Annotated in this window: 49 protein-coding genes (2 of these 49 cut by a window edge); 19 read left to right on the top strand and 30 right to left on the bottom strand. The window is 41.7% G+C overall.

Annotated features, from left to right (window positions below; all coding sequences use genetic code 11):
• Both MHN81_RS09205 and MHN81_RS09200 read left to right on the top strand, forming a co-directional pair.
• Window positions 1-4,583, top strand: partial view of a glutamate synthase-related protein gene (locus tag MHN81_RS09205; RefSeq protein WP_239425590.1) — the 3' portion only. 847 nt of this gene lie to the left of the window's left edge; only the last 4,583 of its 5,430 coding nucleotides appear in the window; its start codon lies off the left edge, out of view; the stop codon is at window positions 4,581-4,583.
• Window positions 4,584-4,596: 13 nt separating this feature from the next.
• Entirely contained in the window at window positions 4,597-6,387 is a 1,791-nt protein-coding gene (locus tag MHN81_RS09200) for a sulfite reductase subunit alpha (RefSeq protein WP_023402070.1), read from the top strand.
• 55 nt (window positions 6,388-6,442) lie between these two features.
• On the opposite strand, the gene MHN81_RS09195 is transcribed toward MHN81_RS09200, so the two are convergent.
• Window positions 6,443-7,384 (bottom strand): glycerophosphodiester phosphodiesterase family protein, encoded by a 942-nt coding sequence (locus tag MHN81_RS09195; RefSeq protein WP_023402069.1) that lies wholly within the window; start codon window positions 7,382-7,384, stop codon window positions 6,443-6,445.
• Between the two features lie 545 nt (window positions 7,385-7,929).
• On the opposite strand from MHN81_RS09195, the gene MHN81_RS09190 reads away from it, so the two are divergent.
• Complete coding sequence (locus MHN81_RS09190) at window positions 7,930-8,775, top strand: ADP-ribosylglycohydrolase family protein (RefSeq protein ID WP_239425589.1); 846 nt, start codon at window positions 7,930-7,932, stop codon at window positions 8,773-8,775.
• Between the two features lie 31 nt (window positions 8,776-8,806).
• On the opposite strand, the gene MHN81_RS09185 is transcribed toward MHN81_RS09190, so the two are convergent.
• From MHN81_RS09185 to MHN81_RS09175, 3 genes are read right to left on the bottom strand one after another with little or no spacing between them, the layout of a single operon-like run.
• Window positions 8,807-9,226, bottom strand: coding sequence for a hypothetical protein (locus MHN81_RS09185; RefSeq protein ID WP_036977338.1), 420 nt, complete (start codon window positions 9,224-9,226; stop codon window positions 8,807-8,809).
• 26 nt (window positions 9,227-9,252) lie between these two features.
• The gene (locus MHN81_RS09180; RefSeq protein ID WP_239425588.1) at window positions 9,253-9,615 is read right to left on the bottom strand and encodes a nuclear transport factor 2 family protein; all 363 of its coding nucleotides are present in this window, start codon (window positions 9,613-9,615) and stop codon (window positions 9,253-9,255) included.
• A 60-nt stretch (window positions 9,616-9,675) separates the two neighbouring features.
• Complete coding sequence (locus MHN81_RS09175) at window positions 9,676-10,716, bottom strand: MBL fold metallo-hydrolase (RefSeq protein WP_023402065.1); 1,041 nt, start codon at window positions 10,714-10,716, stop codon at window positions 9,676-9,678.
• A gap of 191 nt (window positions 10,717-10,907) precedes the next feature.
• Here MHN81_RS09175 and MHN81_RS09170 point away from each other — a divergent pair, with 191 nt between their 5' ends.
• Complete coding sequence (locus MHN81_RS09170) at window positions 10,908-11,513, top strand: TetR/AcrR family transcriptional regulator (protein ID WP_239425587.1); 606 nt, start codon at window positions 10,908-10,910, stop codon at window positions 11,511-11,513.
• 2 nt (window positions 11,514-11,515) lie between these two features.
• On the top strand, window positions 11,516-12,205 hold the full coding sequence (locus MHN81_RS09165) for a tRNA (adenine(22)-N(1))-methyltransferase TrmK (protein ID WP_239425586.1): 690 nt from the start codon (window positions 11,516-11,518) through the stop codon (window positions 12,203-12,205).
• 200 nt (window positions 12,206-12,405) lie between these two features.
• Here the strand turns inward: MHN81_RS09165 and MHN81_RS09160 are convergent, their stop codons facing one another.
• The 7 genes from MHN81_RS09160 to MHN81_RS09130 all read right to left on the bottom strand — a co-directional run bounded on the left by MHN81_RS09160 (window position 12,406) and on the right by MHN81_RS09130 (window position 18,431).
• The gene (locus tag MHN81_RS09160; RefSeq protein ID WP_023402062.1) at window positions 12,406-12,915 is read right to left on the bottom strand and encodes a GNAT family N-acetyltransferase; all 510 of its coding nucleotides are present in this window, start codon (window positions 12,913-12,915) and stop codon (window positions 12,406-12,408) included.
• A 14-nt stretch (window positions 12,916-12,929) separates the two neighbouring features.
• Entirely contained in the window at window positions 12,930-13,568 is a 639-nt protein-coding gene (locus MHN81_RS09155; protein WP_239425585.1) for a LysE family translocator, read from the bottom strand.
• Window positions 13,569-13,675: 107 nt separating this feature from the next.
• Window positions 13,676-15,028 (bottom strand): cell envelope integrity protein CreD, encoded by a 1,353-nt coding sequence (creD, locus tag MHN81_RS09150; protein WP_239425584.1) that lies wholly within the window; start codon window positions 15,026-15,028, stop codon window positions 13,676-13,678.
• A gap of 71 nt (window positions 15,029-15,099) precedes the next feature.
• Entirely contained in the window at window positions 15,100-16,542 is a 1,443-nt protein-coding gene (gene creC, locus MHN81_RS09145) for a two-component system sensor histidine kinase CreC (protein WP_239425583.1), read from the bottom strand.
• An 8-nt stretch (window positions 16,543-16,550) separates the two neighbouring features.
• The gene (locus tag MHN81_RS09140) at window positions 16,551-17,216 is read right to left on the bottom strand and encodes a response regulator (RefSeq protein ID WP_239425582.1); all 666 of its coding nucleotides are present in this window, start codon (window positions 17,214-17,216) and stop codon (window positions 16,551-16,553) included.
• A gap of 118 nt (window positions 17,217-17,334) precedes the next feature.
• A complete protein-coding gene (locus tag MHN81_RS09135; RefSeq protein WP_023402057.1) occupies window positions 17,335-17,811 on the bottom strand; it encodes a macro domain-containing protein in 477 nt (158 codons plus the stop codon).
• Window positions 17,808-18,431 (bottom strand): LysE family translocator, encoded by a 624-nt coding sequence (locus tag MHN81_RS09130; protein ID WP_239425581.1) that lies wholly within the window; start codon window positions 18,429-18,431, stop codon window positions 17,808-17,810. The genes MHN81_RS09135 and MHN81_RS09130 overlap by 4 nt, the downstream gene beginning before the upstream one ends.
• 247 nt (window positions 18,432-18,678) lie before the next feature.
• Between MHN81_RS09130 and MHN81_RS09125 the strand changes: the two genes are divergently transcribed.
• Window positions 18,679-20,454, top strand: a complete 1,776-nt coding sequence (locus MHN81_RS09125) for a GGDEF domain-containing response regulator (RefSeq protein ID WP_239425580.1) — start codon at window positions 18,679-18,681, stop codon at window positions 20,452-20,454.
• A gap of 237 nt (window positions 20,455-20,691) precedes the next feature.
• Here MHN81_RS09125 and MHN81_RS09120 read toward each other — a convergent pair whose 3' ends face one another.
• The 4 genes from MHN81_RS09120 to MHN81_RS09105 are packed head-to-tail and all read right to left on the bottom strand — an operon-like array spanning window position 20,692 to window position 24,721.
• Complete coding sequence (locus MHN81_RS09120) at window positions 20,692-21,126, bottom strand: response regulator (RefSeq protein WP_023402054.1); 435 nt, start codon at window positions 21,124-21,126, stop codon at window positions 20,692-20,694.
• A 3-nt stretch (window positions 21,127-21,129) separates the two neighbouring features.
• Complete coding sequence (locus tag MHN81_RS09115) at window positions 21,130-22,572, bottom strand: HAMP domain-containing sensor histidine kinase (RefSeq protein ID WP_239425579.1); 1,443 nt, start codon at window positions 22,570-22,572, stop codon at window positions 21,130-21,132.
• 11 nt (window positions 22,573-22,583) lie between these two features.
• Complete coding sequence (locus tag MHN81_RS09110) at window positions 22,584-23,561, bottom strand: ABC transporter substrate binding protein (RefSeq protein ID WP_023402052.1); 978 nt, start codon at window positions 23,559-23,561, stop codon at window positions 22,584-22,586.
• 53 nt (window positions 23,562-23,614) lie between these two features.
• Complete coding sequence (locus tag MHN81_RS09105; protein WP_023402051.1) at window positions 23,615-24,721, bottom strand: hybrid sensor histidine kinase/response regulator; 1,107 nt, start codon at window positions 24,719-24,721, stop codon at window positions 23,615-23,617.
• A 666-nt stretch (window positions 24,722-25,387) separates the two neighbouring features.
• Between MHN81_RS09105 and MHN81_RS09100 the strand changes: the two genes are divergently transcribed.
• Window positions 25,388-27,091 carry a GGDEF domain-containing response regulator gene (locus MHN81_RS09100; RefSeq protein ID WP_239425578.1) on the top strand — a complete coding sequence of 568 codons (1,704 nt, stop codon included), beginning with the start codon at window positions 25,388-25,390 and terminating at the stop codon, window positions 27,089-27,091.
• A 47-nt stretch (window positions 27,092-27,138) separates the two neighbouring features.
• On the opposite strand, the gene MHN81_RS09095 is transcribed toward MHN81_RS09100, so the two are convergent.
• From MHN81_RS09095 to MHN81_RS09065, 7 genes are all read right to left on the bottom strand, one after another.
• Entirely contained in the window at window positions 27,139-27,474 is a 336-nt protein-coding gene (locus MHN81_RS09095; protein ID WP_023402048.1) for a zinc ribbon domain-containing protein YjdM, read from the bottom strand.
• A gap of 159 nt (window positions 27,475-27,633) precedes the next feature.
• Window positions 27,634-28,713 carry a lipocalin-like domain-containing protein gene (locus tag MHN81_RS09090; protein WP_023402047.1) on the bottom strand — a complete coding sequence of 360 codons (1,080 nt, stop codon included), beginning with the start codon at window positions 28,711-28,713 and terminating at the stop codon, window positions 27,634-27,636.
• An 8-nt stretch (window positions 28,714-28,721) separates the two neighbouring features.
• A complete protein-coding gene (locus MHN81_RS09085; RefSeq protein ID WP_239425577.1) occupies window positions 28,722-31,133 on the bottom strand; it encodes an ABC transporter permease in 2,412 nt (803 codons plus the stop codon).
• The gene (locus tag MHN81_RS09080; protein WP_023402045.1) at window positions 31,126-31,782 is read right to left on the bottom strand and encodes an ABC transporter ATP-binding protein; all 657 of its coding nucleotides are present in this window, start codon (window positions 31,780-31,782) and stop codon (window positions 31,126-31,128) included. Before MHN81_RS09080 ends, MHN81_RS09085 begins: the two co-directional genes overlap by 8 nt.
• 127 nt (window positions 31,783-31,909) lie before the next feature.
• Window positions 31,910-32,365 carry a response regulator gene (locus tag MHN81_RS09075; protein ID WP_023402044.1) on the bottom strand — a complete coding sequence of 152 codons (456 nt, stop codon included), beginning with the start codon at window positions 32,363-32,365 and terminating at the stop codon, window positions 31,910-31,912.
• A 3-nt stretch (window positions 32,366-32,368) separates the two neighbouring features.
• Complete coding sequence (locus MHN81_RS09070) at window positions 32,369-33,874, bottom strand: PAS domain S-box protein (RefSeq protein WP_239425637.1); 1,506 nt, start codon at window positions 33,872-33,874, stop codon at window positions 32,369-32,371.
• A gap of 101 nt (window positions 33,875-33,975) precedes the next feature.
• Window positions 33,976-34,779, bottom strand: coding sequence for a transporter substrate-binding domain-containing protein (locus MHN81_RS09065; protein WP_023402042.1), 804 nt, complete (start codon window positions 34,777-34,779; stop codon window positions 33,976-33,978).
• Window positions 34,780-34,916: 137 nt separating this feature from the next.
• Between MHN81_RS09065 and MHN81_RS09060 the strand changes: the two genes are divergently transcribed.
• Window positions 34,917-35,666 (top strand): methyltransferase, encoded by a 750-nt coding sequence (locus tag MHN81_RS09060; RefSeq protein ID WP_239425576.1) that lies wholly within the window; start codon window positions 34,917-34,919, stop codon window positions 35,664-35,666.
• Here the strand turns inward: MHN81_RS09060 and MHN81_RS09055 are convergent, their stop codons facing one another.
• The 4 genes from MHN81_RS09055 to MHN81_RS09040 all read right to left on the bottom strand — a co-directional run bounded on the left by MHN81_RS09055 (window position 35,667) and on the right by MHN81_RS09040 (window position 38,944).
• Window positions 35,667-36,203: a hypothetical protein gene (locus MHN81_RS09055; protein ID WP_023402040.1), complete on the bottom strand. Its 537-nt coding sequence runs from the start codon at window positions 36,201-36,203 to the stop codon at window positions 35,667-35,669.
• 134 nt (window positions 36,204-36,337) lie between these two features.
• Window positions 36,338-37,072, bottom strand: coding sequence for an SDR family NAD(P)-dependent oxidoreductase (locus tag MHN81_RS09050; protein WP_239425575.1), 735 nt, complete (start codon window positions 37,070-37,072; stop codon window positions 36,338-36,340).
• Window positions 37,073-37,397: 325 nt separating this feature from the next.
• Window positions 37,398-37,913: an RICIN domain-containing protein gene (locus MHN81_RS09045; protein ID WP_023402038.1), complete on the bottom strand. Its 516-nt coding sequence runs from the start codon at window positions 37,911-37,913 to the stop codon at window positions 37,398-37,400.
• Between the two features lie 302 nt (window positions 37,914-38,215).
• Window positions 38,216-38,944, bottom strand: a complete 729-nt coding sequence (locus MHN81_RS09040) for an Ig-like domain-containing protein (protein WP_023402036.1) — start codon at window positions 38,942-38,944, stop codon at window positions 38,216-38,218.
• Between the two features lie 408 nt (window positions 38,945-39,352).
• Here MHN81_RS09040 and MHN81_RS09035 point away from each other — a divergent pair, with 408 nt between their 5' ends.
• A complete protein-coding gene (locus MHN81_RS09035) occupies window positions 39,353-39,823 on the top strand; it encodes a DMT family transporter (protein WP_023402035.1) in 471 nt (156 codons plus the stop codon).
• A 128-nt stretch (window positions 39,824-39,951) separates the two neighbouring features.
• Here MHN81_RS09035 and MHN81_RS09030 read toward each other — a convergent pair whose 3' ends face one another.
• Both MHN81_RS09030 and MHN81_RS09025 read right to left on the bottom strand, forming a co-directional pair.
• Complete coding sequence (locus MHN81_RS09030; protein WP_239425574.1) at window positions 39,952-42,432, bottom strand: hypothetical protein; 2,481 nt, start codon at window positions 42,430-42,432, stop codon at window positions 39,952-39,954.
• 134 nt (window positions 42,433-42,566) lie between these two features.
• Complete coding sequence (locus tag MHN81_RS09025; RefSeq protein ID WP_023402033.1) at window positions 42,567-43,514, bottom strand: hypothetical protein; 948 nt, start codon at window positions 43,512-43,514, stop codon at window positions 42,567-42,569.
• Window positions 43,515-44,216: 702 nt separating this feature from the next.
• Between MHN81_RS09025 and MHN81_RS09020 the strand changes: the two genes are divergently transcribed.
• From MHN81_RS09020 to MHN81_RS08975, 10 genes are all read left to right on the top strand, one after another.
• Window positions 44,217-45,821, top strand: coding sequence for an esterase-like activity of phytase family protein (locus MHN81_RS09020; RefSeq protein WP_239425573.1), 1,605 nt, complete (start codon window positions 44,217-44,219; stop codon window positions 45,819-45,821).
• Window positions 45,822-45,871: 50 nt separating this feature from the next.
• Window positions 45,872-46,741 carry a hypothetical protein gene (locus tag MHN81_RS09015; protein ID WP_239425572.1) on the top strand — a complete coding sequence of 290 codons (870 nt, stop codon included), beginning with the start codon at window positions 45,872-45,874 and terminating at the stop codon, window positions 46,739-46,741.
• 330 nt (window positions 46,742-47,071) lie between these two features.
• Window positions 47,072-48,019, top strand: a complete 948-nt coding sequence (locus tag MHN81_RS09010) for a M57 family metalloprotease (RefSeq protein WP_023402030.1) — start codon at window positions 47,072-47,074, stop codon at window positions 48,017-48,019.
• A 230-nt stretch (window positions 48,020-48,249) separates the two neighbouring features.
• Entirely contained in the window at window positions 48,250-48,579 is a 330-nt protein-coding gene (locus MHN81_RS09005) for a hypothetical protein (RefSeq protein WP_023402029.1), read from the top strand.
• 397 nt (window positions 48,580-48,976) lie between these two features.
• On the top strand, window positions 48,977-49,444 hold the full coding sequence (locus tag MHN81_RS09000) for a GNAT family N-acetyltransferase (RefSeq protein ID WP_023402028.1): 468 nt from the start codon (window positions 48,977-48,979) through the stop codon (window positions 49,442-49,444).
• 445 nt (window positions 49,445-49,889) lie between these two features.
• On the top strand, window positions 49,890-51,518 hold the full coding sequence (locus tag MHN81_RS08995; RefSeq protein WP_239425571.1) for a right-handed parallel beta-helix repeat-containing protein: 1,629 nt from the start codon (window positions 49,890-49,892) through the stop codon (window positions 51,516-51,518).
• Window positions 51,519-52,043: 525 nt separating this feature from the next.
• Window positions 52,044-52,625 carry an NAD(P)H-dependent oxidoreductase gene (locus MHN81_RS08990; RefSeq protein ID WP_239425570.1) on the top strand — a complete coding sequence of 194 codons (582 nt, stop codon included), beginning with the start codon at window positions 52,044-52,046 and terminating at the stop codon, window positions 52,623-52,625.
• A 126-nt stretch (window positions 52,626-52,751) separates the two neighbouring features.
• The gene (locus MHN81_RS08985; protein WP_239425569.1) at window positions 52,752-53,294 is read left to right on the top strand and encodes a GNAT family protein; all 543 of its coding nucleotides are present in this window, start codon (window positions 52,752-52,754) and stop codon (window positions 53,292-53,294) included.
• 461 nt (window positions 53,295-53,755) lie between these two features.
• Window positions 53,756-54,349, top strand: coding sequence for a DUF2807 domain-containing protein (locus MHN81_RS08980; RefSeq protein ID WP_023402024.1), 594 nt, complete (start codon window positions 53,756-53,758; stop codon window positions 54,347-54,349).
• 22 nt (window positions 54,350-54,371) lie between these two features.
• On the top strand, window positions 54,372-55,628 hold the full coding sequence (locus MHN81_RS08975) for an amidohydrolase family protein (RefSeq protein ID WP_023402023.1): 1,257 nt from the start codon (window positions 54,372-54,374) through the stop codon (window positions 55,626-55,628).
• A 360-nt stretch (window positions 55,629-55,988) separates the two neighbouring features.
• On the opposite strand, the gene MHN81_RS08970 is transcribed toward MHN81_RS08975, so the two are convergent.
• Window positions 55,989-57,317, bottom strand: coding sequence for a hypothetical protein (locus MHN81_RS08970; protein ID WP_023402022.1), 1,329 nt, complete (start codon window positions 57,315-57,317; stop codon window positions 55,989-55,991).
• A 102-nt stretch (window positions 57,318-57,419) separates the two neighbouring features.
• Window positions 57,420-57,671, bottom strand: the final stretch of a protein-coding gene (locus MHN81_RS08965) for a transporter substrate-binding domain-containing protein (protein WP_023402021.1). It continues 567 nt past the right edge of the window; only the last 252 of its 819 coding nucleotides appear in the window; its start codon lies off the right edge, out of view; it ends in the stop codon at window positions 57,420-57,422.

Genomic DNA, 57,671 nt, shown 5'->3' with positions numbered 1-57,671 from the left:
TTGCTCGACGTGTCATTGAAGATGATATGCCCATTGATGTTGCCGCTCTTGCTATGATGCCGCCAGCTTGGGAAAACGATGACAGTTTGTCCGAGCCTGTACGTGCGATGCTCGAGTATTTCTCTCTGTACGAAGAGAAAAATGATGGTCCCGCCGCCTTTATTTTTGGCGATGGCGTCAAGGTAGGTGCAAGACTCGACAGACTTGGCCTACGACCTTTGCGTAGTGTCGAAACTCATGACTATTTGGCAGTAATGAGTGAAGCTGGTCAAATAGACTTTCCCGCTGAGGAGATTATTCGCAGAGGAAGGATTGAAGCTGGCGGTATGATCGTATTTGATCATCAGCACAAAGAGATTAAATTTACTGCTCAAATTCTAGAAGAGCTCGCCTCAGAGCATGACTATGCTGCCTTGCTAGATGAGGCAAGACTCACGCTCGCTGAATTACCCGATGTAACGCACAGTGATATAACGCAAAACACCCATTTAAACATTACTGCGCAACATGTCGCTTATAGTATGAACCAAGAAAGCTTTAAGTTTATGCTAGATCCCATGTTGCAAGATGGCTCAGAGAAAATATCGGCAATGGGCTATGGCCTTGCGCCCAATGTTTTGACTCGAGAGGAAGGTGGCGTTTCTCGCTATTTTAGTCAGCGTTTCGCCCAAGTGACTAACCCGCCGTTAGATAGCATACGCGAAGTTGACGGTATGACGCTGCGTGTTGCACTGGGGGCAAAACCCAATATTAGCTCGACTAGCCATCGCCAAATAGTGCTTAATTCTCCACTGTTAAAACCCCATGATTTAGCCAAAATTACAACGCAGAGTGCACTCAAAGTCGAAACACTGCCAATGCTCTTCAATGTTGATGCAAGTCATAATGACCATCAACAACAGCTACTTGACGCACTCAAAACTCTGGCTTGTAGAGCACAGCAGCTAGCCTGTGAAGGTTGCGACATCATTGTACTTAGCGATCAGAATGTTACGCATCAACAAGCGGCTATTCCTGCTCTACTTGCCGTTGCTACTATCAACCAAAAGTTGATTGCCGAAGGTCTGCGTTTCAACACCAGTTTAATTTGTCACACCGGACAAGCCGCGAGCACACATGACATAGCTTGCCTATTGGGATTTGGCGCATCGGCAGTCTGCCCTATTACCGTTTACAATCGTGCGATCGAGTTATTTAAAGACGAAGGTATGGTTTTTGATGCCCTTGCCAGATATCAAAAGGCCGCCGAAAAAGCACTGATGAAAACCATGGGTAAATTTGGTTTGTGTACTGTCGAGAGCTACATTGGTGGAGAATTCTTTGAAGCCAACTTTATCGACACACACGATCCGCTACTCAAAGCTATTTTTCCCAATATTCACTCACCTGTAGGTGGAGCTCGCTTTAAAGATCTTGCTGATAGCGCCATTACATGGCACAAAAAAGTATTTGAGGTTCAAGCCGAAGATCAAATTCCGGTGCTCGGCTTATTTAAAGAACGGGCCCAAGGGGCTGGCCACAGTTTTGGCACAACTGCCGTACGTGAATACATCAATATGACTGAGGAAAAAATTCAATATATTGATGAGTCACAGCTCGAGTCCACAGATACAGGCGTTATTCTACCCGAAGATGACGGCTATAAAGATCTTGGCTACGAAGCCAGAACCCCCGCGCAAATAGCCCAATTTGAAATCACACAAGCTTATCGAGATTTCAGTCACAACCTACTTGTTGAACGTCATCATCGTCCAGCTGCACTGCGAGATGTCCTTTCTCTACCGCTTGATTTTACAAACCTTGATAGCACACAGGCCTTTGTTGATGCTTTAAAACTGATAGAGATTTCCGGTTCTTTTAAAGTCAATATTAGAGGTTTAAGCGTAGAGCCTATCGCTCAACATAAATGGCTGCTTAGCCACAGTGCCAATCAGCCAGATACCAATTTGCACCTTGCAGAGGCATTAAACCAGTTATTCAAAACTGAAATTTACGAGGTGCTACCAGCCAATGATAAGATCTTAATAGTCACACGAACCAACTCTACGCTAGATAAACTGTGCGGAAAACTTTGTACAGGGGTGGCGCCAGTGCCCCTTGCCCAAGTGCAACCCGCCCACGAAATCACTGCCACTTTCGCTTCAGGTGCCATGAGTCATGGAGCACTGGTTGAAAAAGCCCATGAAGCCGTAGCACAAGGTACGAACATCGCAGGTGCGATGAGTAACTCGGGTGAAGGCGGTGAAAACTCTCGCCGTTACAATACAGTCAAAGCCAGTAAAATAAAGCAGTTTGCTTCTGGGCGCTTTGGCGTTTGGACCGGCTATTTAGCCGACCCAGCACTGCAAGAAATCGAAATCAAAATTGGTCAAGGTGCTAAACCTGGTGAAGGTGGCCAGTTACCTGCGCCTAAAGTCAATGTCGTGATAGCCGCAGCACGCGGTGGCACACCGGGTGTAGAGCTGGTTTCTCCACCACCTCACCACGATACATACTCGATTGAGGATTTAGGCCAGCTGATCCACGATGCCAAAGCAGCACGTGTCAGGGTTATTGTTAAACTCGTGTCTTCAGAAGGGATAGGTACGATTGCCGTTGGTGTTGCCAAAGCTGGTGCCGATGTCATCAATGTTGCAGGAAACACTGGCGGGACAGGCGCAGCCCAAGTAACAAGCTTAAAACACACTGGCCGAGCGGCAGATATTGGCATTGCCGAAGTGCATCAAGCACTCAGTGAAAACGGCCTCAGAGATAAAATCACACTGCGATGTTCCAATGCACATCAAACGGGTAGCGATGTTGTTAAATCGGCTATGTTGGGCGGCGATTCATTCGAGTTTGGCACCACAGCGCTTATGATGCTCAAATGTGTAATGGCTAAAAACTGTAATTTAAAGTGCCCTGCGGGACTTACCACCAACCCAGAAGTATACCGAGGCGATCCGAGAGCACTGGCACAATACTTTATGAACGTTGCACACGAAGTACGAGAGATCTTGGCCAGCATAGGTTATCACTCATTAACTGAAGTGCGTGGGCGCTCAGATTTACTGCATCTTGTCTCCCACCCTGCCATGGTTGGCAAGTTAGATATGACTGCAATGTTAAAGCCTGCCGAAGAGATAAAATTCGACTCGCCAGTCTATTTGGAAGCCAATTTTGATATTGATAACAAATGGCTAAAACAGTTACAAAGCGAGTTTATAACGACTAAAAAGATATGCTTCGACAGTGAATCTATCAAACTCAATAACTGTAATAAAACCGTCGCAGGTCAATTGGCAATCGATATTGAACGCATTTTGAACTACCAACTGTCAGATAAAGATATCAACGCCCACCCCGCTATCATGCGTCTTGAAAATGGCCGTATTGTACTCAAACCGCATAGTGTTAACTTGCATACCTCAGGCTCTGCTGGTCAAAGTTACGGGGCCTTCAATAATTCAGGCATGTCGCTTCGCCATATTGGAACCTGTAACGACGGGGTTGGCAAAGGCGCCAGTGGCGGTCAGATCACCATCACCAGCAGTGGTAAAAATATCGATGAAAATGTCCTTATTGGTAACTTCGCACTATTTGGTGCAACTGGCGGACAGCTCTATGTTTGCGGTCAGGCAGGCGACCGATTTGGAGTAAGAAACTCCGGCGCGGTCGCGGTTGTAGAAGGTGTGGGCGATTTTTGCTGTGAATATATGACCAATGGTGCCATCGTCAACCTAGGCGCTTATGGTAAAGGGTTTGGCAATGGCATGAGTGGCGGAACCGCATATCAATATGATCCATCGGGTCAAATTAGTGAACTGTGCTCGCAAGACTCCGTTTCGGCGCTGTGTTTGGCCACGGACGATGAACTAAATCGCGGACAGGAACTGGCGCTGTTGCAACATTTGCACGATCACCTCGCGGCTACTGGCTCACCACGTGTGCAAGCACTAATAGATAATTGGCAATCCGCTAAGCAACACTTTTATGTGCTTATTCCAAACGCACTTTATCAGTACCACTGCGCGAAACAGATTGTCCAGTCATTAAATAGGCGGACAATGCTAGAAGAGCTATCGCTCGGCTGGGCAAATAAGTCTGTCAAAGCTATCCAGCTTGCATATCACAAGTATCACAGTAACGCAGCATCCCTGTTCGCTGGCAAGTTGCCCGGCTACGGCGATTGCGATACCGAATTAGTTTACAACTATATAAGTAGTGCTGGTGTGCTTCACAGAGCGGAGCAATTGGTGAAAAAACAACATGCACAGGGTTATACGGAGATCACCGCAAAGTACTTGTTTGAAACCTTAGATCACAAACTGATTGATTCACTAGCCAAAGATGCAAAAGAGGCTTTGGCCAGTTATGACGATCAGGCTCTTAGCTGCCTGTTGGCTTTAAAACGCGTGCAAGACTACAAAGATGCGCTTTCACTCAGAGAGGTCTGTGACTCACATGCGATAGGCACGAGTGTGTGGATCATGCACAGAGATAGAGCCGTGCAAAAAGCACTGCTCGAGTACCGCAGTCTCGATGAGCTGCTCGCTACACATTATTGCTATGTACTGTCTGAAGCCGTCAAAACCGCAGCGTAATTAGGAGAACCTTATGGAACAATTAAAAAGCAACAAAAAAGTCCCGTTCTTGCCACAAGATATTCCGTTTAATGACGATCAACGCCAGTGGCTGGGCGGCTTTTTAGCTGGGCTGCACACCCGGTTATTAGTTAAAGAAGAACATGTTTCGACCGCCAGTGCTCCACAACAGCAGATCAAGCCGTTAACCATTATTTATGGTTCGCAAACAGGCAATGCCGAAGGCGTTGCAGAAGAAGCAGCAGAGATAGCTAAAAACCATGGACTGTCTCCTGCTGTTATTGACATGGATGACGCTGACCTTACACAGTTAAGCCAAGCCGAACGTTTGCTGGTCATCACCAGTACCTACGGTGAAGGAGAAATGCCTGACAATGCCCAAGCTCTGTGGGACGATATCTCGAGCGAAAGCGCACCGCGTTTCGACAATACGTATTACTCCGTATTAGCACTTGGCGATACCAACTACGACGATTTTTGTCTTGCAGGCATTCAGTGGGATGAGCGCTTAGAAGCGCTGGGGGCCACACGGATTGCAGAGCGGGTCGATTGCGATGTTGCCTTTGAATCTCCAGCGCAGGAGTGGATCGCAGAGACACTGCCAACCATTGCGCAAAAAGGCAGTAATGGACATAGTGAAGTTGTGCCCAGTCCACCCCCCGCAGCAACAAAAAAGGCAAAACCCAAATTCAATCGAGATAACCCGTTCGAAGCCGAGCTAATAAATGCCTATACATTAAATAAACCAGACTCTGGCAAAGAAACCTGTCACTACGAATTTTCATTGCTCGATACAAATGAGAGCTATGACGCAGGTGATGCCATCAATTTAATTCCATGTAATCGGCCTGATTTGGTCGAAGAGTTAATCAACATACTCGGCGCAAGGAAAGAACAACACGAACAATTTGATGGTCATACTCTTGCACTGCAAACCATCTTCAGTGAACACTTAGAGATCCGAGTACCTAGTAAAGAGTTTATCGCTGAGGTAGCTGCACGCAGTGGCAATGCCGAATTTATTGCCAAATTAGAAGAGGATCCGCAGAGTCTCAATGATTTTCTTTGGGGACTAGATTGCGTTGACCTATTAACAAAATATGCGCCGACAGCATTTACGGCCAGCGACTTTATACGTCTCGCCAAGCCTCTTGCTCCGAGAGCCTACTCCATCTCCTCGAGTATTAAGAAACATCAAAACCAAGTGCATTTAACGATCGCAAGCGTCCGTTATACTCAGGACAACCGCACACATAATGGCGTTTGTTCAACGTTTTTGGCCGACATTTGTAAACCTGGCGACAAGGTAAAGTGCTACTTCGCACCCAATAAGCACTTCTCTGTTCCTGAGGACACGTCAGCCCCCATTATAATGGTCGGTCCTGGTACTGGTATCGCGCCATTTAGAGGCTTTTTAGAAGAACGCGCAGCGACACAGGCTACTGGTGACAACTGGCTGTTTTTTGGCGATAGACAAAAGGCGTGCGACTTTTTATACCAAGAAGAGTTAGAAGCAATGCAACAATCTGGGATTTTAACCCGCCTAGACTTGGCATTTTCCCGAGATCAAACGCAGAAAGTCTACGTTCAAGACAAAATGCAAGAACAAGGCGCTGAGCTATTTTCATGGCTTGAACGCGGCGCGTACTTTTATGTCTGTGGGGATGCATTTAGAATGGCCAAAGACGTCGACAAAGCACTTCATAATGTGATCGCTGAACATGGCGGTTTAGATGCTGAACAAGCTCAATCCTACGTAGCGAGCCTGAAAAAACAAAAGCGTTATGTCAGAGACGTGTATTAATGAAAAAGAGGCTGCAACTTGCGGCCTCTTCACTATTTAATCAACGTCAGTTGACCTACTTATTGGCTTCTTGGCTTTTTGCCGCCTCAGCTAAGCCATACATATCTGCGGTAAATAAACCGATCCCCTGCTTTCTAAAATCGCTTTCTTTGGAATAAGGTTGCTTGGTTTGATATAAGTATACTTCGCTGCCGTTTTGCTGGGCACGCGCAGCAAATTGATCAGGCCACCCCCACAAGATGCGACCAAATTGCTCAGGTAACACCAGAGTTGTATTGGCACAAGATTTTGGATAGTAACGAGACCAACCAATAAAGATATATTTCACTAAACAGCGCTTACCAACTTCTTTTGAGTACGTCTTTTGGTTTGGGAATTTTTCTATGATCCCTTCAGACACACTTTGAAGACCAATAAAGCTTAAACGATTGCGCTGCGCTTCAGAAAGCTTTTCCAAATGACTCTTAAGCACTTCAACGGCATCTGGCCCTGCTGTTTTTAGATTGAGTAGAAATGACTTTTCAGGAAACTGCTCAAGTACATCTGCAAGAGAAGGTATCAGCCCTACCCCTTTACCTCTTAATGGATAGGTTTCCTCTTCGCCAACACGGTAGCCATACCCAGCATCGAGTGTTCTGAGGTGTTCCATTGTTTGCTTAGACGTCACCCCTTCGCCATTAGTTCTGCAATCTAACGTCCAATCATGAAACACAGCCAATTGTTTGTCCGTCGTAGCATGAATGTTTAAGTGTACTGTGTCTGCACCTAGCTTAAATGCTTTGCCTATCGCAGGTATTGTGTTTTCAATATATGGGTGCTCAACGGAAGCTAGTCGGCGTGCTGTGCAAGTTTCATTTGTTACACCTGAATAATCCGTTGGTTGTACTAATCCTTTATACGAAATGATTTTTCCTTGATGATCCAGTTCAAGGTCAGGTTGCCTAGCAACCAATATGATAAGTATTAAGACGGATATACGTACAGCCCAGTGTTTCATGAAACTCCTCAAAAATAAGCTTTTAAGCGCACTATTTTAACAAAAATGTCTTGCTGAAGGAATTATCAAACCCCTTATCTGGGCACAAATGTTACAGTAGCCCCTAATGGCAACAGAAGGTGCTTTATTTTTATTCATAGCAATGATAAAAATACCCATAAGAAAAACAAGCCTCTCTAAACGATATTGGTCGTTATTTAGTGAGGCGTATTTGTGATGAAAAAGCGTTGTTGATAGGCTTTTTGGTTTGCTCATGCTGCCCTACATCATAACAATGATTGTTTTTGATTTTGATAAAGTAAGTGCAAAGCAAGTTTCCAACGTACTAAATTGCACCCTGAATTATTAAATAGAGTGTCATTAGTCAAATGGGTCACATTTTGAGTATCGCTGTTAAGTGCTAATCCCTAACCTTTATGATCTGCAACTCAGGCTCGATAAAAGAAAATCAAACTTTCACTTTTTACTTGTTTAAAAAGCTAAGCGGCCTGCTCAACAATGACAAAGGTAGAAAATTTACTGATGGAACAAATAGAGGAAGTTACATGTTACTAGAAATCGCTATCGGTGACGCTTACGGTGCTGGCTTTGAGTTTGCTAGCAAAGAAAAAGTTACAAACTATAATAACCTGACAGCCTACCATGAACACGGTTTAGGTATTGCGCCAGGCCATTATACAGACGACACACAAATGTCGATTGCGTTAGCAGAACTCATAGTAAGCTCTGAACCATGGACTAAGGAAAGTATTACACGAAAGTTTGTTGAGTGTTTTAAACGGGACAAGCGACTTGGGTATTCAAAAGGGTTTTATGCCTTTTTGGAGTCAATTGAATCCGCTGATGAATTTTTGGCAAAAATAAAGCCCAATAGCACAGCCAATGGTGCAGCAATGCGTTCAGTCCCAATAGGATTGTTTCCCAATATTGACGATGTTCTCAACAAGGCAAAGCTACAGGCTTGTGTGACTCACAACACACCTGTCGGTATTAATTCTTCTCAAGCTGTCGCACTAGCTAGTCACTACTTTTTCTATCAACTTGGACCCAAACAGCAAGTCGCTAATTTTGTTCAATCTCATACCGATATTAAGTGGGATATTAACTGGAATAAAGAGGTCGCTTGTTGCGGTCATGAAACCGTAAACGCCTTGCTCACCGTTTTAGTTAAAGCACGCAGTTTCTCTGAAATACTCACTCAATCAGTCGCTTTTGGCGGTGATGTTGACACTGTTGCAGCATGCGCTCTGGGTATTGCAAGTCTAAATGAAGACTATGTTAATGATTTACCTGCTTTTTTATTCACAGAGCTTGAAAACAACCAGTATGGTCGAGATTACTTAATTCAGCTGTCAGCACAATTAAAGCGCACCATAAACAGCCTTTCATAACGCCCATATTTAAACGCGTTTGTTTTTAATATCACCTCACTTGCGGCAACAAGGGGGTGATATTATTGCCATAATTGGCAAATACTGTTTTGAGTTGTTTATCTAAATACATAAGCTCAGCTAGACACATATTTTGAAAAGACAAATTAGCTGCGCCTCGGCCATAATTTAATACCAAATTACGCCTAATCCACATTTTTAAATGAGTAACATGTAGCTGGTCACCGCCTTTTAGGCACACTTCTACAAATTTGCGCCCAGCATCTATGTAGGCGGCCAAGTTATCAATATTGGCAGGGCTATGTTTAAGGATCATTGCCTGCACTGCAAATTCCGCACTTGCGTTTTGATACGCTTTTTCAAAAGCGTCTTTAGCAATTAGCTGTTGATAATTCATCCTGAAGGTAATTTGGCCGTTGATATTGATAATAATAATCAATATCAACAACACTGTAAATGCTGCGAATGATCTAAATATTAGCCCATAAAAGTGACTTTACAGATAAGGCCATCTTTTACTTCGTATGCAGCAACCACTTTGACGCTATGATCAATCTCTTTACTGGGTAGAGTTGACGATTGAGCCAGCTCATGATCGATTAAAAAGTGCCCCTGAACAATACGCGTCAAAGAAGAAGCATGTAAGTAACTAAGGCTTGAAAACTTTTTGCCATAACGCTCAATGAGCGCTTGCTTTCCTTTGAAGACCAAAGTTTGAGATTGGTAAATTTCTACGTCTTCACTATAAGTCGCTGCAAATGCGTCGATATCTTGATTGTTATAGGCTTCAAGCTGTCGGTCGACAATATCAATGGTGGTTTGTTCTATTTCTGTATACATAGGTCTGGTCCAAAACGAGGTTGCTTTGGACCGGTATATTATACAAACAAAACGTGGCTGTTAACCTTTCGACATCAGAGATTTCCACCAAAAGGCATTGTTATGAGGCGTGCCGGCCGTGATCACTTCCCCTACAATCGGCGTGTTTATTGTCACCTGCTCATGCTCAGCCGCTTTGCTCACACGCTCAAGCGGGTCGTACCATGAGTGGAAAGCCAAATCGAATGTTCCATTGTGAATAGGGAACATGACCTCACCATTTAAGTCGAGATGCGCCTGCACGCTCTGCTCTGGGGTCATGTGGATATCTGCCCAATCTTTGTCATATGCACCAGTTTCAATGAAGGTATAATTGAATGGCCCATAGCGACGACCAATTTCTTTAAATCCATCAAAATAACCGGAGTCGCCACTGAAATAGATACTTTGATCGCCAGCCTTAATAACCCATGACCCCCACAGTGTTTTATTGCTATCTCCCAATCCTCTACCGGAGAAGTGTTGAGTTGGTACAAATGATACTAGGCTATTGTTGTCCGTGTGCTCTTGCCACCAGTCAAATGCCTTGACCTTAATGTCATCAACACCCCATTGTTTTAGGTCACCTTCAACGCCAAGTGGTACAAAAATTTCTTTAGTTTTGTCTATGAGCGCCAATACACTGTCTTTGTCCAAATGATCGTAGTGATTATGAGAGATCAGAATGCGTTCAATGGGCGGCAAGTCTTCAAGGGAAATAGGCGTGTCTTGAAAACGTTCAGGACCTGCAAAGCTGAAAGGCGAAGCGCGCTTTGAAAATACCGGATCAAGCAGCCAATACTTGCCGTACACTTTCAGTAATACCGATGAATGACCCAGTTTTATCATATGGATTTGTGTATCAGACAACTGAGTCAGCATAGATGTGCTCTGCTGTACCATAGGTAAAGGCTTACTCGGCACCGGCGACTGTTTAGTTTCAGTAATATAACGCCAGAAAATGCCTAGGGTTTTTCTCATGTTGGGCTGCTCAGTTTCATTACTATTATGAAATTTACCCGCTTTAAACTGTGTTGAGTAATAACCCGCTTCATTCACTTGTGCATCTAAGTTTGAAACCATAGTGCATCCTCCAACCGTTAATCCAAATAATACTGCTGCAAAAAGGGAGATTTTATATCTAGCTTTCATTTGCCATCACCAAAAGTAAACTACACGGTGCAGTTTTTCACATCCAATATAAAAAGTAAACTATGCAGTGCAACTTTTTTTAAATTCAGCTACACTAGCCTCGTCAAAATGAGGAGTTAACAATGAAGCTGTCCGAAAAAAAACGTCTGCAAATCATTCAAGCAGCAGAGCTTTTATTCGCTGAACATGGAGCACAACAAACCAGTATGGATTTGGTGGCACAAACTGCCGAAGTATCAAAACGTACGGTTTACAATCATTTTGATAGCAAAGAAGCGCTTCTTTATGCCGTGATCGAAAACATGCTCGGCCAAGTAACTCAAGAGCAGGAGTTGATCTATACAAATGACAAAAGTATGCGCCAACAGCTTATAGAGATTGCACGCTCCGAAGCAAAAATGCTGACTTCAGCACCCTTTTTACGTATCGCCCGGGTTGCGTTTTTAGAGTTACTGCAAAATCCTGATATGGCAGCACATTTGAATAACACCAAAGTCGGTTGTATGCGCTATTTTGAAACCTTCATAAATCATGCAATTGCGGCTGAGCAACTTGAAATAGACGATATTACATTTGCGACCAAGCAGTTTGTCTTTCAACTTAAATCATTCATATTCTACCCACGTCTGTATGGTTTTGAGATGGATGCCCATATTACCGAAGATAAAATCATTGAAGAGACAGTGGATACATTTCTAGCTCGCTACCAAGTCAAAGGTGGTAAATAAAAATGAAGCTGGGTAAACGACTTGCTCAAATAAGTGCATTGGTTGATGACCACTATACCCATATATGGGATTGCTGCTGCGATCACGGCCTACTTGGTGCCGACCTGCTCGATAAAGGCCTCAATGCTAAAATTCACTTTGTCGACATTGTGCCGCACTTGATGCAAGCCCTGGAAACGAAATTACAGCAATTCTATCCACACAAAAGCGACCAGTGGCAAACCCATTGTTTGGATGTCGCCAAGTTGCCACTAAGTGAAAAGCAAGGCAAACACTTAGTGATTATTGCAGGTGTAGGCGGCGATCTATGTAGTGCCTTTGTGAAACAAATACTAGCCGATCACCCTAATGCAAACATCGAGTTTTTGCTCTGCCCTGTGCATCATTTATATGCATTGAGGCAAGATCTCAATAGTCTTGAACTACGTTTAATCGACGAAGTATTGATCAAAGAAAACAAACGCCATTACGAGTTGCTAAAACTATCAAATAAAGCAGGTCGCCAAACAGTATTTGACGACATCTCGTCTGTTGGTGAAAAAATTTGGTATTACCGTGACGAGCAAACCCGTGCTGTGGCATCAGAATACCTCAGTAAAACCATTGCACACTATAAGCGTATAGACCAAGGTAGTGGCGATGTCTCTGCCATTGTTGCAGCCTATGAAAATGTTGAGCTCATAGCCGAGTAATCCTTTACGTCGCCTTTTAGAAATATTTAACTACGATATACATGCCTAACATATTGCCGCTTTAACCATGAACATATGAGTGTAACTGGCCACAGTATCAAAAAGTAGCCAAGAGAAAACAACGCGCCGGTAATTGGCGCAAAATTACGCCCCGTATCGGATATTACTCGTTGCATCGCTTTTTGTTGCTCAGGTGTTTGTTATTGAGGGGCGTTTATCGTATAAATATCCCGATATAGGCCGTCAGGGAAACACATTCTATCCGTTTTAACACCACCCAAACGCTCTACTAAAGCGCGAGCGGGGGCATTATCGTCATTCATATACGTTTGCACATGTTCAAAATTCAGCTCGTCATATGCATGTTTTATCGCGGCTTCTGACGCTTCAACGGCATAGCCTTTGCCACGACCTTCGGGTAGCAACCACCATGTCAGTTCAGTTGGCCAGTTGTAACCACGCCAAAAGCCACATGTACCAATATACTTTCCCGTTGCTTTTTCCTGCACGACCCACACGCCGAAACCATACAAATACCAACAACCTAAATCGGCTTTAAGCCTTGCCAGTACTTGCGCCGGTTCGATGGGGCCACCGTACATTTTTGATGCGCCTGCGTCGGTATAAAACTGTAAATAGGCATCGAGGCTATCCGTTGTGGGCGCGACTAATTTCAGCCGCTCTGTTTCTAATGTTGTTATTGTTGTCATGTATATCATCCAAATTAATGTTCTTTTGAGAGCGCCAGTCTCGCTGCTAGTGCTAGGAATAACGTGCCTAGAATACCGTCAAAGTGTTGCGCAAGTTTAAATTTGCCAGCAAAAATGCTCGCTACTTTGCTGAAAATAATAGAAAAAGCAAAGTTAACTAGCAAAACGATTGTACATAGTAGTACACCTAAGGTGATGATTTGAGGCACCATAGGCTGCGTATCATTTGTAAATTGAACTAAAAACACGCTAAAAAACAAAATGGCTTTAGGGTTCATTAAATTATTTAAAAACCCTTTGATAAGAAGGTTTCGAGAAGACAAAGGTGTGGCTTTAACGGACGCTTGTGTTTGTTTTTTATTTATCCACCAAGTTTTTAGCATATTCACGCCAAGCCAAGCTAGATATAAGGCGCCGAGTAATTTTACCAGCATTATTAACGGTGGAAACTGTTGCATTAATTGACCTAAGCCTAAAGCAACACCCAATGTTTGCAACAGGCCCGCAATAAAAATTCCCAGTGATATCCTCACCCCAGCCAAAAAACCTTGCCCTGAAGAGTAAGCCGAAATCAACACCAAATCAGGCCCAGGTGAAATCGCAAGAAGTAAGCACGTCATGGCAAACAGTGGCAAAATCGAAAGCTCTAGCATTTATACAATCTCCATCATTATTGCTGCAAAAAACCGACAATTTTGCCACACATTGTCTATCTAAATAAATCACCTTTAATTATTGATTTTATTGGCCCTGATCCTCGCTAAGTCGCAGGGGACTGATTTTTAATATTTGTAGTGGCTTCTGAGGCACTTTGCTGACTACGAGCATGGCCATACCAATTCACTTTGCGTGTTAAAATCATTACCAAAGACAACACCATAAAACACATTAAGCTGCCCATCAATAGTGCATAATCTTCTGCACCTAACATACTATAGAGCAGGCTATACAACATGATTAGACCGGCACTGAAGTAGAGCCCTAGTTTTAAACTTTTGAGTATCCCGGTAACATACCAGCCAAGTAAACCTGTCGCACTTAACGTGGAAATTAGATAAGCAGCGCCAAATCCGAGATGCTCACTTAATGAGATAAGGAGTAGATAGAAGATGGCTAACGCAAGTCCGACAAAGCCATATTGCACAGGATGGATCGGCTCTGAACGCACCAGCTCGAGCAGGAAAAAGCTTGCCATTACCAACAAAATGACCAGTAAGGCATAATTGATTGCTCGATGACTTTTCAAATAGTGGTCGACCGGATCTACTAATGCAACCCCCATAGTTCTGCTGTATAACATCTGACATTGACTGCGCATGACACAATTAGTAAAAATGCTTTGCATATTGGTGGAGAAATAACTCGCCTGCCAGCGTGCTGTAAATGACTCGCCACTGATTTCAGAGCTCAAAGGCAAATATTCACCTTCAAAACTTGGGTGAGGCCAGTTGGCAGACATACTCAAATGCGTTTCACTGCCAAGCGGCGACACTGAAAGCCGTGTCATCCCTTGTAAATGCAGATCTGCTGAAAAGGTTAAAGTCTCATTCGCCAATTGCGACACTGAGATTGGCGCGTGTACGCCCTCTTGAATACTGTTTAAAAGTGACCCCGGTAATATATCTACTTCTTGGCCAGACACTTTTAATATTGAATCTAACCCGATACCTCTAATGTCCTCGATACCAAATACCAGGCTTGCACTTACCACTTGCTCTGCTCGCAGTGCGTGTAGATGAGCAACCGAGAACTCACCTGAGATGGTGTTGATAGAGCGATACAAGGTCGCTTTATAAATACTCCGGTATTTTTCAAATGTATCTAATTTGCTGTGTATTTTAAGCGTTTCAGGTAACACAAAGGCTTTGTCCTTAATCACCTTGGTTTCATTTTGCAGCTCGACTTCTCGCTCAAATTCGATATATAAAAATGGACCGATTAAACGTTGCTCATCGCTACTGCTTTTAGCTATCTCCCGCTTGACCTGTTGCTGCATTTGGCTGCGCTCATCAATCAAGTCTTTTATCAGAATCAAAGGTATCATCAGAAAGATAATAATCCCGATTAAGGTCGCAAACTTTACGCCCATTTTTTCTTTGTTTTGGTTATTCATGATTAACTCCTCAAGTTTACCAACAGTCTAATAACCTTATTTGGCTTACTCGTGGAGTTATTGTGGAGTCTTTATGGAGTTTTCACTGCCAACGTCACTTCGACTCCCTTGTTGCGGTTGCGAATTTGCAAGTAACCAAAATGTAGCTTGGCCACTTGCTCAACAAAGTTAAGTCCAAGCCCTGTACTTTTATTGCCGTTGGCTCTTGGCAATGAATAAAAACGTTCGGTCAATCGAGCTAGCGCATAGTCTGGGATTGGCGCCCCTTCATTAAAAATAACGAAACAACAATGTTCATCTCGCTGCACTATGTGCACTTCAAGCGCCCCGCCTTGAGTAACAAAATCTAGTGCATTATCAAACAGATTAAGTAAAGCTTGGCGCAGTAAAAAGATATCGCCGACAATAGCAATACTGAGAGTTCCATCAAACTGATATTTAACCGCTTTTTGTTCCATCTTGATGTTCAGCGTATCTGCAACATAGTGCACTAAATCGGCGCTATTAATATCACTTGTCTGTTCAAGTTCAGGCTGTTTTTCTAGTTTTGCCAGCACCAATAGTTTGTCAATCAAAGACTGCATACGCTCAGACTCTCGCTCAATATTTGTCGCGAATCGATGTCGCTTGTCTTCTTCTAGCGGCATCTGTAATAGTTCACTTGCCCCTTTTATCCCTGAGAGCGGGCTTTTCAATTCATGGGTCAGTGTTTCAACATATGACTCAACGTAATTTTTACCATCGAGTTGATTTCGCATATCCGCCAGCGCGTCGCTGAGCTGCCCATATTCATAAAATACTCTAAAAACTGGCTTTGTCGCCTTCTCACCCCGCCCCATTTTATACGCGTATACAGAGAGTTTCTTCAATGCTGAGTTAATGCGCCATGCAATCACGGCTCCAACCAATAACACCAGCACACTCATGACCGCGAGCCAATTAATCACTCGCTGTTTTGACAGATCAATAAATGGCTGTACAGAGCGGTTCGCTTTGGCAACTGTTAAACTCCCTATGGTTTGACCTTGGTATATGACTGGCGCCGCCACATGCATCACCGTTGACAGTGGATCATTTGGATCTGTCGCGGTGGAACGAGCGCCGTATTGTCCCCTAAGGGTAAGATACACATCATTCCAGCGCGAAAAATCACGCCCAATGTCCTGTTGCCAAGAATCCGCAACCACAATACCTGACATATCTGTGACATAAATTCGGTGAGTCATGGATTTCTTATCGACTCCCCAGATCGCCGCATCGACACTTCTATTACCAAACTGCTGAATTAAATGGGCAATTTTACTACTTTGTAAGGTCTCATTAGCCAGGTCATCAGCCACCAACACAGCGAGCAAATTTGCCATATCAACGAGCGTTTCTTCTGTAGTTTGACGCACTGTCGGTTTGATTTCTTTGAGCAGTGTTGAACTGACAAAATAGGTCGTCATGATCACAATGACGAAATAGAGCAAAAATAGTCTCAGTCCCAGTGGAATTTTAGGCCAGCGCTGCATCGTACTTCCTAGTCTTCAAAGTAATAACCAAAACCGCGTTTGGTTTTTAAGTTATCACTCATTTGCACAGTTTTCAGCTTATTGCGAATAGATTTGATATGCGAATCAATATTTCGCTCATATGCCTCTTCAATCGGCATATCGGCAAAGTCCATCAACTGTTGGCGGCTTAAGACACGTGATGATGCGGTGATCAGCGCTTTAAGCAACCGAAACTCCAATGCAGTCAGACCTAATGCGACACCATTTTTATGATAGTCGTAATTTTCTTCTGTTAAGTCGGACGTGGTTATATCTTTGACGTGTGATAGCGTTTGCTGTCTAGGATTCAGTCTTAATTTTATTCGCGCTAACATCTCTCTTGGACTAAATGGTTTAGTGACATAGTCATCAGCACCTATTTCCAACCCAACAACACGATCAATTTCGTCTGATCGCGCCGTCAAAAAAATAATTGGTAGAGCAGAAAACGCGCGGATCTGCTTACAAAGCTCAAAACCATTGCCATCAGGTAAGCCAACATCAAGCACCAATAGATCAGCATGTGCTGAGCGCAAATATTCAATTCCCGCGCCTGCGGTATTGAACCAGTTAACCTCAAAGCCATCCAGCTCCAATACGTGTGTTAATGTATCCGCGATTGTCGGTTCATCTTCAATAATGACTATATTCAAGGCGCCCCCTAGAGATGCTTTACAGTGTATGATCGTTTTTAAGCCGCTTAGTATAGGGCAGCAAGTCGCAATCTTCTATAAAAGTATTTAAAAAACGGTAGCTTACACTGAGAAATCGTCACTGCTTCGACATGTATTTAACTACTCTAACAGCGACAGGGCTGTCAATGTCTTGGAGTGTTTTCATGATGCACCGAAAAGACCAGTCCGCCGATCTGTTGCCAGAGCCGGCTCCAATCAGCGGCATCGCTATTTCCTTAAAACCATGTTGCTGAGCGAGATTTAATGCATTTTTTACTGATTGGCTTACAGAGTATTCGGTGGCAAACCAACATAAATTAATCCCCGCAACATGAATAATCCCTTTGTAATTCAAATCACCGGCGGATGTAAAACGCGCTTCCCCAAGTGGAATTGCCCCATAGTTTGCCACTTCTTTAAAAGGCTCTGTGCCTGCTTTTCGTTTGATTGCCCCGGAGACCCCTTGTGGTAAAAGTAACCACCAAGGAATGATATTGCGATTCCAACTATTGACGATCGCATCAACATTTTGCTCCAAAAGATCCCCATGCACTACCGTTACTCTGACGCTCATAATCCCTTGTCACCCAGCTGTGTATACACTTCAATCACCACAGGTATTACGGATAAAACCAAAAGAGCAGCCATAACGTAATTAAAATATACTCTAGATTTTTGCTGCTTTAATACACGTTGAAGAACAGACCCACACAAAAGCCAAGTACCAACACAGGGGAATGCTGCAACCAAAAATATCAATGCAATTGTCATGTTTTGGCCGTAATAGCCTTCACCTAATGAAGTAAAAGCAGCAATTGCGCCAGTTGCGACAACCCACGCCTTCGCATTTACCCATTGAAATAAAGCCCCGTTAATAAACGTAAGTGGTGTTTGCGCTTGTGATTCCATAGTTTCACCGCCTGAGCGGGCAATAAGCCAAGCGAGATACAGTAAATAGGCAATGCCCGCACACTTAATCACTAAATGTAAGTCTGGGAACCAGTTAAATACCTGTCCAAAGCCCAGCCCCACCACCAGCAACATCACACTAAATCCAACGCAAATTCCCGACAGCAAGGGTAAGGTTTTTTTAATACCAAAATTTAGGGCACTGGTCATCACCATAATGTTATTTGGCCCCGGTGTGATTGACGTGGAAATTGCGAATAGGGTGACAGCAATCAAATACTCCATTTTCAGTATTTCCTTAAGCAGCATTGTGTTAATCAAATCAATATCACTATACAAGCATATTTTTTCAAACAAAGTATATAAAAAACGTCGAGCCTTAATCACTCTATCGCAATTTGCAGAAACAATTTATTGGCCGCTATTTTCTTTCAACGCTTTCACTTCAAAGGGTTTGGTCTAGAGTTAAAGTTGAATAACCCAGAAACAACATTTGTTGTCTCGATGCTGAATATGCAAGGAATAGGACCATATGACCTACACAAAGTTACTTGTCGTTGACGATGATGCAATTGATAGAAAAACAGTGATAAAAACACTCTCTAGCGAGCAACAACATTATGATATTGTCGAGGCCAGTAGCCTTATTGAAGCATATCAACTCATTCAAGAGATACAAGTTGACGTGATCTTACTTGATTTCAACATGCCGCTGGTCAACGGTGTCGAAGCAATTATCGATTTAAGAGGCAATTGCTATCTAAAACATACTGCAATCGTGATGACCTGTAATATCTATGATCAACAACTTGCTTTGGATTGCATTAATGCAGGCGCGCAAGACTTTTTACTCAAGCAAGAAATCACCGGCTCTCAGTTAGCACGCTCCATATTACAAGCTCGAAAACGTCATGAACTAGAGCAGCAATTACATGAGAGTTACATACATATCAAAGAATTGGCTGAGAGAGATTCTTTGACTGGTTTGCACAATCGCTTCCATTTCGAAGAAATGTTGAATCGTCTGCTTTGCTCCCGAGCTCGCCGCCAAAACGAATTAACCGCTGTAATGATGTTAGACCTCAATAAATTCAAACATATTAACGACAATTTCGGTCACCATACCGGTGATAGATTGCTTGGCGCTATATCTGGTAGAATAAAAGAGGTATTGCGTGAAAACGAGTTACTTGCCCGCTTAGGTGGAGATGAGTTTGCATTTGCTTGTGGTGAACTATCATCAATATCGCAAGCACAAGTTATTGCTAGGCGCATACTCGCTACCCTTGATACGCCTTTTGAGATTGCCGGTCATGCGCTGCATTGCAGTGGCAGTATTGGCATTGCCATCGCGCCTTATAATGCAGAGCACAGTCAAGATCTGATGAAACTAGCAGATATTGCAATGTACCGAGCAAAGCGCAAATCAGGCGAGCAGATTGAAATTTTTCAAGATAACATTCAGGCGCCTTTTTTACTTAAATACAAAGTAGAAGCCGAGCTGCGTCAAGCGGTTAGCAATAAAGAGTTTGATATTAAATACCAGCCTATTATTGACAGAGAATCCGAAAAAATCGTGATTCTCGAAGCCTTGCTACGCTGGCCTATTGCAACAACCACTCAACTACCTGCCGAGTTTATTCCCATTGCCGAAGAAGCCGATTTGCTCCAGTCAATTGGCCAATGGGTTTTGGAATCAGCATTTAAACATTTCGCCGCTATGCTGCAAAATCAGCAGTACCAATTTAAGCTCGCGATCAATGTTTCGCCAGGCCAGTTAAGCAAAAGTGGCTTTGCTTATATGGTGATAGAAGCACTTACTAGATTTCAAATACCACCGGAACGACTGATACTCGAATTAACCGAAGAAGCCCTATTGCAAAATTCATCAATGATCAATGAAACCCTAGCCAGTCTCGCTGAGCAGGGAATTGGGCTAGCGCTAGACGACTTTGGTACTGGCTTTTCGTCTTTACCTTATCTGCTTAAATCTCCCATAAAAATAGTAAAAATTGACCGTTCGATAATCCAAAGTATTTCGCAGCCGGACTCAACCAGTCACGACATGCTTAAAGGACTGACTTACATGCTCACTAAATTAGACTTTGATATTGTCGCTGAGGGTGTTGAAACAAGCCCACAATCAACAACCTGTGCAGATTTAAATATTAATTTGCTGCAAGGTTTTTTATATTACCAACCCATGAGTGAACACAAAGTAAAACAATTGCTTGAAGATGAAAATAACACTAACCATTTAACGGTAGTGAACAGCAATTCACCTTTGAATCAAGGCACAAAAAAGTAACGCTGATAGCCTGTAAAGCGCCTTCAATTCTTGATAAAGATATGCGTAGTAAAGGCGCTTGCGCGTCAACTTGAACTATTAGGCTATACGAAAAAAGAAGCGCCTAATTCGTTTGAAGGCAACAGTGTTTTAATTGATGGCGCAAAGCTATACTGGGATTGCTGCGCAACTTGCCCCACATTCCTATACACCACTTATTGCATAGCAATTCGATAGCTATAGATATTAAATGGCTCATCAGCTGTTCGAATCGACCATCAAGGTTAGTTGCTCTGTTAAATTGTCAACGCCATAGGCGCCTTTAATAAAGTAGCCTTTGACTTGTGAGTAACTCAACGCCATTTTTCTATCTTGCTCTCTTTCCGAGCTACTGAACATAACAATGATGATTGAATCAAGGCTCAGCTTTTTCACCACCCCCTCAAAGACTTTTAAAAATTCAAAGCCCCCCATAAGTGGCATATTGATATCTAAAAATATAAACTTTGGCGGATAAACCTCATCGCTCATTGCAGCATGTTGTTCACCGTCTTCAAAAAATTCTACTGCATTGACGCCATCACACGCTTCAAATACCTTGCTAATTGGTAATTTCGAGTCTCTTAGCTGCCGCTTTAAAATGTACCTATCATCTTCATTGTCATCAACTATCAATATTGAAAATGGCGTCATTGTTTATTCATTCCTTTTAATTTGAATAGTAAATCGAGTTCCCTGATCGGAAGTTTCAAACTTGATATACCCCTTCAATTTATCAACGTGTTTTTTGACAATTGCAAGACCAAGTCCGGATCCAGAAGATAGCTGAGGGTGGAATCGCTTAAACATATCATAGACTTGATGATGATACGCTGTTGGTATGCCAACACCGTTGTCTTCAACTTCAAGTGTGATCCTATCATGGTCATTATCTTTCATAGTAACAGTGACAAAACACTGTTTTTTGGCAACATCTTTGTACTTAAAAGAGTTAGATACCAAGTTTTCAATGATTTGCTTATAGCGCACTCGCTGCCCAAATATTTTGGTGTCGTCCATATCGACAGTCATAGTCAGAACACACTGTTCAGCGTGATAGAATGCGTTTACTTTTGCTGTGACTTCATCTAGTAAATCATGGATATCAAAAAATTCATCTCTTTCATTGACCAAGTCAACACGAGTTAAAGACAGCACATCGTCGACCAGAGATTCCAACTTAGACATTTGATTAAAAATACGTTCAACACTGCTTGTTGCTTCTTGTAAATTACCGCTTTCTATATCTTCCAATACGTACTGAGCAAGCTGCTTAGACGCGGTCAGCGGTGACTTTAAGTCATGTGAGGTACGGTAAGAAAACTCACTGAGGTCTTCATTTGCTGCCTCAATTTTTTCTAAGTTATCGTTCAGTTTAACCCGCATTGTTTCCAACGAGCGGCTCAGAACAGCAAACTCTGTTGGCGACTCTATCTCCAGCTTATTATCCAGCTTTAACATTGACACATTTTCTGAAAACTGCGTGATTTTAGTCAGTGGGTTTAGAAATAAATATCTATAGATAAAGGAGGTTATGACAAAAAGTAGCACTAATATAAACGCACACACCCAAAATACAGCGAAGCCAATTTCATGTAAAAGCCCGCTGGTCATAGATAGCGGATAAATACCGTAGATTTCCCACCCCCAAGGTGAGAATACGTGTTTGGAATAGATATAACGCTCCGGACCTATTTTCACCACATTGACACCATCAATGATATCAAAGCCGATTGCGCTTAACTGCGCCTGAGGATCTCCCTTTAAATAACCCTCTTTGTAAAACCACTTATCAAAGGTCTTATCAAAAATTAAAAAACTGCCGTCGTAGTGTTCATAGCTTTGTTTAACCTCCAACAGCACCTCTTTTTTATACGCATTTACATAACTCGGATAGCCATCTAGTTTGTTTTTAATTAAGGTCTGATTTCGTGACTCGACATGCAAGCCGATAAAATCTGTTGTATGCATATCATTTAACAGTGTTAATTTTTCGAAAGTTGTCCGCTCAATAAACTGATATGCAATCAACCCCACCGCTGCAGGGCCAAGTACCATTAAAGGGAAAAATATTATAAATAATAGATACTTAAGTTTCATTTTATCGCTCGTTAATGATACACATGCTCGCCCGCTATTTTGAGCAAGCTAAAGGGTATAACAACGCCCAACGACGTGGCGGTTTTGACGTTAAACGCCAGAATATTCTTTGACGCAGAACGAATTTCAATTTTACTAGCAGGCGTACCACTTAATATTTTAACGACAATTTTGGCGATTTCCTTCCCTGTCCACTCAGGATCAGGAATAACCGTAAATAACGCACCTTGTTGCACCGATCTAATATTTGCACCATACAAAATAGGTTTCAAAATAGACATAGCAGGGACAAATTCACTTTTTTCGCTAAGCGGCCCATTCACAGACCAGAAAAAGTCCACTTGTGATTGAATCGCGCTTGCGGCTTGATACGCCGCTAAATAAGTATCATCTAGTGAGGCATTACTCACATCCTGATATTCAATGACCTTTTTAGTTAATTGGATATTTTTATATTGTTTCGCTATTACCTCAATCCTGCGTATGTCTGTCAAAGCAGCTGGGTATGTGGTCGCAACAATACCAATGTTAACTTTATCATTCTTAAATAGTTGATTGACGATTTCTAACTTAGTGCCGCGCCTTACTGAGTATGCTCTACCCGTAATAAAGTGACTGCTGGAATTGTCACCCATGGTAAGCCCGGCACCTTCTGGATCAGCCACTGTCACAAACACCATAGGGATACCTTGATTGGCCAGCAGCTTTTTACCTATTTTCGCAGCGAGTGTGCCATTAGCGATCAGTAAATCAAAACAGCGACAAGCAAGTTTTTCTTGAATATGCGCAGCTATGATGGCGCTTTGCCCTTTGCCATCAAATACCTCAATTTCCAATTGGTTATCCAATCGTTGTAAATGAGTTATTACTTGCTTGGTGTGAGTGGTGACGATAGGCACTTGAAGCGTCTCGACAATCAATATTTTTCGAGCTTCGGCATTTAACGCAAATGCCAATAAACACATTAATAAGAATCGGCCTATAATCACACTATATCTCCTTGCGACACTCTCGAGGATGTAGTTATTTACTCAATGTCGACCTACTCGAGCGCATTTACTTTTTCAGATACCATCAGCTTTTTCGAGACAGAAAAATGAAGCTTACTGCCTTGACCACATTCATTATCTGAAAAATAGATATCTCCACGATGTTTGTTAACGATTCTTTTTGCAGTAGCCAACCCTAACCCAGAACCTGCGTAAGTTTCACTATTGTGTAAACGGGCTAACGGCTCAAACACTTTATGCCTTAGTTGTGGTGGGATACCAATGCCGTTATCTTGTACGGTGAAGTGCCAACACGTTTCATCACACTGGCAAGAGATATCAATAAATGGCTGACTTTCAGAGTATTTAAGGGAGTTTTCTAATATGTTTTGAAACAACTGTACAACAAAGCTCGGGATCGCAGTAATGGATGGCAAATCTGACCAGGCTATTTTAGCACTTGAGGATTCAATTTGAGTGGTGAGATTCGATATTGCTATTTCAACACACTTGTTAAAATCCGTTTTTTCGAAAAGGTGAGAATCGTCTAAATCTAATTGGGTATAACAAACCAACGCATCAATTAACCCGTACATCTGCAATGATGATTGATTGATCAGTGTCAGTTTATCTAACACATTTGCCGGAACACATTGATGGTAATTTTGCACAATTACTTGGCTCATTTTTCGAACCGCGTTTGCTGGCTGTTTTAAATCATGCGCCAATACATATGCAAACTGCGAAAGTTCTCTATTTTTTTCCTCAATTCTGCGATGCAATCGCGCAGAGTGTATGGCTGAATTAATTGATTTCATCAATGACAAGTGTGTGAGGCCGCCTTTGCTTATATAGTCTGATGCGCCATTTTTGATTGACTCCGCAGCCACGGTTTCACTGCCCTGCCCGGTGAGCATAATAACGGGCAATAGCGGAAACTGTTTATTAATCGCCGATAACGTCATTAATCCATCGGTGCCGGGTAATGAATAATCTAGCAGAACAATGTCAACCTGATGGCTTTTCAGTATGTCTAAGCCATGTTCACCTGACTCGGCCTCTAAAACATGCCAATGGGAACCATCGCTCGTCAGTGTTCTCTTTAAAAAATAGCGATCGTCCTCACTATCATCCACTATCAAAACATTCAATACGTCCATCTATACTCCTTTATACCTCACCCCAAACCAAATTAGCGTTTTACTGGCTTAAGCTGTGCTCAAGCTCCTGCCTTAACGGCTCTTATTTTTAAATCTAGGCCCTGCCCTTGCGTCGCTCTCAACACGGCATACTTCCATATAATGACCGCAAGATATTCTCATTGCTTTTAAACTGACTTTTCTTGTGCTTGTATACGCTCCCTCAAAAATGATAGGTAAGCGCTTTAGTATCCGTGTTTATTTAGGTAATTACGCAACATGTACAACCTTTCAGTCATTCGACCCATGCTTTTTAAGGTACATTGAACACCAGCTATTCGTCCCCGTCGCGCTTGGGCGCTTAACTTCAAAAAAGTATAGTAAATCACTGGCTAAGTTTTCCATGTAAACTAAAAAATGTATCTTGCCACTGACTGCATAGCCACTATTTCGCGCGGCTCTTAAGTAACCATAGCCAACGTATATTGGTACCTTTTGCTGCCGACCAAGGCATCTCAAAAAAAGCATCCTTAATTAAGATAAACATCAACTAAGAGTAATACTAAGTTAGTAAATAAATAGCCACTTCGCTAGCCAAATATTTACTCCTAAACTAGGCTGATTATTAACACTAAAGTACATCATAAGATCAGGCCACAGCCACCGTGGTGACAGGGAGCACAGCAAATGAATATATTGCTGGTTGATGATGAAAAAATTGACCGTGAGCTGGTGAAAGAAGCCTTATTTTGCTCAGGGAAAAAATTTAATATAAAAGAAGCAATTAGCGCCGAGGACGGGCTTACTGCTATCGCACAAGATGAATTCGACATTGTATTGTTGGATTATCAAATGCCCAAGCAAAATGGGCTTCAACTATTGATGACACTAAAATCGAAAAACATCTGCGAGGATTGTGCGATCATTATGATCACAAACAATAGAGATGAAGAATTGCTGGTTAATTGTATCAATGCCGGTGCCCAAGATTTATTACTTAAAGATGAGGTCACTTCAACCCAACTCATTAGATGCATCAAACAATCTCAAAGAAGAATAGACTTACAGAACAAACTTACTCATAGCTATCAACAAGTTAAACAACTAGCTGAGCGCGATACATTAACCGGGCTTTTTAACCGCAGATATTTTGAAAATGCACTCACCTCGCTGTTGGTCAATATGCGCAGTCTCGACGGGTATGTGGTTGTGATGTTGTTAGATATCGATGGGTTCAAATTGATTAATGACAGTTTAGGGCACTCAGCTGGCGATGTTGTTTTAAAGGAGTTTGCTAACCGGGTTAAGTCAAGCTTTCGAGAAAGCCCCTTATTCGCAAGGCTTGGTGGGGATGAATTTGCATTCGTATTTTCTGGCGTCAGGGACTCAAACGCGGCTTTGGCGATATCTGAGCGACTACTGTCTAGCTTCGATGAGCCATTCCACTATGATAAACATCAAATTCACAGCACTGCCAGCATAGGTATTACGCTTTGCGCTTCAAAAACCACATCGGAAGACATGCTAAAACAAGCTGATATCGCCATGTATAAGGCAAAAAAGCAAAAAGAAAACAAAGCCTGCTTTTTTGATGAGTCCTTGGAACGAGAGTTTTATCGGCTATTTCAAATTGAAAACGAACTTAGGACCGTGATAAAAAACCACAATTTTGACGTTTTTTTTCAACCTATCTTTAATACGACAGGCACCAAAATTATTGCCATCGAAGCCCTTGTGAGACTCCCAGTCGGTGACTCCAAAGCCTCGCCAGCTGAGTTTATCATTGCTTCAGAAAAACTCCGACTGATTGAAACGTTTGGCAGGATGATCATTCAAAAATCTCTGGCTAAGTACGCACAACTGGTCAATATGACAAGCTCCAATAACATAGCACTGTCAATCAACCTCTCCCCTTTGCAAATTCATGATTTAAACCTCAACGCATTTATCGTCGAACAAGCTAAATTAAATCACGTCAACCTCAGCAATGTCATTGTTGAAGTGACCGAGACCGCACTGCTAGAGAATAATACAGCGACTTTAGAAACACTGAAGTTAATTAAAAGCAGCGGGTGTCAAATTGCTCTCGATGACTTTGGCACTGGATTTTCCTCTATATCGCATTTGTTAAATTACCCAATTGATATCGTTAAACTCGATAAAAGTTTAATTGAGAGAACAGTAGACGATAAAAAAGCCCAAGCGATGCTGGATGGACTCACATCCATGTTACATGGGATCTCAATCGAAACGGTCGCAGAAGGCGTAGAGTGCAAAGCGCATGTGGATGTGTGCCAACGAGCTGGAGTGTCTCGCCTGCAAGGGTATTTTTTTGGCAAGCCTATGCCAGTTGATTCATTAATCGAGTGTATCTTAAATAGCTCGTTCTAAGCCTAAGTGCACTGTATACGCGACTCAGTGCACCTATAATTGTTGTATTACGCTTTTTTGACGAACTTTGCAGTCACCATCATTTCACCAACACCATCGACCTTACAATCAAGCTCGTGATCTTTTTTATCCAACACACGCCTAACTAGCGCTTTAGTGCCTATTTTTATAACCTGTGAACTGCCTTTTATTTTAAGGTCTTTAATCACAGTCACTTTGTCGCCATCGACAAGTAAGGTGCCATTGGCATCTTTTACTTGTGGCGTATCATCTTCCTCAGATTCTGACGGGTCCCACTCATAAGCGCACTCTGGACAGATTAATTGGCTCTGATCCTGATAAACATACTCAGAGTTACACTTCGGACAAGGAGGGCAAGACATACTTTACTGCCTATATAAGTTTCTTTGTGCGCATGATAATCCCTCCTTGGCAACATCGCGAGAAAAATTCCACGCAATGTGGGAATTTTTTAACACAAACGATTATTCCCCTGATTTTGATCAAACGGCTATTGTCGTAATAACCTGCAAACTATCAGTTTAGTAACCTACTAACTCTCCGTAACCTGCACCTGAAAATCCTCCGTGACTCAGCACTCGTCCCTCCCAATAAGGAATACTCAGTTTATTGCGTGAGTCAGGGTTAATACTCTGAATGTCGATTGGCTCAAAACCCTCGACTCTGAGCCGCCAACGCGTTGGGTAAGTAACATCTGCCAATTGAATATGCTCCAAGACCTCCAGCGCAACTTGATCATTGTCAAATGCCCGAGTTTGTCCATTTTCATCAATCGCCGTCGCACTGCAATATTCATAACCACGACTCGATGAGCGAATGCAAAACGCCATTAACCCACCATCAGCGGGGTTGTCCGCTTGCAAACTAAACCAGTCCCACCCCGCTTGGCTCGGATCAATAAATGCTGATGACCACTCTCTATCAAGCCAAGCTCGCCCTTTGACAGTGTGGTATTGAGAGTCAAATTCCACTTCACCTGTGACATCTAAAAATGGATAGCTGTAATACATTGACGCATGACCGTCCTGAGTTTTTTGACTATACCCCTGCTTGCCATGCAAGACTCTTGGACTGTTATCGAGCTGTAGTGCAACACGATATCCGTTTTCGCTGGCAGTTAAGCTCAAAGGTAGAAAGGACTCATCAACACTTTCCAATGACCAGCTCTTCAGCCTAGCTTCAAATGGAAATGCACTAATCGTAACATCTGATACTCTACCCGATTTTTCGAATGCCACATGCTGCGTGTCAGTTTGCACCGCAAAGTGGGCAAAATAGAATTGCCCATCCCACCAAGGGCTCGATATATCAGAAGAGATATCTGGCATACTTACTCTAAACAAAGTCCATTGCACACCAAACTTTTCACCTGTGGTGCTTTCTAAATTTGCGGTCACATACCACCACTCAATGCCTTGCTTAGGGTGACTGCCATGATCTTTAGGAAACGCCAAAGTGGTCCCTGGCTCTACCGCCTCACCACTTTGCAAGGAAAAAAGATGAGCACTTGGTGGCGGATTTGTTACTTCACCATCCATTTTTAATAGCGCCGTAATCACCAACACAAAACCTATTATTATTGCTATAAACTTTGTTTTCATTTGACTCTCTATAGCTTTGCTACACTGTCTGCGATGTTACGTTTTAGCAGCCTTAGCATAGGTAATGCGCCAACAAACATGGCCAGACTTAATACAACAAGACTAAACGCGAATATACTCTTCCAATCCAATATCATGGCCATGCTCCAACCAAATGCCAAAGGCATCACATAAGTCAGGAGCACCCACCCCAATAAAATCCCTAATGGGATTGCCAATGCAATGGTTACTGTCAAAATAATCAAGGTTTGCAGCAGTTTGACCCGCAATAATTGTGAACGAGTCACTCCCAAAGTTTGCAGCACTGCCATAGGTTGAAGTTGACGCCTTCCCAGTGTCAAAAAGCTCACCCATACACCAAATAATGCGATTAGCATGATAAATATGTTTAACGCATGAGTGACGCTAAACGTGTTTTCAAACAGTTGTTTTGCATACTGCTTAAACACTTTATTCACGCTCACTTGAGTGCGCTCAATGGACATTTGCTCAACTAGATATTCAGTTACTGTATTTATATCGTCGTCATTGATGAGCGAAAGTGAAAAGCCAAACGCTTGATACTTAAAACCACTGTGTTCTATGACACTTGTGGCAGTCAACAATGTCGCTTCCTGCTCGCCGTAGTCATAAAATATCCCAGTGACTAAACATTCAAACACCTGCCGCCCTTGTCTAACCTCAACAATACGCCCGGTTTCAATGCCATATAAACGCCAACCAGGCTCATTTACCAAGCACCTAGGCATACTCGCTTGATGAGGTGATATGTGCTGCGCCGTCACCTTGTGGCCACCCAATAAGGTAACGTGCTGATGAAAGCTTGCGTCACGGCCAAAACTAACGAGTTTAAGTGGTAATTGTTTACTCTCATCAATCAGTTCGCTGCGAGCTTGCCAATACACCCCCACTCTCTCCACTTGGGGCATTTGCGCCAGTTGACTATGCATTTGTGTGCTTACCTCTGCTGGGCGTACATATAAATCAGCACTTAACCTGCTTTCCAAATGGCCATCCAGAGTATGGCTAAAGCTTTTGACCATCACCAACATACCAATTGCAGCGCCCATTGCCATCAAAGTTGCCAAGACAGCACTTAACAAAGATTTAAGTTGCCCCTGACTATCGGCTTTGAGCCACAGTATCAAAGGCGATTGCACAGGCCAGCGAGTTGAAAACACTCGAGTGATCACACCCGGTGTAATGCAAAAGAAAATCAACAATATAACCGCACATAGAAACAAGGCCACAAGTTTACTTTTTGCAAACAAGGCAAGTAATACCGCGCCACTGCAAAGTCCAGATAATATAAGCCACGTAACGCCTTTTTTCGCGAATAAGCGGGTTAGTCGATGTGAAAGAAATAAGCCTGACAACACCGCGATATTTAGCACAAAACCTAGCGCCACCATCGACCAACTCAATTGGACTGTCAATGCTCTGTCTAACTGGTAAAAACTGCGCAGAACCTGCGTGACATCAGCAACCAACACATTGGCCAGTGAGACACCAAATAACGCCCCTAAATAGGCACACACAAGCCCAAGTAATCCCAGCTCTATAAACATGGCTTGCTTTAACCTGCTCGGTTGGCAGCCCATCAAATACAACTGTTTATGCAAGGTTGTCCTAGCAGAAAACGCCAACTTAACTGCATTAAAGCTTAAAAATGCACCAACAATATAACCCAGCAGTGCCAGAGCTTGGAGGTTAAAGAAAAATGGCCCTGAAAGCGTGTCAAAGGCCTGTGAGTCGGCCCGCTCGAGCCTCGCGCTACCTTGCAGCGCTTGGTTTAAGTTAGTGGTGGCGGTTTCATCTAAGTCAAACACCTCTAAATAGCTCACTTCTCCGTTGGCATTAAGCAATCTATCGGCCAAACTTATGTCCATAAGCGCTTGATAACCCAACCCTTCAAATGGTGAAATATGATAGCTGACGCCATTGATATTAAGTCTGTTCGAGCCTAACCTTGCAATCATTTTGGGGTCTAAAAAAACCGTATCAAATAGCGCTTTGCGACTAAGGTTTTGTGCATTCAACCCAGCTTGTGAACTTGGTGCCGATTGTGACGCCCAATGAAGTAAATTGACACCTTTGATGCTGAGCCATTTGTTATTTTCGAGTTGGACCCGACCCTCTAAGACGACTTCAAAATGAATGTTGGTTTGGCGGGACAACTGTTTTCTCACCGTCTCAGGGAGGCGTTCTGTGCCGAGGTTAGGTTTAATAAAGTGAGTAACAGGAACTGCGAGTAACGCGCTGCTATTGGTATAACGCTTCGAAGCTTCTAGATTTAAGCCATAAATAGCACTTATCAAAGCCGTGCCCAAGCTAAAACCAAGTATAAAAAGTAAAAAAAGCCCCTTGTGACGAAGGTAAAACTGCCAATAAGCGAAAAATATAAGCTTAAATTCAGTCATGTAGCTGCCCATTTTTGAGCCTCAGCTGCCTTTCAAACTGAACGGCCAGTTTTTCACTGTGCGTAACCATTACTAAGTTAATTTGATGCTCTTTGCATAATGATTGCAATAGCTCAAGCACCTCTTGACTGCGCTCGCTGTCTAAATTTCCGGTTGGTTCATCTGCCAATATCACCTTGGGCTGGTTGATAATGGCCCTTGCAATACCAACTCGTTGTTGCTCCCCGCCACTCAACTCACAGGGCAAAGCCATAAGCTTGTGCGCTATGCCGAGTCGCTCAGCGAGAGTAGAAAGCGTTTGTTGTGATACTTCTAGACCGTTTAAACGCGCTTGAAAGGTAATATTATCCGCCACGTTCAACGCTTCAAGCAGTTGGTAGTGCTGAAATATCACTCCAATTTGACGCCGATAAAGGGCAAGCTGATTATCATCAAACCCAGAGATGACGGTACCATTAACTTTGATTTCACCGCTGTCAGGCATCAATAACCCGGCCAGCAAATTTAACAGAGTCGTTTTTCCCGACCCACTGTCGCCTACCAAGGCGACCTGTTGCGCGCCCTCAATTGTCACAGAAACATTATTAATAATGCGTCGTTGAGCCGCACCATCGGCTCTAGAAAATACAACATTTTTTAACTGGATCATGTCAGCCTCGAGATGTTTACGTACCTATTGTGCACCCTCAGGACAGCGTGATCTAGTCAGAAGCAATAATTAAATTGTAACAATTTTTGGGTAACTGTTTGAAACTATTCGCCTCTACAACACGGTGTTAGTCATAACCATCTATGGAGGGCAATAGCGCAACATTAAACCAGTAGTCTTTTAAAATCTTAAATGCATTTGCCAAGTCATCAAATTCAACGGGCTTTTGAATATAAGACGCTGCACCTAAGGCATAACAAGATTCAATATCTTGAGGATCGCTTGAGGTTGTTAATACCACAATGGGAATAGAACACATTTTCGGATCAGTTTTGAGCTCTCTGAGTAATTGTCGACCATCAACACCGGGCATGTTCAAGTCAACCAGCGCTAGGACGGGCCTTTTTAAATGTTCATGCTCGCTATACTTGCCCGTTTTATACAAAAAGTCTTTCGCATCTTGGCCCGATTGGCACCATTGAATTGGATTCATAAAGTGACTTTTTCTTAAGCTTCTTAAAATCGCTTCAAAATCATCGGGATTATCATCGACCAGTAACAGCAGGCCCAAATCTTTATCCATTTCTCACTCTCCCAACTTTAGGGTGAAATTAAAACAGCTGCCTTGTTCAAGTTCTGATTCGACCCATATTTGACCATTGTGTCTCTCCACAATCTTTTTGACAAATGTGAGCCCAACGCCTGTACCACGCACCGAATCATCTTCTTCATTGAGCCGTTTAAATATTCGAAAAATATCTTCAAAAAAGCGGCCCTCAATACCTATGCCATTGTCTTTTACATAAAAAACCTTCTGCTCCAATACGTTAGAATGAGGGTTTACACAGGACTTGACCCCTATTTCTATCTCTTTTCGAGCTGAATTATTGTACTTCACAGCGTTAGATATCAAATTGCGAAACAACTCTGACACCCGAGGTTTATCGCAAGTGACTTTGGGCAGCGCTTTTGGAATTAACAAATGTACACTTTGGGTGGTTTCTTCCGGTAAAGTGAGCTCTGCTACACTGTCAATTAGCTCATTTAAATCTACTTCTTCAACCGCCAAATCTTGACGGCCAAGTCGAGAGTAATACAGTAAACTATCAACGAGCTTTTCCATCCGGGTACACAAAAAGCGGATCCGAGCAATGCGTCTAAGCCCTTCCCCCTCTAGGGAGTCGGCATGATCTTCTTCCAGAAAAAGTGCATTGTTCGCCAAACCCCGTAATGGCTCTTTCAAATCATGAGAGGCAATATACGCAAATTGGTCGAGCTCTGAATTACTTATCTGCAACTTTCGGATATAGGAATCTATGGCTATTTCTGCCGCTTTTCGTTCAGATATATCGCGTACAGTACCCACAAACATTGTTTTGCCCTGGACGGTCATTTCATTTACACCTAACTCCATAGGAAATAAATAACCATTTTTGCGCCTACCTGTTATTTCGCGCCCGATACCAATGATTTTCTTATCACCTGTTGTATGATAATTATCTAGATAGGAATCATGTTCGGATTGAAAGGGCTCAGGCATCAGCATTTTGACATTGCGACCGATCACCTCTCGAGCACGAAAGCCAAATATAGATTCAGCCGCCGCATTAAAACCGTGGATCACACCTCGCATATCTATGGTGATAAGCCCATCCAGTACCGTATCCATAATGGTTTCGATATGTTCAACATAGGACTTGATTGACAACTCAGCTTGTTTTCGCTCAGAAATATCTCGTACAGTACCAAGCACAATATCATTAGAGGGTAAAACACTTATGGCAAGCTCAAGTGGAAATGTATTGCCATCTTTATTCAGAGCAATCATTTCAATGCCTACACCGTAGTCTTTACTTTCTTGCTCACCAAATGTTGAGTTGGTGACATCAAGTAAATACTGAGCATATTTTTGCTGTTCTGAGTCAGGTAGAAGTAGGGAGATATTTTGGCCAATGACTTCGTGTTTTTCGTAACCAAAGATTTGCGTTGCAGAATAATTAAAGCTGAGGATCTCTCCGCTTTTGTTGGTCATAAAAAAGCCATCTTTGACGCTATCCAATACGGTTTCTAACTGCAACTCCCTTGTTTCCATCACGCTTTTGTTATTTCCTGACTTTGAGATGATGATCAAAGTGTAGTCAATGAAAAATCATAGCGCTGATAAATCAATAAAAATAAGTTCCCGCTATCGGGCTAGTTGATAAACCGCCATTTTTTAACTATCTCATCGTAGCGTCCTGAAGCTTTTATCGCCGCAAGGGAATGCTTGAGTTTTTGCGCATCCAACTTGGAAAATTGAGGATTGGCTGCCAAGTGAAGTTCAGAGGGGAAATCGTGTAAAGTCAGCTTGTATTCGAGCAGTTGTGGATCTAGCCCGAGCTCATCTAGCTCGCGCTTTAGTGTTCTTGTGTTGGTTAAAATGAGGTCGGTACGCCCTTTATACAACATTTGCCACATACTTTTGTAATGAGACACTAGCACCAAATCATGTTCCTCAGAAAAGCCCGCTTCTTTTAAATACTGCTCACTGTAATACCCTCTGATTGTACTCGTGCGTAGTCGTTTTGCATCGTCAAGCTGACTCAGTTGCAGAACATTGCTTTTTAGTCCAATCAATGACGCTGAGCTTTGGCACATTGTGCCCAAAAATTGAAAGTGCTTTTCTCTTCTCGGTGTTTTTAGCCAAGCCAACATCACGACATCAAACTTTGTCTGCAATTCATGATGGGCCCTTGCCATCGGCAAAATCTCTATTTTCGCCTTAAGTCCACTGTGTAATTGCAGCTCTTTGGCAATGTCGACCAATACACCATCAGGTTTTCCCTGCTCATTTAAATAGTGATAAGGCGGCAGATCTTCGGCAACAAATCTAATTACCTTGGCTTGAGCCGAAGTAACTATGAGGGCAGAAAAGACCAAGATGAAAACAAAAAGACAGCGACGTAACATTGTTTTTATTTTTGCTATAAGGGTCGTTGAGTTTGACTGGTTTCGCATAAAAGATCAACAGCACTTACTTTGTATCTTAAAGTGATACAAACGAAGCGAATCATCACTAACATAACTGATTTATATTACAAAACTAGAAATAAAACGCTAAGATGAACAATCGGTCCAACTCCTGATCTGGTCTTATGAGTGATTCATCTATCAATTCGACACCGCCAAACGTACTGTTAAACACAGTAATTGAGCAACACACATTCGAAGTATTCGAAAACGACACATTGCGCTGGTTTTGCCTTGATGGCGTTTTACAAACCGCTATGTCAAAAGCGGAGCCTGAGAGCTTAATGTTTCCTCATATGTTATTTATGACCATTCCGTTGTTAGAGGCTGTGCAGGTAAACACAGTACTTGAATTGGGCTTAGGTGGTGGCGGCTTGCTTCGATATCTCAATGCCCATAATCCAGATATACAGATTGAAGTCGTTGAAAAAAGCGCACAAGTTATAGAGATATACAATCAATTTTTTAATCCGCAGCAAACTGACAGCCAGATCCACTGTGCGGATGCATATGATTTTGTGCAACAAGCACCTAAACACCAGGTTGATTTGTTAATGGTGGATATTTTTGCTTCCCAAACCCTCGTGCCCTTTATCTTTGATCGCAGCTTTTACAATAACCTGAACAACTTTCTAGCGAAAAATGGTTGGCTTGTTATCAATACCGTATTCACCGAACAATCACACATTGAGCAGCTTTCAAATGTGCTCACCAAGTTATACCCTAACGCCCTCATTTATGGCTTTAAAGCGGCGCAGTTTGCGAACATTGTTTGGGTGATGAGTTGCGGCGGTAAAAAGCTTAGCTCGGTTTGGCATCAACAAGCATTTTTTACTGCCAGCAAAACACAAGGGCTGTCTTATCATTTAACCTAACTATAGCTGATGCGCTTGCTTGTCCATCAAAGCAATTTTGTAAGCAGCCTTTAACATTACGCCGATAGCGACCACATTCAAGACAATGCTAAACCAAGCTTCAAACATTAATAGCTCGACTTGGAAATTGCGTAGGTAACTGGCTAGTTGGTCAACAATTTCGATAGATATACCTATCACAATCAGCATAAACCCATAGTATTCTGATGTTTCGTTTAACATTTTATGTTGTTCTAGATTAGGGTCTTGTTTACTATCCCATGCCCTTTTAGAGAGAATTTTTCGGCCATCCATCACAGCGCCAAAACCGATTAATAAAATCGTGATTGTCGCTTCATTATCTATGATATTTTGGTAGCCATGTTCATCCATATGCCCAAATAAAAAGCGCAGATCTTCCACCGTTATATTGGTCACCAATAAACAGATCAACACTAAAGGAAACAGTAAAAAAGCTCTATTCAGTACCACTGTATAGATTAACTGGCTTGTTCTAGATTTTGGCATAGGGTGCTCAGCAGTTAAGTAATGAAACATTTCAAACGCTCGATCTTAGCCATATATCCCAGATTGACAAGTCTAACATGCCTATTTAAGGTGCTTTCAGTCAATGGCTGTTCTATGTTTAGAAAAGATACAATATTAGCGCACCTGCAACCAAGTAAGCAGCTCTATTGCCTAGCCCCCAACATCAACCTCACAAAACCTTTAAAGGGCATAAAGCGCATTAATAACGCGATTAATTGCCACCTTTTAGTGACATAGGCAATCCGCTTCTTCTTCTCGATAGCAGACAGAATTTGTTGTGCCGCTTTGTCGACGGGAGCCAGCCAAAATATACCATTGCCTTTGGCCATTTCAGTGTCGACAAACCCTGGTCGTATATCCGTTACCGATATATCAATACCATCTCGATAGGCTCGACAATATAGGCCTTCAAGGTAACTGGCAATGTAAGCTTTAGAGGCGTTGTATGATGCACATGGCCCTCCCCTCAATGACATAATTGATGAGGTCGCAACTATATGTCCCGCTCCTTGTTGGGTAAAATAGTGATATGCAGCATTGGCAATACAGGTAAAGCCTGTCACATTAACGGCTATGGTTTCAAGCTCTCCACTGAGCGGAAAATCTGGTTCGCAGCTCCCTGTTCCCGCATTGATAATAATAATGTCGACACCTTGCATCTGTTCAATCAATTGCTTCAGCTGTGCAATAGCATTGTGCGGCTGAGCTATGTCCATCACGGAAATACAAGTTTGAGTGCCTAGTTGTTGTTGCAGTGAATGCAGAAGATGTTCACGCCGCCCAGTTAAACCAAGTTTATAACCCTGTTTTGCCATATGAGTGGCAAGTGCTTTTCCAATGCCTGACGTGGCCCCAATAATAATGGCTTTTGCTGACATGATATTTTCTCATATTTATTTTTATTGTTTTGTAAAAGGCCTTGCTGACAAATAATATCGCTGGCGCTTTGAACTGTAACACAGCTGTACGCGCTCTCTCAAAATCTGAAAACTAAATATGCATTTTTAACAGAATTAATTTAATCTTTAGCATGGCCCCGCCTGTTCGGCTCTTACCACTAGTAACACAAACGCATTATCGGCCTATGGCAATTGATAAAAACAGTGACATTAATATCAAAAATCAAAATCACTAAAAAATAAATTAACCCGAATTCACTACAGTGTCATACGGGCTAATAATATAGTCAATAAAAATACAGAATTAGTACCAATGAATTATCCATTCTTTATTGGCATAATGCCCTGACTGGCAGTTCCAAACATGTATATTATCACCGTTTCTTGGATAATATGTTCCTTGTTTTTGCAAACAGTAGTTACCATAATTATATAAATGGATTTTCTCGTAGTTAGGAACCCAAAAGCTATTGCTGATTGATCCTGAATTACAATCCCATAAATGAATATTGTCGCCGTTTGAAGCTGAATCCCGGCCTTTTTTACTTAGGCAGTAACCAGTATTTCCCAGCTCTATTTGACCCAAACCGTACCTGACCTGCCTCCAATACCACTTGCTATTCGAATTGTTGCGATCACACTTCCACAAGTGAACATTGTCACCATTGCTCGCTGAATCCGACCCGGCTTTGTGTAAGCAATAATTCGTGTCAAATGCATTTTGGATCTGTATCTCTTGTGACGAAACGTCAAATGACACAGCCATTCCACCAGTCAATACGACTGCAACTATAGATGTTGAAAGATGTTTTAAACTCATGATATTAACCTCCTTATATAGTGATTAGCACTTTTAAAATTCGAGATTAAATGTATGCCTGAGTGGCAAAGAAAAACATTACAAATCATTACAAAAAAACAAGATTATCAAATAATCAAACGCGTAAAATCAGCACCTTATTGGAATGTAAATCAGAGAATTAAAGCTTAAGTTCCGAATTGGAACCTACGAGTATAGAACAACGAACATTAAAAAAGTATTAGTTGGAAAAATTATATCGAGATATTGATTAAAAAGCGCAATAACCTGTATTGCGCACTATAGCCTTAATGCATATTTGGTTAGTTTACGTCAACAGTAACTGTTGCTGGCGCACTGGAAATATCATATAAATTATTTCCTTTAATGCGATATTTAAATGAATCTTGCCCGACAAAGCCGGTATTAGGTGTATAAGTGATAGTTTTGTCATTGTTGACAGTGACACGTCCATTGGCCGCACTGGCATATACTTCAACGCCAAAGTAATGAGGAATACCACTGTCATTGGCTTTTACATCAATAGCAACGGGTTGACCCACACTGGTTTGTGAGAAGTCATCGCTTGGATAAACATCATAGTGCCCGTCAAATGCGTTATCTAGGCTGATCCTGATTTCGCCCCACTCTGATGCTTCCCCAGCGGGATTCAATACCCGAAATGGGATGGTTTCAAATTTGTTTGTGCCATCAGATACAGCGGCAAAGTACAACACTTTACCTTTGAACTTAACCCAACGTCTGTCAACGGTATTGTACGCAATGGCTTGGCCATATTGAGTTCGGATTTTATCGTAAAAGCCAATCTGGCTATATGACTTATCAGGACTGAGTTGGACCCTTAGTTCCTGGCTGGCATAGTTTGGGTCAACGACATTATCATCTTTTAAAATATTAAACTCTTCTTGAATATAAAGTCCGGCATTAAACTCATGAATGGTCTTATTTAAAACAGGTGCTGCTTGGGAAACGCTTGTCAATAAGGTTGATCCAGCTAAAGCAAAGAGCGCTTTACGTGTATTTTTAATCATTTATATAGTTCCTTCTTTATTACTTTTTATTGCAAATAAAACAACTTTAAATCTCTACCACAATGTAGATTAAAAAAAACCCACACAATATAAATCTATTTATAAATAGTTTCTATATTTTAAACGCAGATTCACACTCTTACTTGAATTTCCATTATTGATTCAGCATTTGCTGCTAATATTCGAATGCCTTGAACAGCATGTACTAAGTAATTCGTAAACAGTCACGCTATGGCAGGTTTTAACTTTTCAATCATAGAATGGTGCGCGTCAATCCTAACGACTAAGCCGTTAACACGCTCAGTGAATTAAATAACCCAGGTTTTACAACAGCTGTGATGGTGGATAAAGTGACAGCTGATAATTGCTCAACTGCAGACCACAAAATATAGAAACGAGGAAAATAACATGCTCCAAGGAACACAGAACTTTATGCTATACGGATTCATTATGTTTATTGCGGGCTTGGGTATTCCTATCATGGCAGCATTAAATGGTGGACTCTCTAATAAACTGCAAAACACGGCCCTGGCGGCTGTCATTTTGCTTTTTGTGGGTTTGTGTATTGCACTTACTTACCTGTTTACCACCAGCGGAGTACCCAAAACATTCTATGCAACAGGCACACCTTGGTACTTTTACTTCGGTGGATGTTTTGTCATGTTTTACATTCTGACCATTAGTTGGGTAGCGCCTAAATTTGGCATTGCCAATGCCATCGCTTTTGTATTACTAGGTCAACTCATCGCAATGGTAGTGATTGATCATTTTGGCTTTTTTGGTGCCAAACAGTACACATTAGATTATAAGAGACTTGCAGGGTTAACTTTGATGATTGCTGGAATAGCGCTCATACTGAGCAAACCACAACAGAGTTAGTGAACACTTCGATCGCTCAACAGCATACATTTGCCAACTAAAAAAGCGCGCTTAGTGAGACACCAAACGCGCTGTTTAATTAACTTTGAGAAAACCTATTCGATTGCTGCCAAATACGTTTCTAGTAATTATTCTGGTTTATTAAATAGCCATGTCATTTCAGTTTCACAAGATTGGCCCACTTCATAATTACATACAGTGATGCCATCTTGTGCGTACTCAATCAGTTCGAATGTCCACTCTTTATCGTCGAGTTTAAAACGCATTTGCCCTTCAACAAGCGATACTTGATGCGTTTCACCGAATATACCCAGCTTGTATACAGTTCCACCGTCAACAATGGTTGGTTCCAGAATCACTTGGTTGCTCTTTTGGTTTTGCGGTTCATTAAGATAATAAGTGCGCGTGTAACTAAAGAACTCTTTGTTAAATCCATCAAGCTTTAGATCATCTTCTTGATTAAGAATAACCAGCTCTCTTTTCATCTCTTGATAGCCACTGTCGTCACTTTCAGTAAACTCTCTTTCAAGTACAACCATATCGTCTTCAACCACTAACACGCGTTGCTTGAGACTCTCAACGTTTAAACACAGAGTTTCTGCCTCAGTGCACTCAACCTGCTGTGAGGGGCTTTTTAAGTTGAAGTCTAATGCTTGACCTTCGCCCTGAATAAAATCAGTTTCCCAAGTAAAGTTATTAGAACCATAATTTACGTTTAGCGTACCATCATCCAATAGATCAAAGATAAAGGTCTCAGTGTTTCTGCCGACTTCGCCAACCCAACGTCCTGCCATACTTGACGCTTCTTCTAATGGCTGTGCATTTATAAAAATGCCATACTCAGTGTGCGAATAATCAGGATGCTCGTCATCAGAGGACACAAAAGTGTAGCCTCCTGCAATTGCTTTTGTGAACCAAAAGCGTACGGTTCCCGTTTCCTCTGAGTCGTCTCTTGGGTATAACAACTCCATAACACCATCTTCTGCAATGCGCCACGCTAGCTCCTCTTCCTCATCTGTATCAGGAAACGTTTCAATCACTTTTCCATCAGCTGAGAAGGTAAAAATCCCGTAACTTTCTTTATTTTCACGTGCATCGCTTTGGAAGCGGTCTAAGTACCATTGACCTTGTGTTAATTCGTCAATATCAATTGATAAAGTATCATTTTTGGATACTAAATTAGTAATGTACTTATTGTGGTGCGCAACTTTATCGCTATTTGGCAGGACCTTATCGCCGATTTCTTCTACTTCCACCGTCTTATACACTTCGTTCTCACCTAAAACCGTTAAGTTGAGTGTATTGATATAGACTGATTCAAGACCAGAATCTGAAGCGATAACTTGACTTACTAGAGCGCTTGCCAACTCAATAGTCACAGAGTTGCCAGTTTGCTCCCAATGTTCAATCGCTACGGTATTGATGGCTGAAACTTGGCCTTTGCCATTTTCACTTAGCGCTAGGTGGGTTGCTGGACTATCGTAGTTGTGCAGATACTGCAAAACGTGCCCGCCAACCAATGATCCGATATTTTGGTCAATTAAGTCTTCGTCCTTTTCAAGTTCGTCACGTGTTTTATCAAAAAGAGTCGGATCTTTTTCATTGACGATTGCCATAGCTTGCTGAACAGATTTATCATCATCAATAAGGTCAAGTGTCGACTCAACCCCTTCTGGTAAATCAATATCATCATTGTCGACGAACACTTTAATCAGTGTCGCTAAGTCAATTTTTTTCTGAACGTCGACATTAGTCAGTGCGATTGCCAACTCCTCGTCAGACTCAATAGCTTCATCAAAACGCGCCATAAGAACATGCTCTGCCGTAGTCACATTGGTGACGTTCACAGAGAAGTTTTCAGTATCGTCCAACACTGCATCTTCTCCAGCTTGCGAAACTAGCTTTTGTACAGAGTTCAATTGTGAAACAAAGCTAACACTTTGCTGCGCTTCTACCCCGGTTGCAAAAACTGTCACTAACTCCCCTACTTGACTTTCATCAACCTCTAGCAAAACGGAATATGCGCCTTGGCTGTCTGCTGTTGTAGAAAAAACTTCACTCCCAACCGAAATGTCGACTTTCGCATTATTAATGGGCTTATCAGTAACAAGGCCTGTTAGTGTCACACTCGACACTTTGCGCTTTACTGTAACCTGAATTGTACTTTGCGATTTAACCCCGTTGCTGTTAGTCACTACAACAGTGAAATTCACAACATGGTCCGCATCAATATCTGGTGCAGTCGCGGACAGCGTTGCGCTTTCACTGCCCGACATTGTGATATTCAAACTTGAGTCATGAGACCAAGCATAGCTAGCCACTTCTGTCTCTGATACGTTCGCGGTTAATTCAAAAGCTTTTTGCTCTAGTGCAATTGAGTCGCCAGCAATACTTATTGCAAAATCCTGCTCGGTAGCGGATCCCTCTGTTACTGGTGTAGTTACATTACTTGTATCACTCGTATTACTTACGTTATTGCTGCCGGAGTCAGTGACTTCTTGAGCATTTTTTTGCTCAGGCTCTTCAGAACTGCTTCCGCCGCAACCCACCAAAAGTGAAGAAGTAATTAATGTAGCTAAAATAGATTTCCTAAAATCATGCACTTGCATGTTAATTCCTTAATAAAAATAGTGACTCAATGCGCTTTACCGGCTCCACAGCAAAGCGTAACCACGCACCAATAAATGACGATTAAAACGGTAAGTTTGAGGTGCAGAAATTGTCTAGATTCTGCAAGTAGCGCTTAGTAATTCCACTGCAGACCAGCAGTGAACGAAACATTCGAGTACTCAATATCAGGCACTCTGAATCGGCGACCATTAATTTCTTCAGCAACCGAACTTCTTTCTTTGTAGTAGGCATCGACACCAGCCATAAGCGCAATATGTTGAGCGACTTGGTATCTAGCACCCGTTCTTGCCATTAAACCCCAGCCGTTAAAGCTGTCAGTTAATGAAGTTGTTTCAAATTTGGTACTTTGAATATGACTATACACCGGCGTACTTAATTCACCTTCGACATACCAACTTAGCTTTCCTGCTGAACGAGATAGCTTACTGTCGTAACGTACCCCCAATGATGCAAGCACGCCCATTTGATCTTCTGTGACGGATACAACAGATACGATCGATGCGGGGTTATTTTGTAATGCCTCATCGCCGCCTTTTGCCTGACCAGGCAAGTCAAAACGCGCAACGGGATCGTTTTCATCTCTGGGCAATGCCTGCAAAGCTTGGTCAAACTTCGTCGCTCCGGGATTTACAAATTTAAAGTTTGAGCGCGTAAAACTTGACGTATAAACTCTCATACCAAATGTTAACTGTACGGCGGGTAAATAGTTGTAAGCGCCGGTAAATGCAATTTCATTGGCTTTTACTTTAAAATCGTTTTGTTGAACTGCTCCAAACCCTTTTATTGACCATGTCTCTGTATTTATATCTGTGGCGATGGTCGCTGCACTGCCGATAAAATAACCCCATTTCTCATCAATTCCAGTATAAGAAAGCTGGCGAATAGCAGGGTTAGTTACTGAGATTGACTGTGAAAGCTCACCAAAACCAGCCACGTCTGAAAGAGACTCAGTATAATTAATGGTTTCAAAACCCAACCTAATTTCACTAAAAGAAGAGTGTGGTGCTGCAAGCGTTGTACAACTACCAAGCAGGCCAAATAATGCGAGAGTATATTTCATTGCCATTTCCTATGAGCATTTTATCCTAAAAGATCTTTTTTAAAGTTTGGAAATGAATAGTGAACAAACGATAAGGACAGGCAACATACTGGGCATATTATAATCGATACATCACGTATAAAAACGCGATATAAAAACTCTATCCTTGTGTTCACAGCCCACTTCCTGCTGCGCATTAGATATAAAAAATCCTTTATTTTCAATGTATTTTAGTTAAAAACCCCAAAAAGCGAGAAAAAAACACACTCTATTAAAGATTAGTAACCAAAATAGATACACACTCACACATATGCAACATTAAAAATAAAAAAATCATATTTTATATTAATTAAAAATTACTTAAATAATGAACTAAACCAATAAACCACATCCAGATAACTAAACAACCCACAAAGTAAAATTAATATACTTATCAGCCTCCCTTAATTTCATCAGGTTCCCTAACCATAAATTTGCTCAAAAAGTTAGGGATGTTTGTGTTGTTAAAATATATTTTTCCCTTTTAAACAATGATCTGACTTTCAGTAGTATCAACTAACAAAGTCAGCTGCTATAAAATAGCCCTTTTTTGACCCCAAAGCCGACTCGACATATCAAACTCTTTCCTTGTTTATTGTCATAAATCTATGACCAGCGATGTATATGCTAGCTCACGTTTTAATCAAAGCATGCCTCTGAGCATTACATAATAAGGAGTTAAAAATGAATAAGGTTAATTTAAGTCTAATCGCGTGTGCATTTGTGGGGCTTTTGAGTGCTTGTAGTGGTGATGACGGCAAAGATGGTACAAATGGACAAGCTGGCCAAAATGGTACAGAGGGATCCGCTGGTAAAGACGGGAATACAGGCCTAACGAGCCTCATCGACCAGCAAGCGATTAACATGGGCGATACGCATTGCTTTTTTGGCGGCGTGGCTGTGCACTCTGGGGTGGATTTAAATAGTAACGGCGTACTAAATAACAATGAAATCAATCAAACTAATTATGTGTGTAAGCCTTCTGTGCTTTCTGCCAATGGCGTAAAGCTGCCTTATACGGCAATGAGAAAAGATTTGCAAAACGGTAACGTGGAAGGCAGTGTATTCGAGATCCGTAACGGCGGATATGGTTCAGATATGGTGGCGCACCCAAGCATTAAAAATCAATTTTATGCACTCACAGATCGAGGCCCAAATGCCAGTTTCACGGGCGACTACGGCAAAGGAAAAAAATTCCCAACTCCTGACTATACGCCGCGAATCGGTCTATTCGAATTGACCGCCACTGGTAAGGTAAATAAATTAAAAGAAATCCTTCTCAAAAGGCCCGATGGCACACCCATTAGCGGCCTGCCTAACACTTCCGATCTAGGTGGAACCGGAGAGACGCCATACACAGTTGAAGGCCAACCTGTTTTGGTTGATCAAGCTCAGCCTTTTGATCAAACGCACAACCCAATTAAGTTGGATGATTATGGATTAGACGGCGAAGGGCTTGTGGCTCTGTCGGATGGCAGTTTTTGGGTGAGTGACGAGTACGGTCCGCACATTGTGCACTTTGATAGCGACGGTAAAGAGGTAGGTCGTATCAATGCATTTTCCCATGATAAACGTGCCACCATTAATTTACCGCAAGAATATGCACATCGTCGCGCAAATAGGGGCATGGAAGGCTTAGCGATCACACCTGACGAAACAACGCTTGTAGGGATTATGCAATCAACGCTCTACAACCCGGACAAAACAGTTAAGGCACTCAATATCACTCGCATTGTGACCGTTAACTTGAAAACGAAGCAAATTGGGCAGTTTTTATATAAACAAGAAAAAGCGCAAAACTCCAACTCAGGTATTGTGGCGCTTACGAATACCGAATTTTTAGTTATTGAACGAGATGGTGCATTTTATGAGCAAAACCCAGAAGCCATGAAACGCATTTATAAAATTAACCTCGAAGGAGCAAGCGATCTTGAACAGATAGCTGAAACAACAGACCTTACGCAAGATCCCAACTTAGGTTTATTGATAGCAGGAAAAACGCTCGAGCAAACAGTGCTAGAGTCAGGGTGGGATACACTCTCCGCGCATGCGATCACGCCTGTTAGCAAGTCTCTGGTACTGGATCTCGTGCAAGAAATCGCATATCCCCATGACAAGCTTGAAGGTATGTGGCTAATCGACAACAGTCGCCTAGCCGTACTAAACGATGATGACTTTGCTACATGGGCAACAGGTGGTGTTTTGGAGCAAAAGTACTTAGATGCCGCCAAATCAAAAGTTGACGGCAACACGCTCTACTTATTTGAAAACCTCACACTCGACAAATAACTGTTTGAGCGGCTTCGGCCGCTTTTAACCACAATATAATAAGGAAAGTTATGAATTACCAAGCTACTCTCCCCCTGCTTGCTTTTTGCTTCGCAAACATGGCATGTGCCAACCCAGTTGTCGACTCAAAAGAGTACAAACTCATGTTAGACACGAGCTTATTCACCAAATCAACAGAGTTGTCAGATGTAAATAGCGTATTCATAGAGCTTGCGCCTCTCGCCCGCCAAGCCACCAGCAAAAATACGACTGGTTCAGTATTTTTGGCAAAAACCCGAGCTGTCACTTTTTATGACGTTATCCATGAATGTACTCTCGCAAAACTAGGTTATGTGTTTAGAGAAAGAACAGATCAAGATGGATCTGAGGTCACGTTAAAATACCGTCATACTGACCGCTACTTATCTGCATTTGAAGACTTATCTGCCGACTCTGATGAGGCAAAAACTAAGCTCGAAGCCGACTACAGTATTGCGGCATCAGGAAGCTGGAAGGTCACCTATAGTCATTCTACCAAAACCCCTAACACACGTAATATCAATGAAGTAAAAGATATCAACCACCACTTTTTGGGATTTAACCAAGTATATCAGCTTCCAAACTCTCTACCTCTGCAAGCAGTGTCTGGTATAGCAATCTCTGAATATGTTTACGAAGGCATTGTAATTGACTTGGGTAAACAAAATGCTGAATTTGCACTGACACTTTGGTACACCTCACAACAATCAAACACCCCTTTAATAGCCGAATTATCATTTAAGTATCAAGATAATCAAGGTGATTACAGTCACAAGGTTGTATCGCGTGCTGCCAATTTATTTGACAAGCTGGCCAGTGAGCACAGTGCGGTTAACCCCCTTAGCCTGACTAAAACTCAGTTTGTTTATCAGTATCAATCCAATTTTTGTGCTGAAGGCTAAACAATTTACCTTCCTCCAACTGTGCTCTATGTAGTGATTAACAAAATTAAAAAACACCACAACAACAATAAAGGTAAATAATTTAACCCCAATCATTGAAAGGGAATTTATTATTAACCATACTGTAAACACGCTTAGTAAAATAAGAAATGGTGAAATAAAGCTCACGCTAAAGGCTTTATGCAATTAGCGTGATTTTATGTTGAATATCTAATTATTAATTCAACGCAAAGCCATATAACCGTCATAAACACATTTAACAATACTAATTTACAGCGTTTTATTATTGTTAATTTGAAAAGATTAATATCACAATCAAGGAAATCAATTATGCACGTTTCTCTTTTGAAAACTTCAGTGTTTTCTGTGGCTATATTGTTCAACTCAATAGCCAGCGCCGATGTAACCACTAGAGGTCATGCTTTGACCAGTACCATCTGGAATACCAACAACATTCATGTCTGCTGGGAAAACCTCAATGACTCAACCGCAGCAGATAGAGCATCAGTACAGGAAGCTGTCGAAAACTCTTGGGAAGCCAATTCAAATTTAAACTTTTTTGGTTGGAATGAATGTGAAAGAAACTCAGACGGTATCAGGATTGAAGTGACCGATAACGCAGAACTAGGGCCGCATGTAGACGGATTAGGCACCAGAATACGTGGGCGTCAAAATGGCATGAGTTTAAACTTCACATATGAGAATTGGGGTCAAAACTGTCAATTCTCCCGCAGGTGGTGCAATGAAGTTATCGCTGTACATGAATTTGGTCATGCCCTTGGGTTTGCTCATGAACAAAATAGACAAGACACACCAGATACATGCGATGAGCCTGCACAAGGTGCAAATGGCGATATCGATATCGGTCGCTGGGACTTGAGCTCTGTCATGAATTATTGCAACCCACAATATAATGGCAACGGCCAACTAAGTGATACGGATATTTTGATGGTACGCACATTTTACGGTCCTGAAGTACAAACTAGCGTATTGTTAGATAACGAACGCTATTCCGTATACGTTGGCAGTAACCTGACTATTAACGCTGCCTATTCAATAGAAGATATCGTAGATTCAACCTCTTGGTTGTGGTCTCTAGGAGATGGAACTAGTTCTAACTCACAGAATTCTGTTACTCATAAATATACCAATAAAGGACGTTACAATATGACGGTGTCTGTATCTGACTCAGAAGGGTATTCTGCGGATAAAAGTGCTGAGGTGTATGTTTATGGTTTCGAGGTGTTGCTGCCAGCGATCAATGTGATGATGCTTTGATTTTATAGCAAGTTGTGATGCAGTTATAATTGAAAAGTTATCGCTGCATCACGACGCACGCCAAAAATTAATCGAGTCAAAGACCGCGCATTTCTTGTTTTTAAAGTAAATACGTAACTACAAATAAGTCACAACCGAAATGAACGAGCAATATGCCTTCTGTTCATTCCTTAAAAAATTATAAAAATTTATTCACTCACAAACCTAACAATTAAAACTATGGAGAGACTATGAAATTTGTTTTTTTATCTACCGCACTTGCTTCGCTTCTTTCTTTTAATGCAGTTGCCGAATGTGCTGGAGTAAGTTGTACGGATGTCAAAATCACAAGAATTGTTACTTTAGCTAAAGGCGGTGTATCAATAAGTACTTCCGGCGACGAGTCAAAGCTATCATGCGAGGCCGGAAGCTCTGGTTATATAAAATTACGACCTGAAGATTCAAATTATAACGCCGTGTATTCACTGCTATTAACAGCCCATACTACAGGCCACCCTATTTGGATAAGAACATCAGAAAGTGGTGAGTGCTCACTCGTCTATGCGGTATCTGATAAATAAGCTTTAGCCAATGGAACCAATCACTATAGTATAAGGATATACCTAAGGCTTGGTTCTTTTTATTATCTACCGGACAGATTTTAATCTTATAAACATACTCTGATAACTACCTTGCTAATGAGTAATGACCTCTCCATCTTAAGCTCCAAAATAATTGCCAAGGTTAAATTCATTTACATAGTGGGTTCATCAGTATTAACCAAACAGTTGTTTACCACTCTTGCTTAAATCCTTAAAAACATATAGATAACTTAAGACAAAGTGATACTCTATAGAGAGAAAAAACAGAGCGTCAACCTCACCCTATAAAACACACTTTTTTGCGCTAATTTTATCTAAGTATTGAATTAGCTAAAACGCTAAATATTTTGTAATTAAAAATAATTAAGAAAGTTATATGAAAAACGATGTAATAATAAGACAAGCCAATGACGATGATAGGGCTTTTATTTTTGAGCTTTCACCTTCTTTAGCTGAGGTTGCCAAATTAGATTGGCATACTGACGAAGCGATTCAAAAAATGCAAGATGATTACATTACACAAATGCTCTCAAAGACATCGGTTCCAAATATCACTTTAGTTGCTGAGGTTAACAATATACCTCAAGGTTTTGTACATGTGCGAACGCACCAAGATGGCATTACAGGCGAAACATGCGGTACCGTTCCACTGCTCGCTGTATCTCCTAATTCTCAAGGGCTGGGTCTTGGGAAGCTATTAATGGCCAGTGCCGAAGAATGGGCCAAAAGCCAAGGGTGTCGCTTATTACACCTCGAAGTATTTGCCAATAACCTAAAAGCCAACCAGTTTTATGAAAATTTAGGTTTTAAGCCAGAAATGTTACATATGATTAAAAGCATATAAGGTCGTTCTCTACACCTAAGTTTTAGGCAATGTTGTAATCGTTGATAAGACCTAAAAAAAGTATTACGGGCTGCATTTACACTTAATTTGACTAAGACTAAGAACAAATGAAAATGACCAAAAAAGTACTCTTTTCATACTAAACAAGTGGAATAAACGGTGTAAAAAGCCGTTATTTCTCTGTTTCAACATTTTACATACACAATCTCCACAGATAATATCTAAATATAAGTACAGATTTGATTAAAAATATCAAAGATGATACCTAAGTAACGAAACCTTTAGGGTAAAATTGCTCCACAAAGACAATTATAGCTACAGTAAAAAACCAACCAAAGAATAAATTTAAATAGTTAAAAAACTTTAATAAAATAAACTTCTAACATATTAAATCGGTAGAGCTTCACATATGAAGCGCAATAATAAAACACAAAGGAAACTTAAAATGGAACGTAGAAAGTTTATAGGCGGTGCTTTAACAGGTGCTGCTGTGCTTGGTTCATTAAAACTACAAGCTGCAACTTCCCCTACAACTGCAACTCCAACGCATAAAAAAGTCATCGATATAAAGGATTATGGTGCAAAAGGAGATGGTTCTTTAGAAGCAGATGCGGTGCAAAGAGCATTTACTGAGGCTGAGGGAGGCTGTATCGAAATCACTCCCGGCACTTATGCGCTAGAAAAAGAGGTATTTATAAAGTCAAATACGCTTGTGTTGGGGAAAGGTGGAATCATAAAGTTAGGTGGTAATGCAGCTACACTGCGTTTACATCAAGAAACAGATATCACTCTAGTTGGTGTAATTATTGACGGAAATGGTTCGAAGTGGAAAAGTAATCAACAATACACTTTACCTATCCACGATTGTTCAAATATCACAATACGTGATTGTCATATTTATGATGGCATTAACTCGGGTATTGGTGTGGGTCCAGGTATCAACCCGAGCAAAAACATCAAGATCATCAACAACCACATTCGCAAAATAGGTTATAAAGAACATGACCTTATGAGTTTTGCATATGGAAATGGTATAGCGATAACACATGGAGAAGACGTACTGATTGAAGGCAACCTCGTCCATGATATTTATCAGGTCGGCTGTATCAATTTAGAAGGCACAGCACTGAAAAATATCACAGTTAGTAATAATATTTGTCATACAACCACAGGTAAAGCCGCAGGTATCAAGTGTTATGCGGGCGGCGAAGACGTATCCGCTAAAAATGTGCATATCATCAATAACCATTTATATAATATTGGCGACTCAGCGGCGGACTCTGTAGAACCAACTATTTGGATTGAAGCTGGCCACGGGGTGATTGTTGACGGTAATTATATCTCGGATTGTCCGGGGACAGGTGCAGCTGGTCGCATCCAAGTTTCAACAGATTCAGTTTCAAGAGTGACCAATAATACCATCAGAGACTGTGATGGTGGCGCTATCTTTATCAACTCTGCTGAGGACATTCTTGTTGAAGGCAATGTAGTCAATTGTACGGCGCAAACAACGCTATCTGGTTACAATGTTCCACTGTATGTCGAATCCATTTCAAGTGGCGAAGGCAGCGTTAGAGTGGTGGGTAATGTAATCAGAGATGCACCTTATGAAAGCATTATTTTTAACGCACGATCTAGTGGTACGTTAACAGGGAACACTATTATTAGACCTAACCGTAAAAAAGCTAGTTTCTCCTATTCCATTGGCTCTCAAATCGGTTTTCAGAACTCCATTGTTGGCAACAATGTCATCGTAGACGATGGCCATTACCAAGGGAACTTCTTCTATAATTTTTCAGGTGCCGGTCATGCTGATATGATTTATAAACCGGATGTATGGAAAGTACCAAATATTGATATTTTCCCCAAGTACGATGTGAACGCTAACCCGCATTTTATTCAATCAGAAATCGCCATTAAACCTAACCCGCCGACGTCTGGATATAATCAAGTTGGTCGTGTCATGTTAACAACCGATCCTGCTAAAAAAGGGTTCGTAGGTTATATGTGTGTACAAGCAGGCACGCCTGGCTTGTGGAGCGCCTATGGTGCAATTATCAATGATCAAAGTTAGGTATAACCTTTGATGTATATATTTTTATAACTGCTTAGGTACAGACAATAACTGGAGGTATCAACCTCCGGTTAACTCCTTGGCGGCCATTTGTATGTGTGATACCCACACAGTTAAACATATTAACTTTTTTGAGTGCCTAAGCTAGTGCGACCCCATCTCACTTGCAGTGTCTATAGAGTAACCCTATCAATGTTGTATGCTTCGCTAGTGCCAGTGCTTTAGGCTAGAGCACGGTATATAGATGATTGAAGGAAACTCGGCTTCATAATAGTCCCTAATGTGTCAATATTCTCCCTTGTTAAGAGTTGTATTTGTTTTCAAAATTTATACAGATTGCGCTTGCTAAGTATCACAGCGCTGTGGATACTAGTGACGCATTTGGGATTATTGCTAATAAAGGATAATGCCGTAATCAGCCCACAAAGAGACACTCGCCGCCAACGCTCAACCATGCCATAACGGTCTGTGTTTCATGGTATGCGAAAAGTCTATCCCAACCGTTAAGTGCACAAGGAGGCATTGGTGAATTGTTTAGTTGTTTTAGCCCACCCACTGGAAAACAGTTTATGTAAACACTTGGCCGAAAAAGCAATCAACCGCTTAGAGTCCAAAGGCTACACCGTCACTGTTAAGGATCTCTATCAAGAAAAGTTTGATCCTGTGTTGACCAAAGGAGAGCGAGAGAGCTATTACCAAAGCCAATTTGATCAATCACAAATCGAGTTAGATATTGCTCAGCTAAAACAAGCTGAGTCGTTGGTTTTGATTTTCCCCACCTGGTGGTTTAGTTTCCCCGCAATTTTGAAAGGCTGGTTTGACCGCATATGGGCACCAGGACATGCTTACGAACATGCTTCCAATTATGGACCGATAAAACAATCTCTGAACAATCTCAAGGAAATGACTGTTATCACTACCCTTGGCTCGCCTTGGTGGGTGGACTTTTTTATCTTAAGAAAGCCGGTAAAAAAAGTTCTGAAAATTGCATTGCTTGGAGCCTGTGCCAAAAACTGTAAGTTCAAAATGTTGTCACTGTACAAAAGCGAAAGCCTTACGGAAGCGAAAATAGCCAAGTTTGTAGAGAAAATAGAAACCAGATTATAAATTGCACAAAATTTAGCTATTATCTGAAATGCGTTACTCTTGGCTCCAAAAAAACTTTCTTTTAAATTCAGCCACCTGAATATGTCTGTTTCCTGCAAAATAGCTAGGTGAAAAAAAGGTATTTAGATGTCTTCTATAAAAATAACAACTCAAAACTTCATTCTTCGCCCTTTTGAAAAGAAAGATTTGATGAAATTTACGAGCTACCGGGCATTAGGATCAGTGGCTAGATACCAAAATTGGGCAGATTACACGTATCAAGACGCCATTAAGCTATTTGAAAGTATGGATTACGCCACTTTTGGCTCTGCCGGAAAATGGTATCAATTGGCTATTTCAGATAAGGGAACTGATACCTTGTTAGGAGATCTCGCTATTCACTTCATTGATGCTGAGCAAGTAGAAATTGGTTTTACTGTCGCACCTGAATTTCAAGGTAAAAACGTTGCGACAGAAGCGCTCTCAGGCCTAATAAACTATGTATTCGGCTGTTTAGGTAAACACAGAATCATTGCAACGACCGATGCAAGAAATAAAGCTTCTTACAAGTTACTAGAAAAGGTGGGCTTTCGCCGAGAGGGCCACTTTATAAAAAATGTTTTCTTTAAAGGTGCGTGGAGTGATGAATACCAATATGCGTTACTGCGTTCAGAATCAAATATTATATGACACAGCATTGGAGAAAGGTCACAGACAAATAATCCATGCACAATTTGCATGCAGATTAAATTTACTTAGCTGTTAAATCGCTAATGCTTTATAAGGAGTTTCAATTAGAGGGAAATACACACGCGACAGCCCTTAATATGAGTAAGTTTTAACTTGACCTGCCAGATTTGATTATTAGGGTTAAATCACACCTGATAGTGAATGGCAGCAGTGTGCCAAAAGCGGTCATTGGGTAGATATCAATCAATGATTCTGATTTCATTAATTTCAGCACCAAAATTATGCTGCCTTAACCAGTTTAATCAGCACAATTGGTTACTTTCTTAATCACCACTCAATCTCATGAACTGCTATTTTTTAGACAAATGACAAATGTCATGTTTTTTTCATGACATTACTCCATTACTTACATCTAGCGTTTTTTCAATAATACCCACATCAATAAAGCGCTAGGGGCTAATATGCATCACTCACTATCTATTGTTTTAATCTTAATCACCACTATTTTGTCAGGCTGTACCAACTTTATCTGTCAGCAAGAAATAAGAGAAGTCAAAGATTTTGACAGTATTGTTGTTGGTGGACTTGCTGATGTCTTTATCACTCAATCCGATCATCAACAAATCAAAGTATTTGCCCGTGGCATACCTATAACAGATGTAATCACACACATTGAAAATGGCACCTTAACCGTGACCACCCAAGGCTACCACAGTGGTGAGTCGGTAAAAGTTTACGTGTCATACAAAAAATTAAAAAACATTAAAACCTCAGGTTCTGCCACATTAACAGGCGAAAACCAATTGATCGCAGACCAAATCTCTATTGAGACCACAGGATCCGGCGATATCACAAGCTTATCCTTAACTGCCAAACAACTCAGTGTACAAATTAACGACACTGCTAACGCTAATCTTGTCGTTCAGGTAGAAAACTCAAACATAGAAATGAATGACGCTGGTGACCTTGATATCCGTGGAGTGGCAAAACACCAGCAACTGCGTTCGAACGGCTCCAGAGGTACTTTGAACAACACCAAATTAAAATTTAATTAAGACCAATAGCCGGAGAAAAGTTATGAAAAAGTTCTTTGCATATCTGTTAGTATTTTTAATTATTTCTGGTTTAGCGTTGGTGCTAGCGTATAAACACGACCTGTACACTTGGGAAAAACCGCAACAAAATATGTGGATACAAGGCGGCACTTTATTTGACGCCACCTCTGAATTTGCAACAAGCAACCCGGGAATATTAGTAACTGATGGTAAAATCGCTTGTCTTGGAGAAAGTTGTAATGTTACGGAAAAAACTTTGATAATTGACGCCACGGGAAAGTCAATTATGCCTGGTCTAATTGATTTGCATGGCCACTTCTTTGGGGGGAAAGAGCAATCCAAACATGACAACATGCTAAATACAATTTGGGCTCAACTTCGCTTTTTACCCAGTGTTAGACAAGACCTAATCCAAGCTGGCGTAACCAGTTATCGCTCGCTAGGAGACATAGCGCCAGCCATCTTTGATTTAAAAAAATCATTGTCTCAAGATAAATTAGCTGGTCCTCGATTATTTGTCGCGGGCCCAATTTTTACCGTTGCAGGTGGTCACCCCACTCAACGTAAAGACATGCCAGCCTGGGTACTAAAACAAATGACTTTTCAGTCAGATTCACCAGAGCAGATCACGACACAAATCGAACAGTTAATGTCACAAGGGATTGATGGTATTAAGGTTGTTTATCAAGGTCACACCGACAGCGTTAATGATATTGAAATGCCTCGAATGTCTCGGGAAACACTGGCTACTATCACCTCGCTTGCAGAAAAGAATGGCCTCTGGGTCGCGGCGCACACTGGTGGTCAAAACGAAACAATCGAAGCAATTAACACTGGGGTGACAAGTGTTGAACACGGTATTCGACATGGAAACATCATTCGCCAAGAAACTCTTGATGCTGTTACAAACAATCAAGTGACTTATGTTCCCACGCTCGCCCGAGAGCCAAAGGGTCACTTAAACATCCCACACTTGGCACAATCTGATGTCATGTTAGGAGTTGGCACTGACTCACCGGTAAAAGTACATGGTCAATACAGTTATCATATGGAATTAAAACGTTTAGTTGATGCTGGTTTAAGTGATACTCAAGCCGTTATCGCCGCGACAAGAAATGGCGCAATTGCCCTTAAAAAGTCAAAGCAACTTGGAACCATTGAACAGGGAAAACTTGCCGATATCCTCATAATAAATGGCTATCCGTGGGACAATATTAGTGATATAGAGAAAATCGACACCGTCATAATAAACGGTCGTATCGGGTATTCCGTTAACTAAGCTGACAAAGACAGACTTGTCGTTCTTGATTACATTAGCGGATTACAAAGACACCAGAACCATAAAACCTTCAATTTGCAACAAACGATTCACCACAAGCAACTACCACCGTGAGAGGACTTAAGCCTCTCACCTTACATTATTCTTATACTTTTTAAGCTTATTTTTTGGCAACTTGTACTATTTTCGGTTGCGGTGTCGAAACGGTTATTATGGGATTGGGCTGCACCTATTACTATTTGTTTTATCGACTATCCTGGGCCGCTCACATCTGCCTGTAAGGTAAAGTCTAAGCCTGTTCACCTAAATTGTAAGAGCAGGTATGAGCCACTACACTTGTTACGTCTTTACAACGCTATGCTACGCCTGCTCACTCCCAGATTTCCTAGAAAGCTCAATCTCCCTTAACTCGGAATCAAAACCAGTCTCAAAATGCCACTTGAAGCTTTCACGTATTTCATCTCGAAGCTGCTGTTGCTTCACCGCTGAGTTATCTTTATTTGCCTCAATGTGCTCTGCAAGGTTATCAATCGTCGTCTTTCCGGTATCGTCATTCACCTTAATCCACTGCTGCCAAACATCAGCTCTGTCAGATGCATCAACATCACGCAATAACTGTGCAGCGTCATTAAGAAAATCAGCACCGTGGGTTTTATGCAAAGCTAAAATATCCGCCATCATGCTCTGGCGCTGTTCATCAGAGTCCGTATTATAGGCGTAATAAAGCTTAACAAGGTGCTTGTCCTCACTATCTTGGTTTTTACTCGCATGATAAAAAGACGTAAATTCCAGTTTGTCCGATTGCGCCCCAAACAGCTCAAAGAGTGCGTCTGTCTGCTCACTCGGTTCATTAAGTAGATTAATAAAAGCACCTTTGTCATGCTTAGAAGAGAGTGCGGCCATATCGAGTATGCCGCGAGTAGCTAGGTAGCTGCGCCCCTCTATGTTTTGGCCCAGCATAGTTAATTCATCTGTAGTTAGCTGCTGTGCAGCTTCAGTTAAACGCTTAACCATTTGTGCACCAACTTGGTCATCGGTCACAAAACCTTCTGTGGGGTGTTCATAATCAGGCTTATACAACCGCTTATTCTCAGTTGTGCCCCACATAGTCCCCGGCGGATAGCGCTTGTTCACTGACCTTTCAAGTAACTCTTGCTCACCAATATCAAGTAATTGCTTGGTCAAACCAAGCGTTGTTTTAAGTTTGTCATCAGATAACGCCGCCAATCCATGTACGTAGTCAATAATTTGCTCTGGCATATAATTTTGATTTAGCACTTGGTCTTTATGAAGTGAAAACGCGCTATCAATTACCGTTTCGATTTGTTGCGTTGTAAGCTTATCAGTGAGATCTAAAAATGATTCATCAACAGGTATATAACGCAATTTATCTTGGTGTTCCATAGACACGCTCTCAAATACTGCCATAAACGCATTGACCTGTGCTGGTGAGTTGAGTTTGCTATAACCAATAAGCTCCCCATCTCCATTGACTTTAGCAGCCCCGATGAGATCAGCCGAATTCGCAAGACGTTTAGATGTGCTCAGCAGTGGATGCATTTTTTTTGACTCTGGCGAGAGCGAAACCTTATCAAGGCTTGCCGCCCCCTCATTTGAAGGCCGCCAAGATTGCTTGGGAGTATGCGCGAGTGAATAAACAGCCATCTGGCTGTTCGAAGTTACTTTCATAATTATCCTTATAATCCAGTCATTCCTTGGTATCGGCAGGCAAGCTCAGAGCTTAAGATTGGTAACAAGATTAATTGCGCTAAATCAAAATTTTAGGGGGGATCAGTTGCTGTCCTCAATCGACTCACTGGGGTCCGTCAAAACGCCAGACCATTTCTGTTTAATTTGTTTTAAGGTGCCATTTTTTGAGATCCGCTGGCGGCCTAGATCAAATTGGCTCAATAATTTTTTTGCCATTGGGTTGGCATAATAAGCAGCAATAAACTCTTTGTTGCTGTCGAACATAGGTAATTTGGTGAATTCGGCTTCAAGGTTATGCCGTTGTAGTACAATGTCCCATATGCCTTCATACCC

Origin of the sequence: Pseudoalteromonas sp. Of7M-16 (assembly GCF_022347805.1) — a bacterium.
In the GTDB taxonomy this organism is placed as follows: Bacteria; Pseudomonadota; Gammaproteobacteria; order Enterobacterales; family Alteromonadaceae; genus Pseudoalteromonas; species Pseudoalteromonas luteoviolacea_F.
This window is presented reverse-complemented; position numbering and strand designations above follow the sequence as displayed.

Excerpts from the sequence above, each read along its gene's own strand:
- MHN81_RS09010 (WP_023402030.1), top strand. The coding sequence starts at position 47,072 with ATGCACGTTTCTCTTTTGAAAACTTCAGTGTTTTCTGTGGCTATATTG.
- MHN81_RS09020 (WP_239425573.1), top strand. The coding sequence starts at position 44,217 with ATGAATAAGGTTAATTTAAGTCTAATCGCGTGTGCATTTGTGGGGCTT.
- MHN81_RS09190 (WP_239425589.1), top strand. The coding sequence starts at position 7,930 with ATGTTACTAGAAATCGCTATCGGTGACGCTTACGGTGCTGGCTTTGAG.
- MHN81_RS09115 (WP_239425579.1), bottom strand. The coding sequence starts at position 22,572 with ATGAAACTTAAGTATCTATTATTTATAATATTTTTCCCTTTAATGGTA.
- MHN81_RS09065 (WP_023402042.1), bottom strand. The coding sequence starts at position 34,779 with ATGCGAAACCAGTCAAACTCAACGACCCTTATAGCAAAAATAAAAACA.
- MHN81_RS08995 (WP_239425571.1), top strand. The coding sequence starts at position 49,890 with ATGGAACGTAGAAAGTTTATAGGCGGTGCTTTAACAGGTGCTGCTGTG.
- MHN81_RS09125 (WP_239425580.1), top strand. The coding sequence starts at position 18,679 with ATGACCTACACAAAGTTACTTGTCGTTGACGATGATGCAATTGATAGA.
- MHN81_RS09130 (WP_239425581.1), bottom strand. The coding sequence starts at position 18,431 with ATGGAGTATTTGATTGCTGTCACCCTATTCGCAATTTCCACGTCAATC.
- MHN81_RS09160 (WP_023402062.1), bottom strand. The coding sequence starts at position 12,915 with ATGACAACAATAACAACATTAGAAACAGAGCGGCTGAAATTAGTCGCG.
- creD (WP_239425584.1), bottom strand. The coding sequence starts at position 15,028 with ATGAATAACCAAAACAAAGAAAAAATGGGCGTAAAGTTTGCGACCTTA.
- MHN81_RS09005 (WP_023402029.1), top strand. The coding sequence starts at position 48,250 with ATGAAATTTGTTTTTTTATCTACCGCACTTGCTTCGCTTCTTTCTTTT.
- MHN81_RS09080 (WP_023402045.1), bottom strand. The coding sequence starts at position 31,782 with ATGATCCAGTTAAAAAATGTTGTATTTTCTAGAGCCGATGGTGCGGCT.
- MHN81_RS09055 (WP_023402040.1), bottom strand. The coding sequence starts at position 36,203 with ATGTTTCATTACTTAACTGCTGAGCACCCTATGCCAAAATCTAGAACA.
- MHN81_RS09075 (WP_023402044.1), bottom strand. The coding sequence starts at position 32,365 with ATGGATAAAGATTTGGGCCTGCTGTTACTGGTCGATGATAATCCCGAT.
- MHN81_RS09100 (WP_239425578.1), top strand. The coding sequence starts at position 25,388 with ATGAATATATTGCTGGTTGATGATGAAAAAATTGACCGTGAGCTGGTG.
- creC (WP_239425583.1), bottom strand. The coding sequence starts at position 16,542 with ATGCAGCGCTGGCCTAAAATTCCACTGGGACTGAGACTATTTTTGCTC.
- MHN81_RS09200 (WP_023402070.1), top strand. The coding sequence starts at position 4,597 with ATGGAACAATTAAAAAGCAACAAAAAAGTCCCGTTCTTGCCACAAGAT.
- MHN81_RS08980 (WP_023402024.1), top strand. The coding sequence starts at position 53,756 with ATGCATCACTCACTATCTATTGTTTTAATCTTAATCACCACTATTTTG.
- MHN81_RS09025 (WP_023402033.1), bottom strand. The coding sequence starts at position 43,514 with ATGAAATATACTCTCGCATTATTTGGCCTGCTTGGTAGTTGTACAACG.
- MHN81_RS09090 (WP_023402047.1), bottom strand. The coding sequence starts at position 28,713 with ATGAAAACAAAGTTTATAGCAATAATAATAGGTTTTGTGTTGGTGATT.
- MHN81_RS09050 (WP_239425575.1), bottom strand. The coding sequence starts at position 37,072 with ATGTCAGCAAAAGCCATTATTATTGGGGCCACGTCAGGCATTGGAAAA.
- MHN81_RS09030 (WP_239425574.1), bottom strand. The coding sequence starts at position 42,432 with ATGCAAGTGCATGATTTTAGGAAATCTATTTTAGCTACATTAATTACT.
- MHN81_RS09015 (WP_239425572.1), top strand. The coding sequence starts at position 45,872 with ATGAATTACCAAGCTACTCTCCCCCTGCTTGCTTTTTGCTTCGCAAAC.
- MHN81_RS09000 (WP_023402028.1), top strand. The coding sequence starts at position 48,977 with ATGAAAAACGATGTAATAATAAGACAAGCCAATGACGATGATAGGGCT.
- MHN81_RS09165 (WP_239425586.1), top strand. The coding sequence starts at position 11,516 with ATGAAGCTGGGTAAACGACTTGCTCAAATAAGTGCATTGGTTGATGAC.
- MHN81_RS09040 (WP_023402036.1), bottom strand. The coding sequence starts at position 38,944 with ATGATTAAAAATACACGTAAAGCGCTCTTTGCTTTAGCTGGATCAACC.
- MHN81_RS08985 (WP_239425569.1), top strand. The coding sequence starts at position 52,752 with ATGTCTTCTATAAAAATAACAACTCAAAACTTCATTCTTCGCCCTTTT.
- MHN81_RS09170 (WP_239425587.1), top strand. The coding sequence starts at position 10,908 with ATGAAGCTGTCCGAAAAAAAACGTCTGCAAATCATTCAAGCAGCAGAG.
- MHN81_RS09180 (WP_239425588.1), bottom strand. The coding sequence starts at position 9,615 with ATGTATACAGAAATAGAACAAACCACCATTGATATTGTCGACCGACAG.
- MHN81_RS09095 (WP_023402048.1), bottom strand. The coding sequence starts at position 27,474 with ATGTCTTGCCCTCCTTGTCCGAAGTGTAACTCTGAGTATGTTTATCAG.
- MHN81_RS09105 (WP_023402051.1), bottom strand. The coding sequence starts at position 24,721 with ATGGACGTATTGAATGTTTTGATAGTGGATGATAGTGAGGACGATCGC.
- MHN81_RS09070 (WP_239425637.1), bottom strand. The coding sequence starts at position 33,874 with ATGGAAACAAGGGAGTTGCAGTTAGAAACCGTATTGGATAGCGTCAAA.
- MHN81_RS09175 (WP_023402065.1), bottom strand. The coding sequence starts at position 10,716 with ATGGTTTCAAACTTAGATGCACAAGTGAATGAAGCGGGTTATTACTCA.
- MHN81_RS09195 (WP_023402069.1), bottom strand. The coding sequence starts at position 7,384 with ATGAAACACTGGGCTGTACGTATATCCGTCTTAATACTTATCATATTG.
- MHN81_RS09035 (WP_023402035.1), top strand. The coding sequence starts at position 39,353 with ATGCTCCAAGGAACACAGAACTTTATGCTATACGGATTCATTATGTTT.
- MHN81_RS08975 (WP_023402023.1), top strand. The coding sequence starts at position 54,372 with ATGAAAAAGTTCTTTGCATATCTGTTAGTATTTTTAATTATTTCTGGT.
- MHN81_RS09060 (WP_239425576.1), top strand. The coding sequence starts at position 34,917 with ATGAGTGATTCATCTATCAATTCGACACCGCCAAACGTACTGTTAAAC.
- MHN81_RS09135 (WP_023402057.1), bottom strand. The coding sequence starts at position 17,811 with ATGAGCGTCAGAGTAACGGTAGTGCATGGGGATCTTTTGGAGCAAAAT.
- MHN81_RS09155 (WP_239425585.1), bottom strand. The coding sequence starts at position 13,568 with ATGCTAGAGCTTTCGATTTTGCCACTGTTTGCCATGACGTGCTTACTT.
- MHN81_RS09120 (WP_023402054.1), bottom strand. The coding sequence starts at position 21,126 with ATGACGCCATTTTCAATATTGATAGTTGATGACAATGAAGATGATAGG.
- MHN81_RS09085 (WP_239425577.1), bottom strand. The coding sequence starts at position 31,133 with ATGACTGAATTTAAGCTTATATTTTTCGCTTATTGGCAGTTTTACCTT.
- MHN81_RS09045 (WP_023402038.1), bottom strand. The coding sequence starts at position 37,913 with ATGAGTTTAAAACATCTTTCAACATCTATAGTTGCAGTCGTATTGACT.
- MHN81_RS08970 (WP_023402022.1), bottom strand. The coding sequence starts at position 57,317 with ATGAAAGTAACTTCGAACAGCCAGATGGCTGTTTATTCACTCGCGCAT.